Origin of the sequence: Paracoccus sp. DMF-8, from assembly GCF_029309835.1 — a bacterium.
Classification (GTDB): Bacteria; Pseudomonadota; Alphaproteobacteria; order Rhodobacterales; family Rhodobacteraceae; genus Paracoccus.
Genome location: NZ_JARJHL010000007.1, coordinates 1 through 53,202 on the forward strand (window position 1 = coordinate 1; position 53,202 = coordinate 53,202).

Consider the following 53,202-nt stretch of genomic DNA (forward strand, 5'->3'; position numbering starts at 1 on the left):
GCGAAGCTACGTATTGCTAAGGTTAAAGAACGACTTCCATACTGTGTGACAGCACTCGCATCGCCTGCCTGAAATCATTTCGGAATTCGGGCGGCGCTATCCCGGCTTGCAGCTTGAGGTCTCGGTGGTTTCGGCGGCGGAGGTGGTCGAGCGGCTGATCAGCGAACGGGCTGAAATCGGCTTTGGCTTCGTCACAGACGAGAATCCGCAGGTCAATGTGGCCTTGCAGCGCGATGTCAGCATCGGCGCCATGCTGCGCCACGACCACCCCCTTGCGGGCAATCGCGGCCCGATCGAGCCGCGCGAATGTCTGGGTTATCCGATGGCGATGGCCACGCCCGAAATCTCGATCCGCAAGGTGGTCGAGCCCTTTCTGATGCAGGCGACCAACACCCTGCCGCCGCTGGTCGAGGTCGATTCCATCCGCATGCTGGTCGAGCTGGCGCTGACCGGGCGCTGCGTCTCGATCACGACGCCCATCGGCGCGCAGACCGACATTGCCGAGGGGCGCCTGATCTTTCGCCCGCTGTCGGAGGAAGTGAACGAAATCGCTTTGGCCTGATGATCCGCAACGGCACGAACCTGCCCCTGGCGGCGGCGGTCTTTCTGGACCACGCACGCAATCAGTTCGCGCGGATCGAACTGCCCGGATCAGGCAGCTGGCGACGATGATGCGCTGCTTTCGCCCGCCGGTCAGGATGGCGGTTCCCGGTGGCTCAGGACCCATTGATTTCCGACTGGCGGCGTGATTCATCTAGCCCGAAAAGCGAGCGGTGACCATGTCTGGATCTTTTTTGGCTGACGGACGCGCAGATGGCGCGTCTTGAGCCTTTCCTGCCCATGTCCCACGGTAAGCCTCGCGTCGATGATCGACGCGTTAAGCTGGATTATCTTCTATCAATCGCAATGGTTTACGGTGGCAAGCGATGTCTCCGGCAGCCTGGCGGTATTACCCGCACAAGACACTATACAGCCGAGCGGTGCTGTGGAGCGACAAGGGCATCTTTGCCCAAATGATGGCGGTCTGCTGCCGGGCACGGCGAAGCAGGGTAGCGACCGTGATGATCGACGCCAACTTACCTGAGCTGGCCCACCGCACCGCGACCAGCATGGGCGCGGTGCTGGGGGCGTGGAAGCGCCTGATTGGTCGCGGTCCGGGGGCGGTGCATGAACACCAAGTTGCACCGCCATCTGCGACAGCCAGTGCGCCCCTCAACCTGTTCGTCACTGCCGGGACGAGGTCAGCTGATTACATCGGCGCGCGGGCATTGCTGAGCTGCTCGCCGGATGTCGATTGGCTGCCTGGGGATCGCGCTATGACGCCGTGACTGGTCGAGACAGCGTTGAAAGACAAAGGGATACGCGCCTGCATCCCAGAGCCAGAAGCAGCGGAAGAGGCACCGCCGTGTACGACAAGCGTCGGTACAAACGGCGCAACCGGATCGAGATCATGTTCGGCAGGCCTCAAGGATTGGCGGCGTGTGGCGACCTGGCACGACCGCTGCCCTTAAGCGTATTCTTGCCAGCAATCGCACTGGCTGCCCCCGCCATCTACTGGCTTTGAAATCCCAATGGCGTCCAGACCCTAGCGGGCGGGTTCACCTTCGGCGGTGTCGGCGGCGGGTCATCAGGCCCGCCCGGAATGACCGATGACAGGCGCGCACCAGTTCCGGCAGTCTGGCCTGTGCGCTGCGGCCCTTGCCCTCGATCCGCTCCAGCAGAAGCTGCACGGCCTGTCCGCCACCGCAGGCAGGTGGAGATCCACCGCGGTCAGAGGGGGCTGCGACAGTTTGGCCTGCAGGCCGTCATAGCGCGTCACGATGCGTAATTGCTGCGGAACCTTCCGGCCCAGATCCTGCGCCGCGCGTACGGTGCCGCTGGCAAAGGCGTCGATGGCGAAAATCCCGCGTCAATGCCGGGTTCGGCGCGCAAAAGCCGCAAGGTGGCGCGATAGCCCGCTTCCTCGCCCTCGGCCTCGTCCGCATGCGCCGTGGTTTCGGGGCGGTGGGCATGATCGAAACAAGGCGCGATAGGCCGCCTCGCTCATGATCTGGCTGGTGCGGGGGCTTGTCCCGATCAGCGCCGCGACGTGACGGCAGCCCTGATCCGCCAGATGCGCCAGCAGTACTTTGGCGGTTTCGGCCGAGCGGATATCGACGGCGGGGATGTCGGGTCTGCCCGGCACCGTCCCGGATTGACACGACCGGCGTGCTGCGCGTTTCGAAATGCGCGACCATGATCGTCTCTGCATCGGTTCGACCAGAATCACCCCGTCAAAGCCCGCCATGCTGCTGGCGCGGGCGGTCGGATGCGGCGGATCAGGCACAACGCCAGATTCCGGGTCAGCGCCGACATCGCGGCAGAGGCGGCTATTTCCACAGGGAAGCCCGTGCCCGTGACGGACCGGCTGCCACCGTAAAGGGCATGGACGAGGCCAGCGCGATGGTCCCTGTCCGCCCGCTGCGCAGTGCCCGCGCCGCACTGCTGGGATGATAGCCCATCTGCCTGGCAAGCGCCTGGACACGCGCCCCGGTTTCGGGATCCACATGCCGCCTGCCGCTGAAGGTGGGCGAAACGGTGGTGACCGAAACGCCCGCCGCCTTCAGCCGATGAATCCGAAATTGTTGGCCTGCTCGGTGCGCCCTCATTCGTCGTCAACCCGCAGCATAGCATGACAAAACGATTTGCATAAGGCGGAATCCATGTTAGCAAAACCATAAGCAAAACGATTTGCACAACGCAAACGACCATCTACAACAGGGAAAAAACATGACAAGCGACGCAATTCCAACCGACCCCGTGGACGAGATCCTGCCGCTCAAGAGCCTGATTCTCTATGGTTTCCAGCATGTGCTGGTGATGGCCGCATCGCCGATCACGGCGGTGTTTCTGGTCGCCCAGACCACTGGGATTTGATCTGGCGCTGACCGTGTCGATCATCAGCGCGACCTTTCTGGTCTGCGGCATCGGCTCGATCCTGCGAAGTTTCGGCACCGCCGGTTTCGGCGCGCGACTGCCCTTTATCATGGTGCCCGGTGGCGCGCCCATCGCGATCTTTCTGGCCATCGCCACCCAGACCGACGTGCAGACCGCCGTGGGCGCGGTGCTGATGACCGGGGCTTTCTATTTTCTGGCCCTGCCGGTCTTTCGCCGGTTGCTGCGGTTCTTTCCGCCCATCGTGGTCGGCACCATGCTGCTGCTGGTCGCGGTCAATCTGGTCGCGATCTATGGCGGCACCATCACCGGACGCCCCGGCAGCGAAGGCTTTGCCGATCCGGTCAATGTCCGGGCTGGCGCTGGCGACCATCGGGCTGGACGATCCTGTTCGCGCGCATCTTTACCGGCACCTTGCAGCGCATCGCGGTCATGCTGGGGCTGATCGCCGGCACGCTGCTGGCCGCCGCACTGGGGCGGCTGGACCTGACCGGCGTGATGAGCGGGCCGGTCGTCGCGGTGCCGCATCTGTTCCCCTTCGGGATGCCCAAGTTTGACGTCATCGCCGCACTGCCGCTGATCATCTTTTCGATCATCTCGATGGCAGAGGCGACCGGCCAGACCATCGCCACCGCCGAAATCGTCGACCGCAAGGGCGATGCCCATGCCATCGTGCCGCGCACCATCCGGGGCGATGCGGCCATGTCGATCCTGGGCGGCATGTTCGGCACCTCGCTGATCATCACCTCGGGCGAGAATGTCGGCATCGTCCGCGCAACCGGCGTGCGTTCGCGCTATGTCACCGCCATGGCGGGGGTGATTCTGGTGGTGATCGCGCTGATCGCGCCGGTGTCGCGGCTGGCCAGTGTCCTGCCCGGCCCGGTCGTGGGCGGCACGGCGGTCATCGTCTTTTCCATCATCGGCGTGATCGGCATCCATGTGCTGAGCCGCGTCGACCTGCGCGGGCATGGCGCGATGTTCACGCTGGCCGCGGGTCTGGCAATGGGGCTGATGCCGATCCTCGTGCCCGGCGTCTACAGCCAGTTCCCGCAATGGACGCAGATGGTTCTGGGCAACGGTCTGGCGGCGGGCACGATCACGGCGGCCGTCGTCAATGCGCTGTTCCAGATCAGCGCCCCCGCAACCCCCGAAAAGGAACACGACTGATGACCGACCTGCGCCAGACATTCGCCACGACCGAGGACGTGATCCTCGCCCCCGGTCGCCTGCTTCTGGACGACGGCCCGCGCCCCGGAATGGCCGTGCTGCTGCGCGGGGGACGCTTTGACGAAATCGCCCCCCCGCCGCCTTGCAGGCCCGCCATCCGGGCGCGCGGCTGGTCGAGTTGCCGGGGCACCTGATGATGCCGGGCTTTATCGACACCCACACCCACCTGACGCAATCGCTTGGCAAGTCGCTGGTCTTTGGCGAACCGTCCGAGATCTTTCGCCGGATCTGGGTGCCGCTGGAGGGCAGCCTTGACGAGCATATGGTCTATCTCTCGTCAAAGCTGGCGGCGCTGGAATGCCTGCGCGGCGGCTTTACCACGGCGGTGGATGCGGGCACCCGTTCCGCCGGGCATATCGGCGGGCTGGTCGATGCCGCGCGGGAAACCGGGCTGCGGCTAGTGGTGGCGCAGATCTGCAACGATCTGGTCGGGGCGGCACAGATCCCCGACCGGGCCGCGATCCTGCACGCGGCCGAGGCGCATCTGGCGGCATATGAGGGCGATCCGCTGATCCACGGCTCGCTGGCGATCTCGATCCCCGAGGTGGCCAGCGACGCGATGCTGCGCGATATCTCGCAAATGGCCGCGCAGGCGGGCGTGACCTTCCAGACGCATGTGAACGAGCATCTGGTCGCGGTCGAGCGTTCGCTGGTCGCAAACACCCGCCGTCCGCTGGAGCATCTGGCCCATGTCGGCGCCCTTGGCCCGCAGACGCTGATCGCGCATTCCACGCTGATCACACCACATGAGCTGAACCTGCTGCACGACAGCGGCACGGCGGTCGCCTATAACCCCGTGGCCTCGGTCTGGAAGGGGAACGCCGTCGCCCCGGCCTTGCAGATGCAGGCGCTTGGCATCCGCTTCGGTCTTGGCACCGATGGCGCGCGGGCCGACGGCTTCCGGCTGATGGATGCCGCCGAGACGATGCAGCGCGCGGGCTATGGCCTTGCCTCCGGCGACAGTTCCTGTGGCGGGGGCTGGCTGTGGCTGGACGCGGCGACGCGGATGGCCGCCGATGCGGCGCGGCTGTCGGCGGTGACCGGGCGGATCGCGGCGGGGCTGGCCGCCGATTTCCTGCTGGTCGATCTGGACCGGCCCGAGTTCACCCCCTCGCATGATCTGGACATGGGAACTGGTGCGCTATGGCAACCGCGATCAGATCGACGCGGTTTTCACCAACGGCAGGCTGCGGCTGGTGCAAGGCTGGCCGGTCGATTGGGACGCCCGCGCCCTGATGCAGGAGATCCGCGCCACCGCTGCCCCCGCCATCGCCGCCGCGCCGATCCAGCGCATCCACCCCACCGCCGACAGCCTGATCGCAACGAGGCGCGCGTGACCCTGACCGTCTTTCTTGCTCTGTCGCTGCTGGTCGGCGGCGCCGCATTTATCCAGGGCGCGGTCGGCATCGGCTTTGCCCTGATCATGGCGCCGATCTTCGGCTTTGTCGATGCGACCTATCTGCCGGTGACGCTGCTGATCCTGATGCTGCCGCTGAACTTTCTGGTCGCCTGGCGCGAGCGCGAGGCCATCGACCGCCCCGGCGCAAGCTGGATTACCGTCGGGCGGTTCTTTGGCACCTTTCTGGGCATGGCGGTGCTGGTCGCGCTGTCGGTGCGCCAGCTTGAAATCGCGGTCGGGCTGCTGACCATCCTTGCCGCACTGATCGCATTGCTGGCGCCGCCCTTTTCGCCCGGACGGCCGTCCGCCTTGGGCGTCGGGCTGTTTACCGGCGTGACCGAGACGCGCGACCGGGATCGGCGGCCTGCCGCTGGCGCTGCTGTATCCAGCACGCGTCCGGGGCCGGCGCTGCGCGCGATCGTGGCCACCTGCTTTCTGGTCGGAGAGCTGATCTCTCTGGCGGTTCTGCTGGTCGCCGGGCGTGTCGGAACTGGTCAGCTTTGGGCGGCGCTGGCGCTGACGCCGGCGGTGCTTGCGGGCAGCTGGCTTTCGCGCCATGTCCATGCCCGCATCAACGGCCCTGCGCTGCGGCTGGCGGTGCTGATCTTTTCCATCGTCAGCGGGGCGGCGCTGATCCCGAAGGGATGACACCGTTGCGCATCGCACCTCCCGGCCCCGACCGCGTTCGACGTCCTGCACGGCGCGGCCGGGGCCGATCTGAGGCTGGCCTTCCGCGCCCCTTGTGACGGCAGGGTCGCGGGCACTGCATGCGGGTCGCGCATCAGGCTGCCATCAACCCACAGGGCGCGGGCCGGGCGGTGTCGTCTGAACAAGGGGCCACCGCGCCCGTTCCGGGACAGTGCCGAGCGCAACGCACAGCAGCGCGGTTCCCAGTGGTCCCTTGCGCAAGCCGCAGGGCGGTCGATCCATCGACCGCCAACGGTCGACCGCCGTCATCGCCAGCCGCCCGGCCTGCGCCAGCCATGCGGCCTCTCCGGTCACGCGAAACAGCGTCAGCGCCCGCAAAGCCCTGTCCCGTCATGCCGCAGCACAGGTCCGGGTTGATCACCCCGGTATCGACGGCGTGACGGCCTGCCCGGATCGCGAGATCCAGAAAACGCGGCACCCCGAGAACCTCATACGCCTTTGCCCAGAGCCAGACGAAACCCGCGCTGCCGCTGCACCAGCCGGGCGCAAAGGGCAGCGTGTGCCGCGTGACGCCGGGCAGGGCCAGGGTGCCCGGCCAGCACAGCCCCTGTCCGGCAGGATGACCAAGCGCGGCCAGTTCGTCCAGACGGCGGCCCAGCCCGGCGGGAAGCGCCATGCCCGCCGCCGGGCATGCGAAAAGGGTCGCAAAGATCAGCCCCGCCCAGCCATGGGCCAGCCCCAGATGGGGCAACGGGACGCAATCGGCAATCGCGGGCCAGTCGTCGATATCACGCCACAGCGCTCCTGCCTGCCGGCGCGCCCATTGCGCCAGCGCCGCAGTATCCAGCCCGTGCCGGGCCCCGCCACGCAGCAGATGCGCGGCGGCCCAAAGCATCCCGGCGCGCCCGTCGAGAAAGTCGAGAGCATCCGGCGGTTGCCCGCAACCGGCAAGGAAGGCCGCAATCGCCTGTGCCTCGCAGCCGCGATCCCCCCGCGCATGATGTGTCGCTGCGGCAAGCGCGGCGGTCGGCCAGCCGGAACCGGCCTGAGCGCGCGTGATCCACAGATCCGCCGAAGCAAGCAGGTCCGGATCCCCGCGCCTGCGCGGCGGCCAGCGCGAATTGCGCCAGATCCGCCTCGGCGGTGGGATCGTCCGCCTGACGGTCCCAGTCCGCGACCCGATCCAGCCACGCCCCGAGGAATGCCGCGCCCGCGCCGTCCTGCACCACCCGACGCGATCCGGACCGGGCGGGGGATGGCCGCCGCAAAGGCTCCCGGCGAAGGCCGCGACATCAGCGTGGCGCGCGGCGGGATCCCTGGCAAGCGCGCGCGCCAATGCCCGTTCGGCATCCGGCCAGGGGGCGTGACCGCATGCGGAAAAGGGCAGCGGCGCATCACGCAGGACATGTTCCAGCAGCGCGGTCTGTTCGGCGGGAAATTCGGCATAGTGGCGCCCGGTCAGAAAGTGATAGAGCAGCGCGGCCAGCGAATATTGTTCGCCGCGCGGCACCGCCGCAGGCGGCAGCATCCCGTTCAGCAGGGCGCGGGCCATTTCCGGTCTCGTAATAATGGGGGATCCCGGCACGGGGTGGCATCCGGCAGGCGGGGGCGCATCCCCGGCGCCATGCGGATCGAAGAACCGGCCGCGCCCGAAATCGATCAGCGAAAGGCGATCATCTCCGGCCACAACGATAGGCCGCCCGGATGGATGTCGCCATGCACGATCCTCGCCCTGTGCAGAACCGCATAGGTTTCCAGCAGACGCACCCCCAGATGGTGCAGCCGTCCCCTGTCGCCCGCAGCGCGCGCCCGCTGCGCCACGCTCGAAATCGCCTCGCCCACGCGCCATTCGCTGGCGATGAAGGCCCGCCCTTCGTCGGTGCCCTGGTGCCGACAAGGGCCGGGGCGATACCGCCGCCAAGACGGCGCAGGATGGCCGCCTCGGTCGTCAGAATGGCGCCAGTCGCGGATGAGGTGGCGGAGGACATGGCATCGCGCGCGATCTTCAACGCCACATGCCGGCCATCGGCGGTTTCTGGCAAGATGGGACCTCCTGGTATCTTCCAAGACCCGGATGGTCGTCGACGATCCGAAAGCCGGCCACGACATCGCCGGGGATCAGGGGCCCGGCCGCGCGCCTGCGCCTGCGCAACCGTATCCGCCGGCATCAGAAACCCTTCCAGGATCAGCCGGTCCAGCGCGTCGAAAGCATCGTCAAGCACCGCCATCGGATCGCGCCCGCGCGCGTTGGCATAGTGCAGGACGGCATCGGTCAGGCGGCGTGGCGGGTCGAACCCGGCCAGCAGCGCGGCAAGGCCTGCCGAAACCAGACGGGTCGTCGCGCGGGTTCCGTCCCGCGACAGCGCGACCTGATCCTCGGGGTCACGCATCGGGTCCAGTAGCAGCGCACTCATGGCGCGGGCAGATCCGGCACCGGGCGTCATCCGCAGGCCGGGCGCCCGGACGAACAGCGCCCCCGCCAGATCGGGCCCGCCATCGGCGCCCATCGCGCCACCTCTGCATCCCAGATGCCCGGCTCGGGGCACCACAAGACGGGATCGACACCGTCAAGCCCAAGCCTGTCGCGGGCATAGACCGCTGGCGCGACACTGCCGCACGCCCGCGCCGCGACAAGCGCGCGTGCCAGACGCGCCGTGACCCGTAGCCCGCCAGCTTTGTTCCCGGCCATGCCGCCGGGGCGGGTCCATGCCCCCAGGACAGCAACCCCTGACCCGCCAGTTCGGCGGTGAAGGGCACGCCCTGCGCCGCACAGCCATCCAGTCAACGCCAGACAGCGCATCCGCGACCCGGTCCAGATCGGCGCGCGGCGAAACAGGCAACGATCTTGTCGGCGCGCAGCAACCCGTGCAGATCGCGCCCGACCTTGAAGGACCGGACGTCGCGGCGGGCAAAGACCTTGGCGATACGGGGAATCGCCCCGCCCATCTCCTCGGGCCGGGGGCTGACATAGAGCTGGAAGGACGCATCCGCCAATGTCGCGGCATCGGCCGCGCGCATGCGTCCACGAAAACCAACGCCGGATGAGCCGAAAACAGATAATCCCCTGCCAGAACCCTGCGCGCCGCGCCATCCTGCCAAAGCGAAAGCCATCCCCCCACCCTCTCCCCCGGCGGGAGGATGCCGTCCCATTGCGCGCCATCAGGCACGGCCCCGTAGCGATAGAGCCGCCAGCCAAGGGCGACCGCATCGGCCATGTCCAGCGCGGCGCCATATTGCACCCCCCGCATCGACAGGTCCGACAACCGGCCCGGGGCCGCTGTTGCCGCAACCGGCGCGAAAACCGCGCCATGCGCCAAGGGGCCGCAGACGAAACCGCCCCCGGCTTCGATCTCCAGCACCCCGTCCAGAACAAGACGCGCCAGCGCCCGCCCGACCGCAGCATCCGCCGGTGCTTCGTCGCGCAGCCGCCCGCGCAAAGCAGCCGCAATGACCGCCTTGCTGCCATGCGCGGATGGCTGCGCATCCTTGTCGCCTCGGCTTTTGAAACGGCGATCGAGAAGGCAGACGAGCCTCGACCGGGCTGCGGTCGGCGGCCCGCCCATCACTCACCCAGCCAAGTTGCTTGATCGCACTTTCAAGCTCGGCGCGAACGGCACCGATTTCGCGCCCTTGCGGGGCGCTGACCGTCGCCGCCTTGTCGAGATAGGCCACCGTTTCGGCCAGTTGCTTGCGCAGACGCCCCAGTTCGCTGACCCGGTGCAATTCCCTGCCGTGGTGAACGACGGGGGTGAGGGTCGGGGGAATGGTTTCGAAAGACGTGCCGCCGCAATCCGGGTTGACCAGCCCGACCTCGCCGCCAAGCGAGGCATAGGCGGCCGCAGCGACCACGGCCGCGCCGACATCCTTGATCGCGCCCGCGATGACCGGGTTGCCTTCAAGGCCGGCAGTCTGGATGGCGACCCCGATCCCGTCGAAGTTCTTGGACTTGATCGCCTCCAGTATCGTGCCCCGCACGATTTCGACGACATCGAGCCGCGTCAAGACGCTGGCGATGGGCGAAATGGGGGTCGGCGGGGTTTCATCGTCCGGACCCGGCATCCAGGCGCCGCCGCGGCCACCACCGATCCTCACGACAAGATCCTTGATCAGGAACTCGTTTCTCATTCGATCCGATTGCATTTCAACCTCCCGTTCTGAATTACAACAAGAGGTGACGCAGCCTGAAGCAAGCCTTTGATCAACGCGTAAAGGCAAGCCCCGATAGGCGCCCCTGACCCCCGAAAACCGGGCGAGATGTATATGTTCAGGTCGCCTGTCTGTTCCGAAAAGTCTTTGCAGTCTACGAATTTCCGGCCGGATTGTCCAGCGCCAACCCGATGGGTTTTGTTGCATCCCATGTGGTTGTGGCAGGGGGGCAGATCGGTCGTGAACACGCCGGACGGGCTGGATTTACGGGGTTTCATGCACGGATTGCCCCTGGAAATTCCTCTGGCGCAGCACCCCGAAGCGATGGGATAACGGGCATGACCCGGCGGCGGAGGTGATCATGCGGTATTTCGATTTCAGCAGTTGGCAGGGGGTCCTGACCACCCTGCTGGGCCTTGCGCTGTTCGCGCTGATCGGGGTCGGTATCAGGGTGCTCATGCTGCTGACCATCCAGCAGCGCCAGCAGCGCATGAACCGCCAGATCAACGAACGGCTGCGCACGCTGATCGCCGCCTACAAGGTTCTGGGCGGCTCGTTCACCGGCGAATTGCGTGTTGATCCGACCCATCTGCGCGACCTGCGGCAGCGCACGGCCGAAACCGGGCTGGCTGACGCGACGGGTTCCGACCGCGCCCGACGCATCCGCGATGCGGTCGAGGCCGCGCTTTCGGACATCATCCTTCTGGGCACCGAGGAACAGGTGCGTCTGGCCAGTCATGCCGCGTCAGAGATGGTCTCCGGGCGGCCGGTCCAGACCGCCGAACTGGTCGTCTCGCTGCGCGACTTCATCCGCAAGGCGCTGGATCTGGAGCCGATGCCGGCAGATGTCGCCATCCCCTTGCAGGGTCCGGTGCGACAATCGGGCAGTTCCTCCAGAAGCAGTGGACGCGGAGAGGGCGGCGGGGGCGGTGGCGGCGGTATGAGGGGCATGGGTGGTGGCGGTATGGGCATGGGGATCGGCATCGGCCGCCATGCCGACGATGGATCGTGACCCCTGCCGGAATGGCACCACAAAGGCCGGGCACGGCATGACGAACAGCGGCAAATGGCTTGCCGCTTTTATCGGTTCGAGGAGACCGCGATCCTGTTACTGACCAGCCGCCTGCGCGCCGAGAGACATAGCTGTCATAGAAAATTCAGCGACGCGGAACCATTCTGAAACCTTCTTCGCGGAATTCTTCCATTCGGGATAGATCTTGGCCCATGCCGGACTTTTCTGCCCATATTCATCATAGAGCGCGAAAGCCTGCTTATAGGCTTCGTCCATCACATCGCGCGGCAGCGGACGCAACTGCGCCCCCTTGCCGACCAGCGACCGGATCGCCGTCGTGTTTTTCACATCGTAAAGCGACTGCATGTTGATATTCGCGGCATGGAATGCGGTATCCAGCGCGGCCTTGTATTCATCCGGCAGCTTTTCCCATTCGCCGGGATTGATGAAGAAGTGGATGGTCAGCCCGCCTTCCCAGAAGGAAGGATAATAGTAATAGGGCGCGATCTGATAGAAGCCGAGCCGCTCGTCGTCATAAGGCCCGACCCATTCGGCGGCGTCGATGGTGCCCCGTTCCAGCGCCGGATAGATATCGCCGCCGGGCAGCTGCTGCGGCACCACGCCAAGGCGCGACATCACATCGCCCGCGACACCGGCGATCCGCATCTTGATCCCTCTCAGATCCTGCAGAGAGTTGATTTCCTTGCGGAACCAGCCGCCCATCTGACTTCCGGTCGCCCCGCCCGGACGCGCCATCAGCCCGTGGTCCTTCAGGAAATCGTCATAAGCCTCATTCCCGCCGCCATGATAAAGCCAGGCATTCTGCAACCGCGAATTCAGCCCGAAGGGAATGGCCGAGCCAATGGCGAAAGCCGGATCCTTGCCGGTGAAACAATAGCCGCAGGTATGGGCGATTTCCACGGTATTCCCGGCCACGGCATCAAGCGCCTGCCCGCCCGGAACGATCTCGCCCGCCTGAAAGACCTGAATTTCGAATTTCCCGCCGGTGCATTTCCTTGACACGCTCGGCCGCGTAAACAGCGCCGCCGTAAATCGTATCAAGGTTGTTCGGAAAACCCGAAGTCAGCCGCCAGCGGATATTCGGCGTGGACTGGGCAATGGCCGGTGCGGCCAACGTGCCGCTGCAGCAGCGCCCAGCCCAAGGGTCGCTGATCTTTTCAGAAACCTGCGGCGTTCAATACGATCGGTCATCCTCTTTTCCTTTCCTCCCGCTATATAGCGCTTATTGGTTGCGGCGAACTATTGCCCGAAGGTCGGCGCCGGCAGGTGTCATTTCGCGGGCTGCCGATGCTGGGCGCCGGTGGCTCCGGTCCGTCGGCACCTGATCCGTCGGCGCGCCAAAGCCGGCGCGCAACAGGGGCTAGCCGCGGCGCTGGCCTCCAAAGCTCGGCAGGTGCTGTGCCGAGCTGGAGCGCAGCTCCCAGTGGCGCGGCGTCGCCGCGCCGCCCGGCAGGTTCGAGCCTGACGGTCGCGGGGTCGAAATCGACGACAGCGCCCTTGTAATGCATGACCAGTTGCGGGAACGACGCCACGATCAGCACCATGACAAGCTGGATCCCAAGCGAAGGGATCGCCCCAGATAGATCTGGCTCCGACGTGACCGGCTGGATCAGTGCCCCCGTCACCTTGTCGCGATATTGCCGCGACGGCGCGACCGATCTCAGGAAGAACAGCGAAAAGCCAAAGGGCGGGTGCATGAACGAGGTCTGCATGTTGATCGCCAGCATGACGCCGAACCACACCAGATCAATCCCCATGGCCTGAGCCGCTGGCGCCAGCAGCGGAATGATGATGAAGGCAAGTTCGAAGCAATCCAGGAAAAGGCCAGAAAGAAGACCAGCAGGTTCGCCCGCGATCAGAAAACCCAAGGCGCCGCCGGGAATCGAGGTCATCAGATGTTCGACCCAGATGCGGCCGTCCACGCCATAGAAGGTCAGCGAAAAAACCCGCGCGCCCAGAAGGATCGCCAGCACGAAAGCCGACAGTTTCGCGGTTGCATAGATCGAGTCGCGCAGCAGCGGCAGAGTCAGCTTGCGCTTGATCAGCGCAAGGACAAGCGCGCCGACCGCGCCCATCGCGCCGCCTTCGGTCGGGGTGGCGATGCCCATAAAGATCGTGCCCAGAACCAGAAACACCAAAATCAGCGGCGGGATCAGCGAGGTCACGACCCGCAGCAGCAAGCGGGCACCCCGCAGCGTCCGCGCCTCTGGCGGCAGGGCCGGGACCTTGTGCGGCCAGATGATCGAAACGACGACGATATACAGCATGTAGAAGCCGACCAGCATCAGCGCCGGGACCATCGCGCCCATGTACATATCACCGACGGACCGCCCAAGCTGGTCGGCCAGAACGATCAGCACCAGCGACGGCGGCACGATCTGCGCCAGCGTTCCTGACGCCGCGATCGTCCCCGCCGCAACCTTCCGATCATAGCCATAGCGCAGCATGATCGGCAGCGAGATCAGCCCCATCGAAATCACCGATGCTGCAACCACGCCCGTCGTCGCCCCCAACAGTGCCCCGACCGCGATCACCGCGAATGCGATGCCGCCCCGCACCGGCCCGAAAAGCTGGCCGATGGTGTCCAGCAGATCCTCGGCCATGCCGGATCGTTCAAGGATCAGGCCCATGAAGGTGAAAAAGGGGATCGCGAGCATCGTCTCGTTCCCCATCTGGCCGAAAATCCGGTCAGGGATCGCGTGGAACAGATTGACGGGCAGCAGCCCCAGCTCGATCCCGAACAGGCCGAAGGCCAGCCCAGTAAAGGCCAGCGCGAAGGCCACCGGATAGCCGAACAGCAGGACGACGATCAGCCCCAGGAACATCAGCGGGGCCATGTTTTCGACAATGAATTGCATCGGGGCCCTCCAGTTCCGCAGCGTCGGCGTCTGCCACCTGCACGGGATCGGGCAGATCCCCCCGCAGCCACGCAATGCGCTTGATGAGTTCGGAAATGCCCTGGATCCCAAGCGAGGTATAGCCAAGCGGGATCAGCATCCACGCGGGCCACAACACCAGCCCGCCCGTATTGTTCGAGCTTTCGCCCGAGGCCAGTTTCGCCAGAAAGACCGGCCACGACAGCCAGACGACGATCAGGCAGAGCGGCAGCAGGAACAGGACCGTCCCGACGATATCGATATAGATCCTGCCCGCGCCGCCCGGATGCGGCTGTATAACAGATCGACGCGGACATGTTCATTGCTCATCAGCGTCCATGCCGGATACCAGCAGGAAGGCGGCGGAGAAAAGATACCACTGCGCCTCCAGCCAGGCATTCGAGCTAAGGCTGAATGCCTTTCGCGACACGGCATTGGTCGCCGAAATGATGATCGACGCGAGGATCAGCCAGGCGACGGCTTTTCCGATCAGTTCATTCGTTATGTCGATGGCGCGGGACAATGAGATGAGGGCGGTCAAACCTTGCTCCGTTCAGGTCATGCGCAAGGCGCACTTTCGGTAGAGTAATTTCCCGCCGCAGATCCGACAAGTTTTTTCGACAACCGGGTCCAGAAAACTCCGTCACGTCCGTATTGCCGGGACAGCCCCTGCCCCCGGCGGCCAAAATGCAAAACGCCGCGCCAGTGCTGCGCGGCGTTCTGTTGCAGCCCGCAGGGCCGCGATTACCAGCGGTGGCGCAGGGTCGCCTTGATTTCGCGGGCATCGCCATAGAAGGTCGCGGTATTGTCGAAATTCATCGTCGCGACATAGTCGCGGTCGAACAGGTTCGTCACATTCACCGCGATTTCCGTCGTCTCGCCAATCGGATAGCTGGCCATCGCGTCAAAGATCACGGCCGAACCGATGGGCGTCGTATTCGCGTCATCGGCGAAACGCTTGCCTTCCAGCCGGGCGCCCGCGCCGATCTTCAGCCCGTCCAGCGCATTGTCGGCGGCAAAGCTGTAATCCGCCCAGATCGAGGCGACATGGCGCGGCGTCAGCAGCGGGCGGTTGCCGTCCAGCGCGCCGCCTTCGATCCGCGCATCCCAATAGGCATAGGCGAAATTCAGGTTCAGCCGGTCGTCCAGCAGGGGCAGACGGCCTTCCAGCTCGACCCCGCGCACCGATGCGCCGGGCAGCGAAAAGACAGTGCCGTCGTCATTGCGGCGCAGGATGTTGCTTTGGTCCAGATCGAACAGGGCAAAGCTGATCAGCGCATCCGTACCCGCCGGGCGGTATTTCACGCCCGCCTCGTATTGTTTGGCGCGCACCGGTTTCGGATCATCCACGGACGCAGTGTAATAGGTCGCCAGCGGATCAAAGGATTCGAATAATTGCCATAGAACGACAGGTCATCCGTCGCCTTGTAGGTCAGGCCCGCGCGCTTGGTAAAGGCGGTCTGCTTGCTGCCGGTATCGGCCCCGGCCACATCGGTCCTGACCCGGTCATAGCGCCCGCCAAGCGTCACGATCCAGCGGTCGTTGATGGTCAGTTCCTCTTGCAGATACAGGCCGGCCGCCTTTTGCGTCATGTCGGTCGTGGTCGAGGGCGACAGGTTGATGCAGGACATCCCGCAGGGGATCGGGTTGTTGATGTCGATGGCGCCTGCCGTGCCGAACCATGTTCGTTCGTAAACGTCGTCATCGGTATAATCGACGCCGATCAGGCTGCGGCTTTGCATGCCCTTCAGCGTGGTTTCATATTGCAGCTGCGTGTCGACGGCCATGCGCTTGGCCTCGCCGCGCATCAGATAGGCGTAACGGCCGGTGGGCGATCCGGCCTGCACATAGGCCTGCTGATACAGCATGTCGAAATTCGAATAGCGCGCATTCTGGCGAAAGGTCAGCCCGCCCCCGAAATCATGGGTGAATTCGTAGCCGATGGCGCGCTCTGTGCGGTCCATGGCGGCAAAATCAGGCTCGCCGAAATAGGTGTCATGCGGCAGCGTCGACCCCACGGGGATCGAATTCCCGGTATTGCCGAATTGCTGGTAGAAGCTGGCCAGCAGCGTCAGCGTGGTCTGGGCCGAGGGGCTCCATGTCAGGGCGGGCGCGATATAACGGCGGTCGTCGCGCAGCGCCGGGTTGCCATCGGTCGAGATCCTGCCATTTCGCGGTCAGGCGATAGGTCCAGACCCCCTCCGCATCCAGCGGCGCGCCGGTATCAATGCCGATTTCGGCGTGGTCTTCGCCGACCGAGGTATAGACCTCGCCAAAGGGATCCTGCAGCGGGCGTTTGGTGATGACATTGATCAGCCCGCCCGGCGCGTTCAGCCCGAACAGGGTCGAGGTTGCGCCTTTCAGCACCTCGATATGTTCGACGGAATAGGGCTCGATCCGGCCGCCGGTGAAATTGAAGGTGCGCAGCGGCAGCCCGTCGCGATAGACGCCGCCCGCCGAAAAGCCGCGGATGCGGAAAAAGTCGTAGCGGTTGTCCGAACCGTATTCGTCGGTCGTCACGCTGGAGGTATAGGACAGCGCCTGCATCAGATCGTTCGGGGCGCGGGTCTTCAGTTCCTCGGCGGTGACGACGGACACCTGCGCGCGGGCGTCGATGATTTCGGTGGGCGTCTTCGCCACCCGTCGCCGTACTAGCCGCGACCGGTTCGCTGTTCTGCCACACGCCCTGCCGTGGATATAGACCGTGTCCAGCACGATGGTGTCCGGCGCAGGATCGGCGTCCTGTGCCAAGCCCCCCGATGCGGCCAGGGTCGAGGCCATCAGCCCGGCCATCACCCGGCACGCAGGCCAGCCCCGGATATCCTGCGGAATGCGGATCATCTTCGCCATGTCGTTCTCCTGTCCTGAGAGCCTGGCTTGCGGCACCGAAAGGTTGGCTGGCATGGCAATGTCTGCCCGCTTGAACCGGCGGGCATAGTGCCAGACCCTCATGGGCTGGCATTTGGGGGCTGGTTAGCGCAGTTCGCGCAGGGTCGTGATCGCATGATTCCCGCTGCGATTTGCGAGAAAATCGCTGGAAAATCACCGGGGTTTCGCGGCCGTCGGGATTGCGGCGGGCGGGCGGGCGCGCCGCGCCACAACATCGGAATGCGACACAGCGCCCTTCGCGACCCGTGCTTGTCGGGTCACATTTGTGTCATATCCGCCACGCCATTCCGTGATCTGGTCCAAGGCGATTGATTCGTTAACCAAACCTGCCAAACAGCAGCGCAAAAGCCAGCCCGACAGGCAAGCCACCCCCCAAACGCTTGGAAAGGCTGGCTCATGTCACACCGAACCCGAAACCACTACCTGTCCCGCGCGCATATGACCACGGCGCCCCGGCGCGGGCGTCCTGTCGCTGCTTTGCGGCGCGGCAGTTGCGCAGGACAGCACCACCGAAGGCATCGTCATTCTGGATGAGGTGGTCATCAGCGCCGCCCCCGCCACGGAAACCGAAAACTCGGAGAGCTGGACGACCGAATGGATGCGTTCCGCCACCGGTCTGGTGCTGAGCCAAAAAGGAAACGCCGCAATCGACCAGCGCGATCACCCATCAGCAGATGCAGGATCGCAATATCACGACCATCGAGGAAACGATGAATGCCGCGACCGGCATCACGGTTCAGGCCTTCGAAAGCGACCGCATCAACTATTATTCGCGCGGTTTTTGTCGATTCATATCAATGATGGCGTCCCAGCCCCGCGCAACGGCGCCTGGACCTTTGGCGACAACAATGGCGACATGGCGCTGTTCGACCATGTCGAAATCGTGCGCGGCGCCAACAGGTTGATGCAGGGCGCGGGCGAAGACGGCGCCTCAGTCAACTTTATCCGCAAACGCCCGACCGCAGAATTCCAAAATCAGGCTGCGGTGTCGCTGGCCTATCCGCGCGGCGCACGGATCAGATCCGATGTGTCCGGTGCGCTGGGCAAGCGGCAGCCTGCGCGGCCGTCTGGTCAGCGTCGTCGACAGCCGCGACGGTTTTCTGGATAGTTATCACAAGGACAAATATGTCCTGTTCGGCGCCATCGAGGCCGATCTGAGCGACGGCACCGTGCTCAGCGCCGGTCTCAGCTATCAGAAAGCCAAGGCCGACAATGTGACATGGGGCGGCCTGCCGCCGTTCTACGCGGATGGCGGGCTGATCGACTGGAAACGCGGATCGACGCTTGGCGCGGACTGGACCTATAACGACACCGAACGGACCGAGGCTTTCGCGGCGATCGAACATGTCTTTGACAACGGCTGGACCGCGCGCGTGACCGCGATCCGTATCCGCAGCGAGGCGGATATGGAACTGACCTGGATCACCGGCACCCCGGACCGCGAAACCGGGCTTGGCATGTCATCCTGGGCCGCGAAATACAACGGCACGACAAAGGTTTCGTCGCTGAATGCTGCACTGAACGGCGATTTTCTGGGCCTTGGCCGCGATCACCAATTCGTCCTCGGTGCCATGGCCTCGGATTTCAAAAGCAACTATTACGGCCACGCGGTCGATACGACGACCATGCCGCCGGTCGGCAATGTCTTTGACTGGGACGGCAGCTATCCGCGCCCCGGCTTTTCCGACGATGTGACCAGTTCATGGGACAGCAGACAGCGCCAATACGGCCTGTATGCGACGGGCAAGTTTCAGGCGACCGATGCCCTGTCCGTCATCGCCGGCGCTCGCGCGAACTGGTGGAAAGGCACCGAGGCGTCGCTTGGCAGCCCGACGCATGAATACAACTATAGCGGCGAAATCACACCCTATCTGGGCTTCACCTATGACCTGAACCCGACCTATACGGCCTATGGCAGCGTCACCAGCATCTACAAGCCGCAGATCGCGCAAGACATCAGCGGCGATTATCTGGATCCGACCTATGGCTGGAACTACGAACTGGGGCTCAAGGCCGATCTGATGGGCGGGGCGCTTTATGCCTCGGCCGCGATTTTCCAGACCGACCAGAAGGACGTGGCGAACTGGGTCGGCTATGATGAAACCCGCCTGCGCGACATCTATGAAAGCATCGACGGCACGAAAACCCGCGGCTTTGAAATCGAGGCGGCAGGCGCGATCACCGACCGCTGGAAACTGTCGGCCGGCTATACCTTCCGCACCTCGAAAGACGGCGATGGCAACCGCTTTGCGGCCGACCAGCCCAAGCATACGCTGAAACTGGCCACAGATTACCGGCTGGCTGCATTCGACGACCGTCTGGTCGTCGGTGGCGCGATGCGCTGGCAAAGCGGCACGGACGGCATGGATTTCACCTCGGAAATCGAACAGCCGAACGTCCATCAGGGCAGCTATGCGGTCTTTGACCTGAACGCGAAATACGACCTGAACGACAGGACCGAGCTGGCTTTCTCTCATCAACAACGTCCTGAACAAGAAATATTACGCGACCACCGGGTTTTACGACACCGTCGTTTATGGCGACGAGCGTTCGGCGGATCTGACCCTGCGCGCGAAATTCTGACAGGCCCATGCCACGGACCGCCGTCCGCCGGATCACCTGCGAGCGGCGGTTATCCCGGCCCGCACAGCGGGCAGCCACGCTGCAACTGATCGCTGTCGTGGGCAGGCCTGATCGCCTAAAGCTCTCGCGGCGCGGGTGAATCCGGAAATGGTTAAGCTTTCGGTCGCGCCATCCATCCAGACAGGCGTAGAGTTGTCCGTTAGCATCTGCCAACATGTATCGAGTTTTTCCATTAAATCCGCATTCCTGGACGCGTCGATGGCTGATGCCAGTCGCCGGCTGCCGGATCATATCATGAGGCCTCTGTGAACGCTCGCAGTCATTTCGTCCCACCTCCACCCAAGTGCCGCCGCCGCCGACCTATTCGCAAACGCGTCGACGCGCATGAGCCCGTCGATTTCAGCCTGTCGGTCGAGGCGCCGCGCCGGATCGTCTTTCGCATGGTGGATCAGGACGGCAAGATCGCCGATTCGGCCCTGACCCGCGACATGGCCATCCGGATGAGCGAAACGATCCTCAAGGTCGGCAGGTTGATCGAATGGTTCGACGACGGCAACAAGCCGACGGGCAAGATCAACCTGAGAGACGACTGACGGGACGATCCCCGCCACCAAGGGCAACGTGATGGAACCCCTGCCCGCTTCAGCCGTTTTCCGTCCATGACATCGAAGGAGATGATGATGGCCGACAATGCCGACGATATCCGCGCGAATCTGGAAAAGCAGATTGGCGATCTGAAACGGGAAATCGCGAAAATCAGCCGTTCGCTGGCGTCGCGCGCCTCGGATGCGGTGGATGAGGCCGAAGAGGCTTATGATGACCATCGCGGACGCGCCCGTCACATGGTGCGCCATGCCCGCGAACAGGCTCATGCCGTGGCAGAGGTGGCGCGGGAAAATCCCGGCACGACGGCAACGGTCCTGACCTCGGTCGGTCTGCTGGGGCTGACGGTCGGCATGGTCCTGGGTGGGATTTTCACCAGCAACAGCCGGCGCTGAAGGCAAGGCTCTGGACCATGGCAGGGGCGCGTTTCACGCGCCCCGCTTTCTCTTCCCTGCCCGGCTGATCCGCATGTGTTCCGGCAACCCAGAGCGCCCGGGCGTGGCAGGATCGGGAAATTGCCAATTGGCAATTTCCGGTCGGATCGGCAGTCAGATCGGGTTGTTTTCCGCATAGCTGCGGAAAAAGGCCAGAAAGGCGCGGTCCGGATCGGCGGCGGGTTCCTTGTTGGCGGCCCAGCTTCGCCACTCGCCCTCGACAAAGTAAATATCATAGCCCGGATGGCGCAGCCGCGCGGTTTCATAGGTCGAGGTCTGCAGCGCCGCACCGCGAGAATCGAGCCAGGCCGGACGCGGCCGCACACCCTGCCCGCCTGAAACCGGTATCGAAACCTGTTCCGTGCGTCCTTCGGACTTGACGCGCCGCCCGACCTTGCTAAACTGCAGGGCACGATCCGCCGCGCCGCGCGCATCGCCATCCTTGCTCCACCACCGCATTTCGACATGGGTCACCGCCCTGCCCGTCTTGATCGGCGAAATCTCGACCATGAAATCGGACAGCGCGTTGACCTCGGCCACGGCGGGGTCGATCGCGCGCAGTTTGAGGTTCGACCAGCACGAAAGCTTACCTTTCGGGACGCCCATGATGCCGCGCAGCGCATCCAGCGTGAAACGCTCCGACGCCTTCCAGCGCAGATTGCCGCGCTTCTGGACCATTTCATACAAGGTCAGCGCATATTTCGACGAAAGCGCAAACATCACCTCGCGCTGCAGCCGGGCGAAAACCTGACTGTTGCGGATGATCTTCCGCAGCCGCGCCGGGATTTCATATTCCAGCAACCCGTCCGCCCGCCCGCTTTCCAGGTTGCCGCCAAGCAGCTGAACACGTTCGATTGCGGGCTCGCCGTCCCAGATGACCGCGACCTTGACGATCGCCGACATCAGCCGCTCCAGGCTTTCGCCGACGCGGTCGTTGGAATTGTGGCTGCCACGCAGCGCGGACTTGGACACGACATGAGTGACCGGCTTGTCGATCGCCTCCCAGGCGTTCTCCAGCAGCTGGTTATAGATGCGGCGGTCGTTCAGCGTCAGCGGCGTGACCTCGATCAGATCGACCAGCTCGCCCGGCTTCGACCAGGCTGTCGGCGTTCGGGCTTTGCCTCGACCGTGCGGATCCGTCGTGTCAGCCATGTTTGCCCTCACACCAGAGACCGTTACTTTTGTACCGCAACAGCTGTGAGAGTTCAAGCCAGCCGACCCGACGCGACCCCCAATGCACCCAATATGTAAGCAACAGCGAATCACCGCCCCGTCAGGTGATTCGCAGCCCCTTGCTTTTGCAGGAAAAAAAGATGCCGATCCAGACGCGGCGGTGACGCCTTCAATAAGTAAGGTTTCAGCACCATCCGAAAGGTAAGAACAGCCGCCCCGATTCGTAAGGCCAAACATCCCGGAACGTAATGCAAACCATCCCATAACGTAAGGTCTGCGGGTTTTTATGGCAGAGAAACAATCGCCTATGAGGCATGAATCCAGAATCCCTGAATCAGAACTCAAGGGGTGGTTTTGTTTTTGGATCTGGTGATCGCGCAAATGGCAGGTCTTGGGACCAAAACTTACGGATTGGGTGGTTGGATCGCCTTGCAAGGGCCAGAACCCCGAACGTGCCGTATCTGCCGCCCCGCGCGCCAACTTTCGCTTTTTGGCGTGATGCTGCCAGAAATCCGAACTTTACGACAGAGCCGGTCCGAACATACTTGCGAAAACAGAGCAGCAAAGAAACCCCGATGAGATCCGCCATTGCCTCCAGTCACCCTTGACGAGCTGTCGGTTCTCAGCCGGCGCGCGTCCACCGTCATCGAACGCCTGCGCGAACGCGTCTTTGCCCCCGGCACGCAAAGCAGCGGCGCATTTCAACGTGCCGGACTGCCGCCGACTATGGTCGGCCGCTCAGGAAAAGGCCATCCGCGACGCGCCGAAGCCGATGGGCGCTTGCCGCTGGTACCCGTCCGCGACAGCACCACTGGGGCGCCGGAACACGGCCATGGCACTGGCGGATGTGAACCGCATGCGCGAGGTTTTCGGCACGGTCCCGCATCGCGCGCCCGATGATCCGGCGCTGGTTCTGGCAATATCCCGAGCTGGGAGGCGAGGTCGAGGAAATCAGCACGCTGGTGGTGCCTCTGGCGCAGTTTCTGGCCCTGCGCGGCTATCGCGTCTGCGTCATCGACTGCGATTCACGGGCGTACCTCGACCGCCTGCGTGTTCCGGGCTGAATCCCGATGTCGATGCCGATGAGGATGAAGACACGCTCTATCCCTTCTTTCAGCTGGCGGGCCGCGGTCGCTGCATTATGCCCTGCGCGCGACCTATTGGCCGGGCATCGCGATCATCCCGGCGGGCCTTGGCCCAGCACGATGCTGAATATCGAATTCGCGGCGCGGACGGCGCGGGATCCGGCCTTTATTCTGGACTCGGCTGCGCGAAGGCGTCGCCTCGATCGCGGATCGGATTCGACGTGATCTTGCTGGATCCGCCGCCCGCGCTTGGCAATGTTGTCGCTGTGGTGCTGGAGCGGCGAAGAAATGCCTTGCCTGATCCGGCGCCGCCGAACAATATCGACTTTACTCTCGACTTCTGCGCGCTCTGAAGATGCTGGAAACCACGCTGGCGGAACTGGCCCGGCATGGCGGCGAACGGGAATACAGTTTCGTCAAGATCATCACGTCGAAAATGAACGACCAGAAATCCGCATCAGGCGATCAAGCGGATGATGGATGCGGTTTCCGCATGACATGCGCCAACGAATGCGGTGCTGAAAGATACCGCCGAAATCGACAATGCCACGGCCAATCTGATGACCGTTTCCGAACTGACCGGCGCCACGGCCCGCGCCGAAACCCGGCGCGCGTTGCCGCAGGCCTATCTGGATGCCATCTCGGGCGCGAGGTCGAGCTGGTGATCCGCAAGACCTGGCCCAGCCGCCACCGCAACCTGCGCCAAGGAGGGCCTGTTGTGAGCAAGCGTCGCAGTGCGATTTTCGACGATGTCCTGAAGGATCTGGACGACCCGGCGCCGGCCGAGGACAAGGGCGGCGCGCGCGTTCTCGAACGCCAGGAGATGCGCTGTCGGACAGCGGCCAGCGCGAGGAAAAGGTCCAGCGTTGGGTCGATCCCGCGACCTGCGTCGTAATGGAGAACGCCACAGCCGCTTGCTCTCTGATCTGCTGAACGCCGAAAACTGCCGCGATCTGATCGGCAGCATCAAGGCGCAGGGGCAGCAGGAATTTCCCGCCATTGTGCGCAGGCTGCCTGCCGGGCAAGGTGCCGAATACGAGGTGATCTGCGGCGCCACGGCGTCGGTTGCCGCGTGACGCTGGCTGCGCAACAACAACTTTATCACGCAGTTCCGCTATCTGGTCGAAATCCGCGACCTGACCGATGAAGAGCCTTTCGGCTGGCCGATCTGGAAAACCGCGACCGCGCCGATCCTGGCGGACTCATGAACGCGCCCGCGATTATCTGGCCGCGCTGGATCTGTGTCACGAGGGCAAGCAAAAGGCGATGGCATCCCGGCTTGAAGTGTCCGAGGCCTGGTTGTCGCGTTATCTGTGGCTGGCGCGTCTGCCCGACGTGATTGTCGAGGCATGTAGCCGCAGAGTGACCGAACTGAAGGATTGCGCCCGCAGCCTGCGCCCGATGCTGTCGGATGCCAAAGCCAATGTTCTGGCAGAGGCGGCGAAAATCGCGGCGCGGCAACAGGCCGCGCAGGCCGGGCAGGGGACGTTGATTGCGGTCCCGACCGTGCTGGCGCGGCTGAAAGAGGCTGCCTATGGCCCCCGGCAACCGCGCGAAACCGCCCGGATCGACAGCAACCTGACCATGCAGCAACGCGGCCGCAAGATCCGGCTGGAATTCTCCTCGGACCTGTCCGAAGACGCGTTGCGCGCTGCAATGGACAGTTTCATGCGCCAGCATTTCGGCGCGTAACAGGAAATTGCCAGTTGGCAATTTTCCACTTTGCCGGCCGCGATCTTGACAACCGTATGGGCGGTATTACATTTCAGTAACACTTTCGAGGGGGCTGAAATGCGCATCACGATCGAGGGCAGGTCACCATCCCGCAAGAGGTCCGCAACCACGCCGGGCTGCATCCGGGGACCGAGGTCGAATTCTACATCGGCGACGACGGCGTCGTGCGCGTCGTTCAGGCGGGGCGGCGTCCGGTGGATGGCGTCAGCCGTCTGGATCAGGCGATCCCGAACCTGCGCCGGCAGCGCCGATACCGCGCTCAGCACCGATGAGATCATGGCGCTGACGCGCGAATGACCGGTGTTCTTGTCGATTCCAACATCCTGCTGGATATCGCGACGAATGATCCCGTCTGGTCATCCTGGTCGGCGGATCAGTTGCGCCGGGCAGGGCAGGGGGCGCGCATGGTCATCAACCCGATCATCTACGCGGAACTGTCGGTGTCGCACAGCCGGATCGAGCAGCTTGACGCGCTGTTGCCCGATGATGTCTTTCACCGCGAAGACCTGCCCGGCAGAGCGGCATTTCTGGCTGGCAAGGCCTATCTCGGCTATCGCCGCAGGGGCGGCGAACGCCGCTCGCCCCTGCCGGATTTCTATATCGGCGCCCATGCCGCGATCCGGGGCTATCGCCTGCTGACACGGGACCGGGGCCGCTATGCCACCTATTTTCCGACGGTCGATCTGATTTCGCCGCAATAGGCCGCGCTGCTGCCAAGCCAGCAGCATGTGGGCCATGGGACTTCCGTGACCCTGGTATCGTTCGGTCGCTATCCTCGCTTGCGCCGCCACCACAGGACTTTGCCTGCGCCACCCGCCGCCGTCAGCGCCAGTCGCGCGGCGCGCGTCGTCGAGAAGGGCCAGGTGACCCAGCGCCCCGATTCCGGCCAGCACAACCTGCGCTGCCCCTGCCAGCATCCAGAAGCCGACCCGCGCCAACGCCCTGACGCCGCCCGCGCCGCTTTCGACGATGCATCTCAACTGGCCATCGCTGAAACGGCGGCGGCGCAGAAGCCGAAGGTGGCGCGGTGGGCGGGGACGATTTCATGAACCAGCGCCTCCGGGCACCAGATCAGCACCACGCCGTGATCCTCGACCAACTGCCGAAGAAACCAGACGTCCTCACCCCCGCTGGTGAAAGCGGTGTCGAAGGGCGGATCGATTCGTGAAAGAATGCCGCGTTCGAACATCTGAGTTTCCCGACCCGAGATAGGCACGCATTCCGCTGACATCCGCACCCGCAGCCACGGGAAGCCGACGGCTGAACAGGCGTTCAAGCGGCTGGCGAAGGGCCGCAGGCGGAGGGCGTTCGGGTTACGGCTCGATGGCGCCGAAACAGACGGCGGCCCCGCGCATGGCCGCGGCTTCGAATGCGGCCAGCCAGCCGGGAAACGGGGTTTCGTCGTCATCCAGGAAAACGACATGGCTACCTGCAGATTCGTTGACGCCACGGTTGCGCGCCTGCGCCACGCCGGGACGCGGTTCGTGAACATAACGTATAAATGGCGGCCGTCCAATTTGGGCCGCCGATCCTTCGGGCGAATTATCGACCAATATGACCTCTACCGGAGATTGCAGAGATGATATTTGCGCATCGAGAGCGTGAAGCAGGGGCGCAAGCAGAGCCTCTCGCCGGAACGTGGGGATGACGATTGACAGAAAGACAGGGGCGGGTTTCGGCGGGTTTGACATATGCTTAACGGTCTCTAGCGCCATGAATTTTCAGACGCTTTATCATTCATAATATCTGTTGACCACCGGGACGACGATGTTCGGATCGTCAAAAAACTCCACATGGCAGACAAAAAGAGCTTTGCTTTTTCATGATTTTTTCTAGATCGGCCAGATCCGATCCAACGCACACCCGAACGTTTTTTACCATTATGTATAAGCCCACCGGGCGACTCACAGCAGTGGACCTGCACCGGATGGAAGGCTTGCCATTTGCCAAAGCAGGACCCGTTTCGGCAAAAGCCTGCGCGATCCCTTATCCGGCTTGAGCGCCATTTTGCCGAAATCACGCCGGATGCTCTGTCTTTGCGGGCCGATTCAAGAGATCGCAATTTTTTCGCTTTAAAAAACCCTCACCCGCGATATCTCGGCGTTGACGTTGAAACAAACAGTTTGGTCAGTGCCGGGAATGGCTGCCTTCATGATGGGGTCATAACCACAGAGCACTTTCCTAGCCGCTGAACACCGGATCCTCACGATCCCCTGACCGAAACACAACGCGACATGCCGTGGCGGGACCGCGATTGCCGCGCATCTGAAAGAGATGGTTCATGAGCACCCAGACCCTCACCGCAGGAACAACCCGGCAGCGGCCTGAGCGCGCGTTACTTCACGATCACTTCGGCTGTCGAACGCATGACGGATATCGACTTCGACGCGATGCCTGCGGCAACGGGCACTGTCGAATCGCTGGACTACCTGAGAACGTCCGATCCGTTTTGGGATGGCGGCGCCAGGGACATGTTCGCTGCAATGTATGAAGGCAGCCTGAACATCCAGACCGGCGGCCGATACACGTTCTACCTGACATCGGACGACGGCTCGGCGCTTTACATCGACGGCCGCCCGGTGATCAATCACGACGGTCTGCACTCGACGACCGAGCGGACGGTTCAACTGGACCTGACCGCGGGCAAGCACACGATCGAGATCCGCTATTTCGAACAGTTCGAGTTGCAAAGCCTGCGTCTGGAATGGCGCGGGCCGGACAGCAACAATGTCCGCGAACTTATCAGTGGCGACAGCTTCCGGCCATGAGGCTGCGGGCGAGCATGCCGGCGGCGATGCCGATGGCGATCATGCGGGCGGTGAAGGCGCCGGTGGCGACCACGGTCACGGCGATGATGACGGCAACATCCGGGACGCCCATGACCCGGATGCAGGGGCTGCGGGCAGAATATCTGACCCTTGAGGCCGCGGCCGCCAGCCTGAGCCAGATCGACTTTAACGGCAACAAGACCGCCACAGGGCATGTCAACTCTCTGGCCTGGTCCCGCGAAAGCGCGAGTTTCTGGGATGGCGGCAGAACCGACCTGTTCGCGGCGCGTTTTGTCGGCGATCTGAATGTTCAGACGGGGGGCAGATATACGTTCTACCTGACCTCGGACGATGGTTCGGCGCTTTACATCGACGGCCGCCGGGTGATCGACAATGACGTTGCCCATGCCACCACATTGCGCACGGTGCAGCCGGACCTGGCCCGCTTCGGCGAGCATTCGATCGAGATCCGCTATTTCGAAAACTTCGGCGCGCAGAGCCTGCAGCTTGAATGGCGCGGACCGGACAGCAACAACACCCGCGGCACTCATCGGTGGCGACAGTCTCAGCCACGACGCGGGCGACGTCGATGGCGGACATACCGGCGGTGGTGACGCCGGCGGTGGTGACACTGGCGGTGGTGACACTGGCGGTGGACATACGGGCGGCGACCATGACCACGGCGGCGATGGCGACACCGGCGGGAATACCGGTGGAAATACTGGCGGAAGCTGGAGGTGGTGGAAGCGCCTGGGTGGCGGCCATGATCACGGCGGCGGTGGCACCGGCGGTCTTCCGCAGCCGACCACCCCGACCGAGATCGAGGCATTTGTCCGGGCGGTGATGAGCGAGCCCGAAGACCATGCGCACGCCCACCGACGCCAATGCCCGCCATGGCGCGCAGAACATCCAGGCTGCGTTAGAATCTGGTCCCGCGTGTCGAAGCTACCCGTCGCGATCAGCGACGGTGACTGGTTCGATCCGGGCACCACGGTATCGCGGCCGCGGTCCCGGAGCGGACGCCCGGGTCCCTGATCCCCCAAGGGGTTTCGGTCACCTATGACGGTGAAAGCAATGCCTCGCTGTTCACTGTCCGGGTCGATGGCGAGCTGAGCTTTGCCACGGACGCCGATACCCGCATGCTTGTCGATACGCTGGTCGTGGCCCCCTCTGGACGGCTTGAAATCGGAACCGAAGAGCGCCCCGTGGAAGCCGGCGTCAGGACCGAAATCCTGATTGCCAACAATGGCAATATCGACACCGCCAGAGATCCGATGCTGATCTCGCGGGGGGTCGTCTCGCACGGGTCGGTCGAAATTCACGGCGCGGAAAAGGATGCCTTCCACAAGGTTGCAGCCGCACCGATGGCAGGGCAGCGGGTCATCACCCTGGATGAAAACCCTGATGGCTGGCGTGTGGGCGACAAGATCGTCGTGTCCGGCACGCACAAGCAGGGTTGGGCATGGGACAACGACCAGCGCCGCACCGTCCATCACGAAAGCCAGGACGAGGAGGTGACGATCACCGCCATCAACGGCAATCGCATCACCATCGACCAGCCGCTGCGTTTCAACCACGACGCGCCCCGCGACGATCTGTCGGCCTATGTGGCCAACATGACGCGCAACATCACCTTTGCCAGCGAAGATGGCGATGATACCGCCGTGCATCACCGCGGTCATGTGATGTTCACGCATAACGACGATGTCGATGTCCGCTATGCAGCCTTCGACGACCTGGGTCGCACGGACAAGTCGCGCGATGCCTGGGATGTCGACGCGCTGTCGTCCGTTTCTGCCGAAAGCAATATCAAGGGACGCTATTCGTTCCACTTCCACAAGACGGGCACGGCCGATCTTGACGATCCGGCGATTGCCATTGGCAACACGGTTTCCGGCTCGCCGGGTTGGGGCTTTGTGCACCATTCCTCGAATGCGGACTTTACCGGCAACGTCGCCTTTGACGTCTTTGGCGCGGCCTTTGCTGCCGAAGATGGCGATGAAACCGGCATCTGGCGCGGCAACATGGCCATCCGCTCAGAGGGCATCAGCTGGGGGGATGTGCCCGCAAAATCCGGGCTGGACCGTCACGACAACGGACGCACGGGCGACGGGTTCTTCTTTGCCGGACGTCTGGTCGAAACGGCCGAGAACGTGGCGATCAATACGACGCATGGCTATGTCTGGATGCACCGCTCTGCCCCGACCGGCCCCCTGGGATCGACGCTCGACCATCCCGAGGTCGCCTATGGTCAGAACCGTCTGACCCCGGATGATGCGCCGATTCAGGGCTTCCGCGACAACGAAGCCTTCGGCACCGAAGTCGGCCTGATGGTGATCAAGGGCAATGCCGCGCAGGGTCACGACGTTCGCAGCATCCTGGACGGCTTCCTGAACTGGGAAACCCGCAAAGGTGTCGATATCAGCTATACGTCGCATTACACGCTGAAGGATTTCGACCTGTTGGCAACGAATCGCACGGGGTTCTTTGCACCGGATACCGGCTTTTATTTCGGCACGAACGCCTTTGATATCGCGGTGAACGGGCTGAAGATCGACGGCTTCAATCACGGCGTGAACATGGCGCAGGGTTACACATACGCCATCCCGGACCGCGATGTCGGCTTTGCGCTGATCGATGTCGATATGGCCAACGTCCGGCAGGCGTATGTCGGCTTCAACCCGTCGCGTCACCAGATCCTCGACCCGGATGACCTGACCACGGGGCGGCTGCAGTTTACCCAGCCTGTAGTCACGATCTCGCTCGAACCAGGACCTGACCTTGCTGGGCACCAAGACCGATCTGATTGGTTCCACCAGCCGCCAGAAGATGGATGACCCGCAGACGATTTATCGTTGGGAGGTTCCGGATCTGCTGGAATCCACCGGCTACTATACGACGGCGGATGGCCGCAAGATCGCGCTTATTCCGGATTTCGTTGCGGACAGGGCGACAGGCGATCTGCTGAAATTCAGCTACAAGGTCTATCTGGACATCTCGGATTCCGAACTCCGCAGTTGGGGCGCCACCAACCACGGCCGCTATGATCCCAACAACCGGGCGCCCGTCACCGGAAATGATCAGGCGCGGGTTCAGATGGATCAGCGTATCGAACTTGACGTGCTGGCCAATGATCGTGATCCGGAAGGTCGGACGCTGTCGGTCGAGGGCTTTACCGATCCTGCGCATGGCGACGTTTTCCAGCAGGACGATGGCAGCCTGATCTACCAGCCAAACCGTGGTTTCACGGGCACGGACACGTTCATTTACTGGGCCGCCGATGAGATGGGCAATTACACCCCGTCCCAGGTGACCGTCACTGTTTTGGATATGTGACCTGCGATCCTGTAACTTGTCTAAGGAAAGGCCGATTCCGGCCTTTCCTTTGCGGGCCAGCCAAAGCAAAGTGACCGCCGCAAGCTGAGCGGAGGCTCCTGTGATAGAAATATACCACAAGTTCCTTTCGTTGTTCGATCCGCACGAACGGCGGCAATTCTGGTTGCTGACCGTCCTGATGATTTTGGTCGCGCTGGTCGAGGTTGTGGGGATCTCCTCGGTCCTGATGCTGCTCAACGTCCTAGCGGAGCCGGCAAGCATTCGCGACAGTGCGATCCTGTCGACCCTTCAGGATCGGCTTGATCTGGGCAGCACGTTCAATTTTCAGATTTTTCTGGCGATTTCCGTCATCGTCGTGGTGGTTATCGGCTTGCTGGTCAAGGCTTTGGGCAGCTATGCCCTGACCCGGTTTTCGGCAATGCGCGGCTATACGCTTTCCAGCCGGCTGCTCGAAGCTTATCTGAGCCAGCCGTATTCCTGGTTTCTGGGACGGAACAGCGCCGAAATCGGCAAGAATGTCCTGAACGAGGCCGATGGTCTGGTTTCACGGGTGATCACCCCGGCATTGCGGTTGGTTGCCAGCATTTTCATGGTCATTGCGATCCTGGGTTTCCGCTGCTGGTCGATCCGGCCGTGACCATTCTGGCGATAGGGCTTTTGGGGGGCAGCTATGCGCTGATCTACCTTCGCCTTCGTGAACGGTTGCGCCGCACCGGCGAGGATCTGATGCATGCCTTTGGCGAACGCTTCCGCGTCTCACAAGAGGCCATGGGCGGGATCAAGGACATCAAACTGTTAGGGCTTGAGAGCGATTATGGCAAATCTTACAGGGCCGCAGCCCGCCGCAGCGCGCGGGCCAGCGCCTCGATCGGCGTGATGGCCGAGATGCCGCGCTTCGCGCTTGAGGCGATCACCTTCGGCACATTGCTGGCGATGATCCTGATGCTGCTGATGCGCAGCGGCGGCAATATTGTCGGTATTGTTCCGACCCCGGGCATTTTCGCCTTTTCGGTCATGCGGCTTCTGCCTGCCTTGCAGCAGATTTATCAGGGTCTGGCCACCATGCGCGGGGGCAAGGTCGTTCTGGACACGATCCTGCACGACCTGCAAGAGGCGGAACGGATGCCCCGCCTGCCGTCATCGGACCAGCCCCCGGTCAGGCTGGAAAAGCAGCTTGAACTGTCGGGGGTAGAGTTCAGCTATGACACGGCCAAACGGGCGGCACTGTCGGAGCTGGACCTGAAAATCGACGCCTGCACCACCGTGGGCATCGTCGGCGGGACGGGTGCCGGCAAGACGACGCTGGTCGACCTTGTTCTTGGTCTCTTCGTGCCCGACAGCGGTGAAATGCGCGTGGATGGCGTTCCGATCACCGATGAAAACCGGCGCGGCTGGCAAAGTCCCTTGGCTATGTCCCGCAGGCGATCTTTCTGACCGATGACACCATTGCGGCCAATATCGCCCTCGGCGTTCCACGGGATCAGATTGACATGGCCGCCGTCGAACGCGCCTCACGCGCCGCCGCATTGCATGATTTTGTCATCGCGGACCCGCCGAGGCTATTCTACTGTTGTGGGGGAACGCGGGATCCGGCTTGTCCGGCGGCCAGCGCCAGCGGATCGGCATTGCCCGCGCGCTGTATCGCGACCATCGCTGCTGATCGCGGACGAGGCCACCTTCAGGCTGGACAACATCACCGAACGTGTGGTGATGGAGGCGGTTCAGAATATCCGCAACGACAAGACAATCATCCTGATCGCCCACCGGCTGACCACGGCGACGTCATGCGATATGATTTTCATGATGGAACACGGCCGGCTGGCCGCCCAGGGCACTTACGACGATCTGGTCGCCGGAAACGAAACCTTCCGCCGGATGGCCGCAGGGCATTGACGGTGGCGGGCCGTCCCACGCGGTCCAGACAGATCTTGAAATCCTGACGGCCCCGCAGTCTGATCGGATCGGAATGCGTGATCATCCGTATCACCTTGTCACGAGGAAACCCGTGTCTGCCCCTGTTCTGCCGATAGATCCCGAAACCTTGTTGCTGCCGATCGACGCGGCCCGCGCAGCCGGGAAGCGGCTGCCGAGAAATACCGCGCCAACCAGCCCTATCCGCATGGCTGCTTTGACAATTTCCTGCCCCCCGAAATCCTTGAGCGGGTGCGCGAGGAACTGCGCGACCTGCCCGAGGCGGAAATCCATGTTCAACCGGCCCCGGAAAAGCTGAAGGCCAGCTATATGCCTGGAACGGCTGAAACCCTATACCCGCAGCCTGTTCCACACCCTGAATTCGCGCGCTTTTCTGGCTTATCTTGAGGCGATGACCGGCATCGAAGGCCTGATCCCGGATCCTTATTATGCCGGCGGCGGCATCCATGTCGTTGCCAATGGCGGGCATCTCGATATCCACGCCGATTTCAACCACAACGGCAAGCTGAACCTTGAACGGCAGATCAACATCCTGATCTATCTCAACAAGGACTGGCGCGAGGAATGGGGCGGCTCGTTCGAGGTCTGGAACCACGACATGAGCGCGAAGGCGGCAAGTTTCGTGCCGATCTTCAACCGCATGTGCTGTTTCAACACCGGATCTGACACCGGCATGGCAACCCCGAACCGGTTGCCAATCCCGACGGCACCCCGCGGATGTCCATCGCGCTCTATTACTATACGGCGACGTGGGATGCGTCGCGCAAGGCGCATTCCACCCTGTTCAAGCCCCGGCCCGGCACGATCGACCAGAAAGACAAACAAGAGGCGCGGCGGGCCGCATTGCAAAACGTCCTGCCCCCCTTCATCTTCCGGCGCATCGCAAACCACCTGTATCGCATCGGCTTGTGAACAGGGCTATCTGCGGCAAATCAGGCCGAGGAAATCCGCCACCTTCTGCCCGATCACCTCGGGCGACAGATGGTTTTCCACATATTTCCGGGCGGCTTTGCCCATGTCTCGGGCGCGGCCCGGATCGTCAAGCAGGGACAGGCAGGCATCGGCCAGTGCCTGCGCGTTTTCGGGGGGAACGAGAAGGGCGGTTTCCCCATGCGAAATGACCTCTGGCCCGCCGCCGACATCCGTGCAGACCAGTGCCGACCCCGCCGCCATTGCTTCGAGTATCGTGCCGCCGAAGTTTTCGTAACGTGATGCGACAATGGTCAGCCCGTGGCTCTGACGCAACGCCGCGACCTGTTCGCGGTCGCATTGCCCCAGAACGTCGATGCGGGTTCTGATTTCGTCGGGCAGGCGCGCCAGCGCCTCAGGCAGGGTCAGCGTGGGCTGGCCGGTGCGTTCGACGCCGGGGTCAGGGCCGACAAAGGTCAGCCGGCAGGATGGATGCCGGGTGGCGATCCGGGCAAAGGCGTCGATGACGATATCGCCGCCCTTGCGAAAATCGAAGCGCCCGACGAACAGCAATCGTTCAGGATCGCCCGATGACGAGGCAGGCGGCACCGGCATGGGGTTGTGGATGACCCTGCGGGGGATGTCGGGCAGATCCCAAAGTGCCTCTGTCCGCACCAATGTATCGCGGGCGGGAGAGATGATCCCCCGCGCCCGCCGCAGGGCGCGCAATTCCCGCGCCTCGCGCCGGTTATCGGCCCCGGCGTCGCCATGGCCCTGGATATCCTTGTGCAGGCACCACGGGCCGTGCAATGTGATCACAACCGGAATCGGAACCAGACGGCAAAGGGTTCCGCCCAGCCCTGCGTTTCTTCGATGACTGCGATTTCGATGCCATGGCGGGCGATGGCCTCTTGCACCGCGGCGGCGATGCGATGCCCGAACCGGTTATGCACCACGCTTTCGACAGCGCGCCCTAGCTTGAGCTTGACGCGGTCGGCAAGGCTCCACCGGTGTTCCGGCAGGGGCACGATCCGCGTCCGGTCATGCGGCGCATCGATCTCGAAGGGGATGATCGTGACCTCATGGTCGCAGCGTTCCAGACCGGCGGCAAGATGCGCGACGGCGGTGGCGATGCCGTTCGCCGTATTGCGTCCCGGCCAGGCCGGTGTGATCAGGCCGATCCTCAGCGGATCCGTGCGGGTGTCGCTCATCTGTTCATGCCGTTCGTTTGTCGTTCAGGACGATGCGCCAGCCCGGAGCTGCGGGGGCTGAGGATCGCCCGTCATTTATGGGGGCGGGGATCGCCTCCGGTCCGGCCGCCTCGACCTGCCTGACCGCCAGCCCGGCCAGCGCCCCGGCGATCATCCAGACATATGGGACCAGCCCCGCATTGGGCAGGAAATCGATCAGCAGCGCCCCCAGCACAAGCATCAGCCCCGGGGTGATCAGGGACGGGTTCGCCCCTTTGCGAAATTGCACCGACAGCATGATCGGCAGGGTGAACAGCCCGAAATAGGCAAGATATCCGGTCCAGCCATAGACGCCGATCAGAATCACCCAAATTCCATCTGTCACGCTGACCATCTCGCCCGTGACGGGGTCAAATATCTGGTTGCGTCCCCATCCCCCCCAGCCAAAGGCCGGTTTTTCATTGGCGCGGGCAAGCAACACATCTTCGTTGTCGAAACGGAATTTCAACGATTGCGCGCGCTCGACGCTGCGCGACAGGGTCATTTCATGGATTTCCTCGACCGGAAAGACGCCTGTGCCGCGCAAGATCGGATAGGACAGCGCGACGCCCGCGATCAGCAGTGCCGTCAGGATCTGCAATCGCCGCCCCAAAAGGCCGATCACCAGTCCAAGGCCCAATGTGATCAGCAGCGCGCCGACGCTTTTCACCAGGACCAGCACCGCCGTCAGCCAAAGCGCTGCCATCAGCCAGCCGCGCGCCGGCTTTCCTTCGCGGCGGGCCTCGCGCCACAGCACCAGCGCGGACAGGATCGACATGCAAAAGAAAATCCCGACCATTAGCCCGTGACTGAGAAACAGGATGGGCCGGAACCCGCCCGCCCGGATATGCTGGATAAAGTCATGCGCGAAAAAGCCATAAAGCCAGACATGCAACTGCGGGCTGAGTCGCACCTCGATCAGGGCAGGCAAGGAACAGGCCAGCCCGCCCACCGCAAAGGCCCGCAGCAATTCGCGATGGGCCTCGGGGGTGTTCAGATGGCGATAGGCCAGGAGGAATGGCAGAAACGTCACCAGTGTCCCGGAAATAACCGACAGCGCATCATAAAGTCGCAATCCGGGGATAAAGCGGGGACCAAAGAAAAGTGGTTCGGAATTGGTCACGACCGTCAGGAACGGCGCGACGATCATCAGGATCAGCAGTGCCGTGACCAGCTTTGCGCCGGGCATCAAGCGCTGATCGGCCGGCTGCCGGGGCGCATGCATGTGGCACAGGACAAAGGCGCTGATGGCCGGGATGGAATGTTTGTCCAGCAAGGGAATCATCGGCAATTTGATACCGGTTGCCGAGGGCAGGACAAGATAGCCGCCCAGAATGGTCCAGATCAGCGCCTTGTGCAGCGGCAGGCGCTGAAACAGCGCCTGCGCAACCAGCGGCCAGGAAAACAGCATGAGATAGGCAAAGGCGTTCGGCATCTGGCCCCTTGCGCAACAAACCCTGCCCTTCTACCCCGTTCATGTGCAAAGGCAAATGTGGAAAAGCAGACGGCTCTGCGGCAGGCGATGGTGTCGGGCGGGATTTCAACCGGTTGGCTGTCGCCGTGACCATTGATCTGGAGAATCGCGCCGCGTCGTGAAAAGCTGATCCGATACAGTCCGATACAGATAGGTATCCTGAATGACAACGAACCGGATGGACCCAGAAATCGCTGAAGACTTCCTGTCCGTCACCGGATCGGCCATTGTCATCAACCTGCCATATCGCAAGGACCGCCGCGCGGAATCTTCCGCGGAACTGCGCAAGATCGGCCTGTCGCTGGATCATCCGCAGGTCGACCTGTTCGCCGCGGTGCGCCCCGATGAACCGGCGGGCTTTCCGACCATCGGCACGCGGGGATGCTTTCTAAGCCATCTTGGCGTGCTGCGCCACGCATTGGCGACAGGTCGCGACAGGGTGCTGATCTGCGAGGATGATCTGGACTTTACCCCCGACATGCTCAGCCGTCTTCCCGCCTTGACGGCAGAGCTGGACCGGCAACCGCTGGATCTGTTCTATGGCGGATACGAGGCCTTGCCGGCGGGCCGGATCGTGGCGCCGGATCTGGTCAGGGCGGATCCCGCGCAGGGAATCGGTTGCACCCATTTCTATGCCGTTCGCGGGGCGGCAATCGCTGATCTTGTCCGCTATCTCGAAGCGATCCTGACCCGGCCGCCGGGCGATCCCGCAGGCGGCCCGATGCATGTGGATGGCGCGATCAGCCGTTTCAGGGCCGATCATCCCGATTACATCACATTGGTCGCATCGCCACCGATCGGGGTGCAACGTCGTTCGCGCACCGATATCCATGCCGTGAAATGGTTCGATCGCCTGCCCGTCCTGCGCGGGATTGCAGGTGGATTGCGCCGCCTGCTTGCCCGTAGATCCTGAGACCTCTCCAAGGACCATTGCCATGAACATCCGCCGGGATCCGCTTTGCCTTGAATTCAGCGCCGGGGAACGGATGTCCATCGGCACAGAGCCGCCTGCCTATATCCGCAAACTGACCGGCCGTCGGTTTCGTGCGCAAACCCATGTCACGGGCGGCAAGGGCTGGCCCGCCATCGGCTGGCATATTTTCCGCACGATTTTGCTGCACCGCCCCGATGTCGTGGTGTCAACCGAATACAGGCGGTGCTTTCTGGTCAATCTGGCGCTGCTTCTGGCCTGCAGCCGGGCACCGCATCTGGTGTTGGGGATGAATCTTTCGGCCCGACCGATCACCTCGCGCAGGCCATGGTTGAAACGGCTGATTGATCGCATTTTCGCCCGCTCATCGACCATCGTCGTCCATTCCACGCGCGAGGCCGAACTTTTCGCGGCGCTGCATGACCTGCCGGGCAGCCGTTTTGTCTTCAGCCATTGGGGATATGATCTGCCGCCTGCGGACAGCAGCCGCTTTTCCGCCAGCGAAAAGCCCTATTTTTGCATGATCGGGCGCAACAATCGCGATCTGGATACCTTTGCCGCAGCCATTCGTCTGGCCGGGGTGCGGGGCATTGCCGTGATACCGGGCTATCTGAAACTGGATCCGGAAGTGGAAAGCGCGCTTGAAATCCATCGCGATCTGTCCATGGCCGATTGCATCGACTGCATCCGCAACGCCGCCGCCAATGTGACGCTGCTGCGGGATGGTGCGCGGGGGGCCGGACATATCACCGTGGTCACCGCATTGCATCTCGGGGCCCGCCAGATCCACACGGATACCGAGGTTTTGCGGGAATATCTGCCGTCACGACGTTTCAGCACCCCGGTTCCGATCAGGGACGCGGCAGCGGCGGCAGCGGCGATGCGCGAGGCGCTGCAACCCGAACCCGAAAGCCGGGCCGAACTCCGCCGCGCCTTTGCCCGGACCTGGTTGTCGCACGATCATGCGGCGGGGCGGGTCGCGGCGATTTTGTCCGCAACGCTGGATGGACGAAACCTGCCGCTGACGGAACAGGAATGGGATGACTGGCTGCGCGACGAGCGGATGGCATCCTGACAGGACGGGGGGCGCATGATGCCACTGTTCCCGGCCAGTTTCACCGTGCCAGCAGGCGATCCGCGATCCGCAGCACCTCATCGGGATCTATGTGAAATCTGGTGCCGTCCTTGCGTCCGATGACAAGCCCATAGCCCATTCCCAGCAGGGCCGCCCAGTTGTGCAGCGGGTTGTAGAACCGCTCTGGCGGTTGAAGGATCAGAAAGGATCCGCCCTCTGCCAGGGTATAAAGCCCGTGACATGCCTGGCTGCCCTCTATCGCGATGACCAGCGGCGCATCGAGCATCTGCTGCACCATCTCGGCATTGCCGATTCCGGGATCCAGCACGGCAATACCGGCCTTGCGCATCGCTTCTTTAAAGGCGGTGACATTGGACATGTTGCGCGGTTCATCCGGTTTGCCGCGGCTGATATAGACGGGCTGCCCGCCACTGCGGGCCGTGACGGCGCGGCGCAACCTGCCGCGCAGCTCCGTGATCCGGGCGGCCTTGTCGCGGTTGTAGCCCAGTTCGCGCCAGATCGTCAGGTCGCCGACATGCGCGAAATCCGTCTGTTTCCAGTCTTGCCCAAAGGCGTTTTCGTAAACCCGGCAATCAGGCCAGTGCGGGCGCGGCATGGACAGCAGGACGGTTTCGGACCGCAGGCTTTCATAAAGCGGGCAATCATCCTGCAACCAGTGGCCAAAATAATGCAGCCCCTGCATGGTGTTCAGCAATGTCGCCTGATCGTAGGATTCCATCCGGGACAGCAGGCTGCGCCATTCGGGCAGGCTGCGCAGAAGATGCCGGCCCTGTGCCGTGACGATGGTGCCGCCAACCAGCGTGCATTCGCCCAAGCGGCAACACTCTGCCGGGGTTCCGGAAAAGGTCGTGCTTGCCAGGCTGGCAATTTCCGCTTTGACATCCAGATCAAAGCCGCAGGCCAACACACGATCAAACTGATCCGCGTCGCAGACCGCCGGCGCGCGCGGCAGGATTTCTGTCGGCCCCACCGGCTCGAACGTTGAAATGCCCCAGAGGGTCGAGCGCCGGATCCTGTCGCGCAAAGCCGAGGCAAGAACGCGAAGACGTCTTTGTGTCGAGCGGATCGGCACCTGACCGATTGGTTTCATTCTCTGGACCATCTGCCGAAGAAAAAGAAGCTGCGACGGGTTTCGATCATGTTGCCATGTCCGGCGTGGCTGGTGTCAACGCCCATCGGGGCGTTTCATGCGATTGGACGGCGCGGGAACTGCCTGTCATCGTTTCCATCTATATTTGATTAAAGCTGAAAATAGACAATACGACGCCCGCGTAACGTGCATTATTCTCAGGGTGCGACGCCGGTCAAGGGGGTTGTGCGGGCTGTGTCCCAGGCAATCTGCTGCATCAAAAGCGCTGCTTCGGGGTCGGGGGCATCGGCGGGGGTGCCATCGGCGCGCAAAAGCGCATGGGGCAGGCCGACCGGGCTTTTCTGATACAGGACCGCATAATGGATCAGGGCGATGAAATAGGCGCCGATGTCGTTGAAATGGATATTGTCTCGCGTGCCTTCTGGGGTCAGCGCGAAAAGATCGGTGTGATCGCGGATATTGCCGACCTCACCCCGTTCCTTGACGGCGCGGGCCAGGGCGGCCATTCCCTGACCCGCCGGGATCAGATGGATGCGTGCATCCTCTGGCAGGCGTCCAAGGGCGGGGCGCAGAACCCCCCGTTGCCAATAGCGGTCGAGATCTGCGTCCAGTCGTTCCAGCCAGCCCTCGGGATCGTCAAGCTGATGCCAGGTTTCATACAGATACAGCCGCACATCCGGACGCGATGCCCGCGCCTCTTCGGCCCAGAGCGCAAGATAGCGCGGGCTGTCGTGATAGCGCAGGGCGCTGCGGATTTCGACCATTTCGGTCAGCACGACGGCATCGTAATCGCCGCTTTTCACCGCCTCATGCGCCGGCCGGAACCGGGGATGCGCGTTTTCCGTGTCGAAACCGTTGATGGCATCATCGCCCCAGTGGCTTTTCAGCGTCGTTCCCCAGCCCAGCTGGCTGTCATAGCGGTGCCCTTCGCCCGCAAGCTGGGCCAGCATGGCGGGCATGTCGCGCCCGACCAGGCTGTGGCCGATGTGATAGACGCCAAGCGGGCGGTCCTGCACCGGCAGGGGCGCGGCATAGCGTGCGGCCATCGCGGCGTCGTTCGGCCCGGCCCCCGCGCTGCGCCACCAGAACAGCCCTGCGGACGAGGCCGTCAGGGCAAGAGCTGCGGCAAGGATTTTTCCGTATCTCATCTCTGGTCTCCTCTGTCGGATGGGTCGGACATGCCCCGCCGTGATCACAAAACCCTGCGCAGCCGGAAGCAAGGGTCACGACAGCGGCCGTTCCTGTCAAGCGGCGCGCTTGCGATATCATGGACAGGCCCGCGGCTAAAGCGCGGGCGGTTCCGGTTCAAGCAGCCGTGCGGGAACACCGGCCGCGACCCGCCCCTCTGGCACATCGCGGGTCACGACGGCATTCGCCCCGATGAGCCGCATGGGCGCCGATCGTGAGCGGCCCGAGGATACGGGCGCCGGCGCCGATATCGACATGGGCGCCGATCACGGGCAGGCCCTCTCGATTCCCTGTGGTGCCGATGGTGACCTGCTTGGAAGATCAGGCAGTTGGGTCCGATTTCCGCAGCGGGATGGATGACGATGCCATTGGGATGGGGCAGCAGCAGGCCCCCGGCGATCCGCGAACCAAGCGGGATGTCGGCTTGGGTGATGACCGTCCAGAAGCGATGCGACAACACCCATCTGATCCGCGACAGCCGGGCCAGAACACCCGGCCGCGCGCGGGCGGCTTCATAGCGGCGCAGGCTGCGCAACAACCGTCTGGACGGGTCCCACCAGCTGCGCGGGACCTCGCGCGTCCAGTCGGGTTCGATAGAGGGGTCGAAGGGCATCGGTCACATTCTTGCAGTAAAATCATGAACATATGGGCCACGGACCACCTGACCGCGTGGCGGGACCCGGTGACCGGGTCCGGCAGGCACGACCTTAGCCCGGAATGCTCTCTGTGACGACGGCGCGGATATTCGCGCGTTCCTGAGCGGTGGGGATACGGTCATAGATCACGATTTCCGACATGTCCAAGGCGATGGGGTCGCCCGGTCCATAGGTCGGGCTGAGGAAAACGGCATTGGTGCCGGGCAGGGGGCCGGTGAATTCCGCCGACCGATCCCCCAGATCCAGACGGAGTGTCCTGGGCGGATGATCCGCACGGTGACGCGGTCTTGTTCGAACAGCGCCTCTGCGACATGCCAGACGCCGGTCTGATAGGATGCCTCTGGTCCCTCTGCCGCGACGGTTGCCTCTCCGTCCCGGTCAAGCTGTGCGCGGATATGGCTGCCCGAATGGGGAAACAGCTTGAGGATCTTGTTCGGCATGTCATACGACCACGGGCCTGCCGATGCCGAGACCGGCTCCAGAATGCCCGGGCCATCCGCCCGCACCGCGACACAGATGTAAAGCTCGGTCGCAGCCAGCGGCGTGCGGCAGACCTGCGTATGATCGGCCACGCGGCTGAAACGCAGGAACCCGCCATCCATGACGGTCGGCAGGGTGCCGTCGCGCTGCGGGCCCTGATACGCCGTCGCATTCCAATGCACGGCCGGGCGGGGCGGCAGGATGGCTTCGGCATCGTCAAGAACGGGCCCGACCGGATCGGAGGATACGGTCGAGGTGCCGGCCGTATTGGTTGCCGATATCGAATAGCGCAGCAGATGGCCGACATGCGCGAATTCAAGCCGCAGCGTTTCGGCCGGATCCCCGATCGCCTCCCAGGTTGTGCCATCGGTCGACCGTTCCCATGTGCCGGTGATCCTGTCCGGTGCGGGATATCCGACCCATTCGGGCCCTGACGCGACCAGCGCCCCCCCGATGACGGGGTCGCCCGATATGGTCGGGATGTCGCTGGCATCCGGCGCGCCCGTAAAGACATCGGTGCCATCAAAGGTCCAATCCGCCAGCAGATCGGGATCCGTGGCCGGATCAAAGGCGATTTCACCGCCAAGCGTCCCGCCCCGGCCTGCAGGTTCATATTCGGCGGCGATCCGGTTGGCCAGTTTCCAGAAATATCCGGCCTGTTCGCGCGTGGCATTGGGGTCGATGAACACTCTGCTGCGTCCCGCAGCCATCGCCTCGAAGTCAAAACCATAAAGCAAGGCGGACATGAGAACGGTCAGGCCGTAATTCGTTTTCATGTCGGGGTGGATGGTGTCGTCGAAAGCATCGTCGATCGTCGCATAGCCCGGTGCGACGCCCGCGTCGATGTCGTCATGCAGATGCAGCATGAACAGGTGACCGGGGAATATCCAGACCCGCCAATCCGCCGGCAGAGAGGGATAGGTCTGATGCATCTTCCAGGTGGTGTAATCCGCCATGTATTTGAAGATGCGGCCATATTCGACCAGCGCGTCGCGAAATGACATGTCTTTCCACGGATCGGGCGTGCCCCGCGGTTCGGTTGTCCACATGTCGGTTGCGGGCCAGATCGACCACAGGATGATATCCTGCGCGCCTTGCCCCTTGTTGCCATGCACAAGCGTGTTGGCCGCGAAACGGCACAGGTAATCCAGCGTGCTGCGTTGCCAGTCTTCCGATTCGCCGGGATGCTTGAACCGGGGCGGCGGGCCGGATTGCGTGATGATCAGGGACTGAAAATCCGCGATGTTGCGCCGGGCATCCGCGCCGATCCCCCCCGCCGCGCGGCTGTCATCGAACACATGATCCCAACGCGCCGCCATGGACGACCCCGGCATCGTCGAATTGATCATCCTGCTGTAGGCCTGCCGGACTCCGGCGCTGATCAGCAGTTCGCGCATGTTCATATGCCAGGCTGCATAGGCATCCGTCAGGCTGTGGCCGCTATGAATATGGAAATCGGCGCTGGTCAGCGGGGTGCGCAACTGGCCGGACGCGGCCTGCGCATGGGCCGGGCTGCCCGTGACGGCGTTCCAGCCATACCATGTCCCGGCGGTCAGACCGGCGACCGCCCAGGGCAGCCCGCGCCGCGTCACATGAAAGGCGTTGCCGGTGGCCGGGATCTGGCCCTTGGTGATCTGCTTTGCCATGTCAATCCTTGATGATGGGGCCTTGATAATGGGGGTGTCACATCCGGGCCCGTCGTCATGTTTCCGCAGTCCTGTCCCCATGTCAACGCGGCCCGGCCTCTGGCTGCAGCCCGGGTTCAGGCCAGGGACGACATATCCCCCCAGGTCTTCCTCGGCGATGGCGGCGGCCAGATCGTCCCGGCGCGCTTCCGGCAGGACCACGACCCCGACGCAGAGCGCATTCAGGGCGCGGGCGATTTCGGCCGAGGGTGGCGTTGCGCGCCCGTCGATCCAGTCGGCCAGCAGGATTCGCGGCGCGATCAAGTCGGGGGGCACCACCTGCGCGCTGTGATCCAGATAAAGCCTGCGCGAAAACACCAGCGGCGGCTGATCCTGTGCGAGCGCGGGCAGCCGGGCGGCGACCGCCTCGGGCGCCAGAACCTTCCGGCCATCGGCAAGACCCGCGATCCGTTGCGCCAGCGCGGCTTCGGGCGGCAGCTTGCGCAGCGAGGGCACAAGCTCTGTCCCCGCCATGCCGACAACGCCGGAGGGCAGCAGGGCCATGCCTGCCAGACCCAGTGACGCGACCCCGGTGGCAAAGGATGGCCGCGGGACGGCAAGGCACAGCCATGTCAGACCCAGGGCAAGCAGCATCGGCACGGGCAGTGCCCACCAGATGCGAAAGCTCAGCCCGCCGGTCACATGCCGGTCGAACAGGGGCCACAGCACCGGATTCACGATCAGCACCGCGCCCGCCAGCACAAAGGCCGTCACGATCCGCGCGCGGTGGATGAAGCGGGTGGCCAGCGCGGCCCCCAGAATCGTCAGCAGCAACAGCGCAAGGGTCTGCTTGGCCCCGGCCATGTTCCACAGCGACAGATCCCGCACATCGTTGCCATGGCCTGCCACCACCGGCGGATCCAGAAACATGATCCACAGCCCGGCGACCAGCGGAAAGACAGCAGGGGTCAGCAGGATCAGGCTGCACCGCAGATCCGGCCGGATCAGGAAGGCGGCGGCCAGCGCAAGGCCAAGCGTCAGGGGGGCGATATAGATGGCATTCGAGGTCAGCCCCAGCCCCGCGACCTGCAGGATCGCCAGCAGGATCCAGGCGGCGCGCAGGGGCATGGCACCGGCGCGCGCCAGCAGGACGGCATGCACGATCAGCGGAACCACGACCAGCAGCAGCGGACCCTTGCCGTGAAACAGCCGCGTCACGCCATGCGTGCCCCAGGTCTGCAATGTCCCGCCAAGGGCAAGCATCGCCAGAACCGAAAGAACCGCAAAGATCCACCAGCGACGACCGGCAAGCCGCTGGCCGATCACGATCAATGTCAGCGACCAGGCCAGACACCAGATGAGCGGCATCACACCATGCGCCACGAACAGGACGGACAGCCCGCTGACATGGGCCAGCGCGGCGATCAGGGTCGGAAGCGCCTCGACCCGGTAGTTCGATCCAAGGATCGGCCAGCCGGGTTCGCCATACATCGTATCTTCGACCATCATGCCCATGCCGGGCCATTGCAGGCCCAAGGGCAGGTTCAGGTAAAAGGCATCATCGGCATCGGAACGGTGCAGCACGACATAAAGCGCGACGATCCCCAGTGTCAGCAAAACCGCCGCCCAGACCGGGACGGCAGCGACAGGTTCATCCGCACGGGCGGCGGGCGGTTCCGCAGATCGGCGCGCCGACAAAAGCGCCGCCGCCGACAGGGCCACCGTCACGATCCAGAGCGGCAGGGCGTTCGATGTCCTGATGAAAAAAAGCGTCGCCAGCACGAAAAACCCTGCCCCGATCAGCCAGGGCAGAGCCTGCGACAGGCTGAGGCGCCGCAATCTTGCATCCAGCAGGACGCCGGTGGGCGCAGCGCGTAACGCGGGGCCGCATCGGGCGCCGATGACCGCGCCCAGAACGCCCGCCCCAAAGGCAAGCCACAACAGGGAAAAAGGCGCTCCGGCCAGTGTCAGGGGAACGGAACCGGCGGTCCAGCCCGCAAAGAACCCCAGCAGGCCCGCCAACAGGCCCGGCAACAGACCTGACGCGGGCCGATGGCTCATTGCCATAGCTGCGTCACCACGACCCCGGCCACGATCAGCGCCCCACCCACGGCATAGCCGGGGGTAAAGCGTTCGGAAAAGACCACTGCCGAAATCGCCGGAACGATCAGAAATGACAGGGACATCAGAAAATAGGCCCGCGTCAGCGCAGTTCACGCAGGGCAAAGATCCACAACAGCGTGGCGAAACCGTAAATCGCAAGCGCGATGGCAAAGGGAAACAGCACCGCCGTATCGCTCAGGGCGTCCTGAATCGGGCGCCCGACAAGCCGCTGTGCCGTCATCTTGAACAGGATCTGGCCAAGCGCGATCAAGGCGACGGTTGCGAATGTCAGGATATAGGGAAGCGCCATCTTTCAGCCTCGTTCCGTTTCGGCGACCTTGCGGTCCATGTCAGAAAGGGCGGCGGTTTCATCCACCCATTGCGGCAAAAGCGAGGCGAGGACGCTTTGGCGCTGAACCGGCCGCTTCGGTTCGGCATTCGTGTCGTAGCCCAGGAAAAACAGCAGCATCTGCGAACCCATGATGATCGGCAGGGCGGCCAGAAACACCGTCCCCGTCGTGGCGGGCTGGCCGGTCCGCACCGACTGGATCCATTCGGAAATGCCGAACATGACGCCGAACAGCAGAAAACCGAGACCGATCAAAAGGTTGATCGAGGCAATATTGAAATCGCGCAGGAAATAGGAATAGACGATCCGTCGCAATGTCGCGCGGATATGTTTGCCCAGGAATTCGCCCAGAACCTTGCCGATCCGCAACCCGCTGACCTCGTCTTCGTAGACCGGACGCATGGGGATGTCGACGACGACCGCCTGCGCCTCTCCCAACCGGATCAGCATGTCGGTTTCGAAAAAATAGCGACGCGACAGCGTGCGGTGGTCGATGAGCTCCAGGGCGCGGCGATGAATGGCGGTATAGCCGTTCGTCGGGTCGAATATGCTCCAATAGCCCGAGGAAAGCTTGGTCATGAAGCTGAGGCAGGCATTGCCGAACAGTCGGATCGCCGGCATCCGCCGGACCTCGCTGACCGAAAAGAAGCGGTTGCCCTTGGCATAATCGGCATCTCCGGCCAGCAGCGGTGCCACGAACCGGGGCAGAAGCGCGGGGTCCATCTGGCCGTCTCCGTCGATCTTGACCATGATGTCCATGCCGGCGGCCAGCGCGGCCTTGTAGCCTGTGATCACGGCGCCGCCGACGCCCTGATTGACCTGATGGCGCAGCACCGTGACGCGCGGATCCCGGACCTGATCCATGATCAGGTCGCCAGAGCCTTCGGGACAGCAATCATCCACCGCGAATATCGTCTCGACCTCGGGGCCGATTGCCGCGATCACGCCCATGACATGCCGCGTGACCTTGTAACACGGTATAACGACAGCAATTCGCAAAAGAGCGTCCCCTTTAACTGCCTGTTGCCGGAGCTGCCGATCTGATGACAACCGCTGCGGATTCCGCTTTTGATCCAACGAAAGAGCCGGGCAAACAACGTCACCGATCAATCCCGTTCGACGGGGGCATTGTCTTTCATTTTAAGTGCTTGCACAACGGCAAACCATGTTCTGACAGGGCATTCACCACGTCATTTGCCGCCACATCCCGCGGATGAAGCGGATCTTTCCCTGATGGGTTGAGCCACCGCCCCGCCGGTCAACCGGCCTGCCGAATGGCGGGGCCTTTTGCATGAAACCATGCCGGAATCAGGGCTGCATCATGGGTGAATATCGGCGGCAGCGGAATGCACCGCCGCCGCCGATGGCCGCGCTTGGTGCCGTCTAGATCACCGCAAGGCGCAACCTGAACCGGGGCAGGCTGTCGTAACGCCCGATCGCCACGCGGGGCAGCGCAAAGCGGTCATCCCCGGCGCGTGCCAGATCCATGCCAAGGATTGTGGCGGACCGGAAACCCAGATCCGCGACCGCTTGCCCAAGCGCGGGGGTGTGGTTGCCGTTCGGATAGGCGAAATGCGCGACTTCCTGACCGGTCCAGCCCCTCAGCAATTCGCGCGAGCGTTGGATGCTGTCCCGCGCGCTGGCCAGGGGGATCTGGTCCAGAAGGTTGTGGCAGTCGCTATGCGCCCCGATGGTGACCAGCGGGCAGGCCCCGAGTTCGGCCAGTTGCTGCGGGGTCATGGGCGCCAGGCAGCGGTCGGCGAGGGGGGCGGGCAATGTCGTCGCGATACGGTCCGCGATGCGTTCGCGATCAGGGGGCAGGATCTGTTTCAACCGTTCAAGCAAGGGCCCCAGAACCTGCCAGCGGTCGCGCGCATCCCGACCGGGAAGCTGCCAGCGTCCCAGCCCTTCATCCTCCAGATCAAGCTGCGTGGGATGTTCGGTCTGGCAGGCATTCATCACGCGGTCGAACCAGAACGGGCGGCCGGTCGCGATCTGATCCGTCGCGACATAGACCGTGACGGGCAGATTCTCGTGCTGCACGAAGGGCAACAGATGGCGGTGCATCCCGATTTCGCCATCGTCGAAAGTCAGGACCGCGCGTGGACGGCCGCCGGGGCGTGGCGGCGCTGTCAGCGCCTCGTCCAGGGGCAGGATGTCGTAATGCGCCCGCAGCACGGCGACCTGTTGCCGGAAATCCGCCATCCGCAGGACCGTCCAGGCATCCGGCCCCCCCATCAGGTCCAAGCGTGTGATAGCACAGGATCGTCACGGCATCGCCGCGCAGCGCGCGCCGGCGCAGGACCGGCCAGAGTGGCGGCGTGGACAGGGCCTGTGCGGCAAGGCGTTTCAGCGACACGGCAGATGTCTCATGTGGCAAAGAGCCGCGCCAGATCTGTCGCGATCCTGTCGATATCGTGGCGCTCGGCCACCCGGACCGCACCGTGCCGGCCCATTTGCCGCAGGTCTTCGGGTGACAGGCGGACAGCATGCGCCATCGCGCGGGCAAGGCTGTCGACCTCTCCGGCGGGGACCAGCCAACCCGTCTGTCCCGGCAGGACCAGTTCGGGAATGCCCGCGATGAAGGTCGAAATCACCGGGCGGTGCCGGGCCATCGCCTCCATGATCACGACCGGCAGGCCCTCCATCAGGCTTGGCTGGACGACGACCGTGCTGGCGCCGATCAGCTCCAGCACACTGGCTGCTGCTGACCCAGCCCGTGATCGTCACCTTGCCCCCAAGCCCCAGTTCGGCGATGCGCGTTTCGATCAGCCCGCGCAGATCGCCGTCGCCCGCCAGGACCAGCCGTGCCTCGGGGCAGTCGGCGACCAGCCGGGCAAAGGCCTCAAGCAGGATCAGATGGCCTTTTTCGGTCGACAGCCTGCCGATGCAGAGCAAGACCGGGGCCGGGGGAAACGTGGGTGGCCGGGCGGCAAAAAAATCCCCCTCCAGCCCGCAATGCAGCACCTTGATCTTGTTCCATTCCGCAGGGTCAATATGGCGCAGCAACTGGCTGCGGGTGAAGGCGCTGATCGCCGCGACGAATTTCGCGCCCCGGACCTTGCGGTCAAAGTTCAGGTTTCTGGCGTTGTCCGCCTCGTCGGCACCGTGGATGGTGAAACTGTATCCGGGCCCGCCAAGCTGGCGCAGAAGATAGACGATATCCGTGGAATTCGTGCCGAAATGCGCGTGAAAATGCGTGATCCCACGGTCTTGCGTCCATTCGCGGATCCGGCAGGCATGGGCCAGCCAGACCAGATGATAGGGCCATGGCCGGATGGAATGACGCGACATCGCAAGGGCCTCGCGGAATGCGTGCCAACTGGTCCGGGGTCTGCGGATGAAACTGCGCAGCAGCGCGCCCATCAAGGGCAGGACGCCGCGTTGCAGCAGATAGCGGGTCTTGGCCCTTTCCACGGCGTCGGCCGGATCCACCGTTTCGGCATCCCAGCCTCGCAGCGCGAAACGCTCGACCTCGATACCCTGCCGCTCCAGCGCCATGATCTCGCGCCGGATGAAGGTATGGCTGACCTTGGGATATTGATTGATGACATAGCCCACGCGGATCCCCCGCCCCGGGCCCCCGGCAGGCTCCATATCGCCAAGGTGTGGTGCTACATTCATGCCCGGCCCTTACACCCGTCAACCTGTCCCGGATTGATTGCTACGACAGACCAAGTCGTTGATCAACAGGGCTTGACCTGCCCCGCTGAACTGCTTTCGCCTGAGGCTGCGGGGTGCAACCCGGTCCTGTCGGATGCGGATGTCATGAATCAGCCTGTTCCTGTCACCGGCGGTGCCGGTTTTATCGGCGGCCACCTTGTCGCGGCCGGAGAGCGGATGATCGTGCTGGACAGCCTGTCCGGCGGAAAGCCCGGCAATCCGCCGCCGCAAGCCGATCTGATCGTGGGCGACGTCACGAATGCCGCCAGCGGTCTGCCCGGACCCTCCTGCGCGATGGTCTGGGGTGGCTGTGGGCGTCATTTGGCACGGACCCATGAAACCCCTTGCCCGCTGATCCCCACGGGATCATGCGCGCTGAACACCGCTTCCCCCATGCGCGTGATCGGTGAACGGATGTGATTCCGGCGGCGAACTGGAACGGATCTGTTCATGCCATGGCTGACCATAAGGACAGCGGGCAAGATTTCGCCGAATGGGGCTCATGCCATGCCCCGCATCTGCGACGCATGGCGTGCGACGTCTGATTTACGGATGTAAAAACAAAAGCATACACCACCTTCGCGGATCCGGTCGCCGTCCCGCCCGGCAGGTAAAACCGGCCGCCCATCCGGGCCGCGCCCGGCCACGCAGGGGGTCATGCGGGGGTGATCGGCATTTGACAGGTCGCGCCCAAGGGGGTGAACTTTGGGTCAGGTGATATCAGCGCGCAAGGTGACGGCATGGCGAGGATCAACGGAAACGACGCGGCTAACAATCTGACGGGCACCTATTTCTCGGATGATATTTACGGATATGGCGGCAATGACACGCTGCGGGGCGGGTTCGGCGACGATTATCTGTATGGTGGCAACGGCAATGACCGGTTGCTGGGCGGCCATCAGAACGACTGGCTGGAAGGCGGCGCCGGCAACGACACGCTGGACGGCGAAAGCGGGGACGACCGTTTCATCGGCGGCGCGGGTGCCGACCTGATGCGCGGCGGCGCGGGCAATGACGTCTTTGACCAGACGAACCTGGCCGAGGCGCCGGGGGATACTGATCATCGGCGGGGCGGGGATCGACCTGCTGCGGCTTGATTTCGGCATCGTGGACGGGCCGGTGACATTCCGGCTGTCGGACCCTCTGGTCACGGTGAATATCCGCTTTGGCAGTTTGCCGGTGTTTTCCTTTCGCGAGGTCGAGGCTTTCGACATCGACGGTTCGTCCTATGGCGACAATCTGACGGGCTGGATATATGACGATCTGCTCAGCGGCGGGGTGGGCAACGACACGCTGTCGGGCGGGCTTGGCATGGACCAGATCTATGGCGACGAAGGCAACGACGTCATCCGGGGCGGCGGCGACGACGACCGGCTGTATGGCGGGGCAGGCAATGACAATGTCTTTGGCGACGCTGGGGCCGATGACGATGAGTCGAAGGCGGCAGCGGCAACGACACCCTGCGCGGCGGGGCAGGCCATGACGATATCGAAGGCGGCACCGGGTGCGACCGGTTGCTGGGCGGTCTGGGCAATGACCGGCTGTTCAGTGAACCTTCCTATTCCGACGACGACGAGCGCGAACGCGACATCCTGAACGGAGAGGCGGGGAACGACACCGTCTGGATGGGGCTGAATGACCATGCCGACGGCGGTCTTGGTCTGGATAAGGTCCGATGTCACTTTCAGCATGGCGACAACCACCATCAACTGGCAAGTTTCTCTGCGGCGCTCGCTGTCTTTGCCAACGGTGCCCGCGTCGTGAATTCTCGAGGTGCTGGAATACAGCGGCAGTTCGGGGCGCGATGTCATCACCGGCGGCATCTACGGCGACCGGCTGGAAGGCAATCAGGGCATCGACCAGTTGAGCGGTGGTGCCGGGAACGACACGCTGGTCGGCGGCACCGGCAATGACCTGCTGATCGGCGGCTTTGGCCATGACCTGTTTTACCACGATCCCGAGCAATGACACGCTGGTGGGGCAACTACGGGGACGATACCTTCAACATCGGTTTCGACGAAAACGCCGCGCTGCCCTATCGGGTGGTGATCGACGGCGGCGTGGGGCGCGATACGGTCGAATTCACCAGCACTCAGAAATGGGCAGCGGTGAAGCCGATCTGGCGAACCAGCGGCTGAACGACGGTCTGGCCCATGGCAAGACCTTGATCGGGATCGAGGTTCTGGAAGGCACCGGCTATGACGATCTCTTTTACGGGACCGTGGCGGCCGATACCTTCATCGGTGGAAGCGGGTCCGATGTCCTGAACGGGCGGGGCGGCACCGACACGCCGATGGTGGCGGCTTCGGGCGCCGATGTCCTCGACCGGGGGCGCGGGGCGCGACATCTTTGACTTCGCGGACGGCGGCGCAGCGGTTGGGAAGGCGATCAGATCACCGATTTTCAGCGCGGTCGGGACAAGCTGCGGTTCGACCTGCTCTGACTTCGGGACAAGAATCTGCAACTGATCAACGTGCTGGATCCGTCGCCTGGCGCGCGGCGCGCCGACGCTGATCTATGAAACCGATGCCCGGCGGTTGTGGCATGATGCCGACGGCACCGGCCAGGACGAAAGCCCGATGCTGATCGTGACCCTGACCGGGGTGAACCAGCTCGCGCTCGGCGATTTCGGCTTCGTCTCAGCAACTGTATTGGCGAGCTGAGCTGAAGCCGCTGGCGTGAGACGCCCGTTTTGAGGATGGCGTTTGCGATGGTGACGAGCCTGCGGGCGATGGCGACGATGATGAGCTTGTGCGGTTTTCCGCGCTCTTTGAGATGCTGTGCGACCGGTTTCGCGTACCGGTCCTGATGCTGGGAACGCGGCGATTTCATTCCGCGCCAGGATGCGAACTGGGGACATCGTAAGACCGTATTCTTCGATAAGAAATACAAGGCTCGCGACAGCGGGCTGGACCGTATCGGCAATCCCTTCGATCCGGGCATGCGGCTTACAACGTCGGCGGCTCGACCAAATTCTATGGCGGCGGCCGATGTTCCGCCTCGCGCGAGCGGGATTTCGGCGCGCTGGAGCACAAGGGCAGCATCTCGCTCGCCTGGCCGGTCGCCTATACCAAGATGGCACTCTATTACGACCAGGCCGAGAAGATCTTCCGCATCCATGGCGACGACAGTGCTTATCCAGCCGCGCCGCGAAACGCCCTTCCGCTTCGGCCCGATCCGGTTCGAGCCCATCGCTGCCCGTCTGGCCGAACGTTTCGGCACGCAGGGCCGAGGGCCATCAATGCAGCCGCCTGCGGCACCTGCGACGGTTTTGCCTGCAAGCTGGGCCAGAAGAACGATGCCGAGACCTGCGGTCTGGAACCCGCGCTGGCGACCGGCAATGTCGGTCTGGTGACCCATGCCACTGCGCGTCGGCTGATCCTGTCAGCAGATGGCGGGCAGATCGAGGCGGTCGAGCGCGAGGTGAAAACTTATTCCGCCCCTGTCCTATCCAGCAACGCGGTGAACAGCGCCGCGCTGCTGCTGCACTCGGCCTGCGATGCGGCCACCGGGCGGGGTGGCCAACCGCTCAGACGTGGTCGGGCGCCACTACAAGGTGCTGTCACACGAGCATGGAAGTCGTTTCTTAACCTTAGCAATACGTAACTG

Annotated in this window: 64 protein-coding genes and 3 pseudogenes; 38 read left to right on the forward strand and 29 right to left on the reverse strand. The window is 63.5% G+C overall.

Annotated features, from left to right (window positions below):
- The first annotated feature begins 64 nt into the window (after positions 1–64).
- Positions 65–562, forward strand: coding sequence for a LysR substrate-binding domain-containing protein (locus PE067_RS06375; protein ID WP_276188431.1), 498 nt, complete (start codon positions 65–67; stop codon positions 560–562).
- A 251-nt stretch (positions 563–813) separates the two neighbouring features.
- Positions 814–1,564, forward strand: a pseudogene (locus PE067_RS06380) (IS5 family transposase).
- Between the two features lie 34 nt (positions 1,565–1,598).
- On the opposite strand, the gene PE067_RS06385 reads toward PE067_RS06380, so the two are convergent.
- From PE067_RS06385 to PE067_RS06400, 4 genes and pseudogenes are all read right to left on the reverse strand, one after another.
- Positions 1,599–1,730 (reverse strand): hypothetical protein, encoded by a 132-nt coding sequence (locus PE067_RS06385; RefSeq protein WP_276188364.1) that lies wholly within the window; start codon positions 1,728–1,730, stop codon positions 1,599–1,601.
- A 65-nt stretch (positions 1,731–1,795) separates the two neighbouring features.
- Positions 1,796–1,903 (reverse strand): annotated as a pseudogene (locus PE067_RS21805) (LacI family transcriptional regulator); the annotation flags it as partial.
- A gap of 6 nt (positions 1,904–1,909) precedes the next feature.
- The gene (locus tag PE067_RS06395; protein ID WP_276188365.1) at positions 1,910–2,326 is read right to left on the reverse strand and encodes a hypothetical protein; all 417 of its coding nucleotides are present in this window, start codon (positions 2,324–2,326) and stop codon (positions 1,910–1,912) included.
- Positions 2,327–2,369: 43 nt separating this feature from the next.
- The gene (locus tag PE067_RS06400; protein ID WP_276188366.1) at positions 2,370–2,648 is read right to left on the reverse strand and encodes a LacI family DNA-binding transcriptional regulator; all 279 of its coding nucleotides are present in this window, start codon (positions 2,646–2,648) and stop codon (positions 2,370–2,372) included.
- Between the two features lie 121 nt (positions 2,649–2,769).
- On the opposite strand from PE067_RS06400, the gene PE067_RS06405 reads away from it, so the two are divergent.
- From PE067_RS06405 to PE067_RS06425, 5 genes are read left to right on the forward strand one after another with little or no spacing between them, the layout of a single operon-like run.
- Complete coding sequence (locus PE067_RS06405) at positions 2,770–2,916, forward strand: hypothetical protein (protein WP_276188367.1); 147 nt, start codon at positions 2,770–2,772, stop codon at positions 2,914–2,916.
- A gap of 13 nt (positions 2,917–2,929) precedes the next feature.
- On the forward strand, positions 2,930–3,379 hold the full coding sequence (locus PE067_RS06410) for a solute carrier family 23 protein (protein WP_276188368.1): 450 nt from the start codon (positions 2,930–2,932) through the stop codon (positions 3,377–3,379).
- Positions 3,367–4,101 carry a solute carrier family 23 protein gene (locus PE067_RS06415; RefSeq protein ID WP_276188369.1) on the forward strand — a complete coding sequence of 245 codons (735 nt, stop codon included), beginning with the start codon at positions 3,367–3,369 and terminating at the stop codon, positions 4,099–4,101. The genes PE067_RS06410 and PE067_RS06415 overlap by 13 nt, the downstream gene beginning before the upstream one ends.
- Entirely contained in the window at positions 4,101–4,295 is a 195-nt protein-coding gene (locus PE067_RS06420) for a hypothetical protein (protein WP_276188370.1), read from the forward strand. The genes PE067_RS06415 and PE067_RS06420 overlap by 1 nt, the downstream gene beginning before the upstream one ends.
- On the forward strand, positions 4,295–6,208 hold the full coding sequence (locus tag PE067_RS06425) for a TSUP family transporter (protein ID WP_276188371.1): 1,914 nt from the start codon (positions 4,295–4,297) through the stop codon (positions 6,206–6,208). Before PE067_RS06420 ends, PE067_RS06425 begins: the two co-directional genes overlap by 1 nt.
- A 133-nt stretch (positions 6,209–6,341) precedes the next feature.
- Here PE067_RS06425 and PE067_RS06430 read toward each other — a convergent pair whose 3' ends face one another.
- From PE067_RS06430 to PE067_RS06440, 3 genes are all read right to left on the reverse strand, one after another.
- Positions 6,342–7,760 (reverse strand): lanthionine synthetase LanC family protein, encoded by a 1,419-nt coding sequence (locus PE067_RS06430; RefSeq protein ID WP_276188372.1) that lies wholly within the window; start codon positions 7,758–7,760, stop codon positions 6,342–6,344.
- Between the two features lie 121 nt (positions 7,761–7,881).
- Positions 7,882–8,715, reverse strand: a complete 834-nt coding sequence (locus PE067_RS06435) for a hypothetical protein (RefSeq protein WP_276188373.1) — start codon at positions 8,713–8,715, stop codon at positions 7,882–7,884.
- Positions 8,716–8,989: 274 nt separating this feature from the next.
- Complete coding sequence (locus PE067_RS06440; RefSeq protein WP_276188374.1) at positions 8,990–9,226, reverse strand: hypothetical protein; 237 nt, start codon at positions 9,224–9,226, stop codon at positions 8,990–8,992.
- A 429-nt stretch (positions 9,227–9,655) separates the two neighbouring features.
- Between PE067_RS06440 and PE067_RS06445 the strand changes: the two genes are divergently transcribed.
- Positions 9,656–10,366, forward strand: a complete 711-nt coding sequence (locus tag PE067_RS06445) for a hypothetical protein (protein WP_276188375.1) — start codon at positions 9,656–9,658, stop codon at positions 10,364–10,366.
- A 349-nt stretch (positions 10,367–10,715) separates the two neighbouring features.
- Entirely contained in the window at positions 10,716–11,366 is a 651-nt protein-coding gene (locus PE067_RS06450; RefSeq protein WP_276188376.1) for a hypothetical protein, read from the forward strand.
- 96 nt (positions 11,367–11,462) lie between these two features.
- On the opposite strand, the gene PE067_RS06455 is transcribed toward PE067_RS06450, so the two are convergent.
- The 7 genes from PE067_RS06455 to PE067_RS06490 all read right to left on the reverse strand — a co-directional run bounded on the left by PE067_RS06455 (position 11,463) and on the right by PE067_RS06490 (position 17,764).
- Positions 11,463–12,389, reverse strand: a complete 927-nt coding sequence (locus PE067_RS06455; protein ID WP_276188377.1) for a TRAP transporter substrate-binding protein — start codon at positions 12,387–12,389, stop codon at positions 11,463–11,465.
- Positions 12,390–12,598: 209 nt separating this feature from the next.
- Entirely contained in the window at positions 12,599–14,245 is a 1,647-nt protein-coding gene (locus tag PE067_RS06460) for a TRAP transporter large permease subunit (protein WP_276188378.1), read from the reverse strand.
- A gap of 337 nt (positions 14,246–14,582) precedes the next feature.
- Positions 14,583–14,804 carry a hypothetical protein gene (locus PE067_RS06470; protein WP_276188379.1) on the reverse strand — a complete coding sequence of 74 codons (222 nt, stop codon included), beginning with the start codon at positions 14,802–14,804 and terminating at the stop codon, positions 14,583–14,585.
- 203 nt (positions 14,805–15,007) lie between these two features.
- On the reverse strand, positions 15,008–15,595 hold the full coding sequence (locus PE067_RS06475; protein WP_276188380.1) for a TonB-dependent receptor: 588 nt from the start codon (positions 15,593–15,595) through the stop codon (positions 15,008–15,010).
- Positions 15,565–16,368, reverse strand: a complete 804-nt coding sequence (locus tag PE067_RS06480) for a TonB-dependent receptor (protein ID WP_346429665.1) — start codon at positions 16,366–16,368, stop codon at positions 15,565–15,567. Before PE067_RS06480 ends, PE067_RS06475 begins: the two co-directional genes overlap by 31 nt.
- On the reverse strand, positions 16,259–17,113 hold the full coding sequence (locus tag PE067_RS06485; protein ID WP_276188382.1) for a TonB-dependent receptor plug domain-containing protein: 855 nt from the start codon (positions 17,111–17,113) through the stop codon (positions 16,259–16,261). Before PE067_RS06485 ends, PE067_RS06480 begins: the two co-directional genes overlap by 110 nt.
- A 438-nt stretch (positions 17,114–17,551) precedes the next feature.
- The gene (locus PE067_RS06490) at positions 17,552–17,764 is read right to left on the reverse strand and encodes a hypothetical protein (protein ID WP_276188383.1); all 213 of its coding nucleotides are present in this window, start codon (positions 17,762–17,764) and stop codon (positions 17,552–17,554) included.
- 62 nt (positions 17,765–17,826) lie between these two features.
- Between PE067_RS06490 and PE067_RS06495 the strand changes: the two genes are divergently transcribed.
- From PE067_RS06495 to PE067_RS06510, 4 genes are all read left to right on the forward strand, one after another.
- A complete protein-coding gene (locus PE067_RS06495; RefSeq protein WP_276188385.1) occupies positions 17,827–18,057 on the forward strand; it encodes a hypothetical protein in 231 nt (76 codons plus the stop codon).
- 129 nt (positions 18,058–18,186) lie between these two features.
- The gene (locus PE067_RS06500; RefSeq protein ID WP_276188386.1) at positions 18,187–19,824 is read left to right on the forward strand and encodes a TonB-dependent receptor; all 1,638 of its coding nucleotides are present in this window, start codon (positions 18,187–18,189) and stop codon (positions 19,822–19,824) included.
- Positions 19,825–20,040: 216 nt separating this feature from the next.
- Complete coding sequence (locus PE067_RS06505; protein ID WP_276188387.1) at positions 20,041–20,328, forward strand: hypothetical protein; 288 nt, start codon at positions 20,041–20,043, stop codon at positions 20,326–20,328.
- 87 nt (positions 20,329–20,415) lie between these two features.
- Entirely contained in the window at positions 20,416–20,733 is a 318-nt protein-coding gene (locus tag PE067_RS06510) for a hypothetical protein (protein ID WP_276188388.1), read from the forward strand.
- 153 nt (positions 20,734–20,886) lie between these two features.
- Here PE067_RS06510 and PE067_RS06515 read toward each other — a convergent pair whose 3' ends face one another.
- Entirely contained in the window at positions 20,887–21,924 is a 1,038-nt protein-coding gene (locus PE067_RS06515; protein WP_276188390.1) for a replication initiation protein, read from the reverse strand.
- Between the two features lie 917 nt (positions 21,925–22,841).
- Here PE067_RS06515 and PE067_RS06520 point away from each other — a divergent pair.
- The 6 genes from PE067_RS06520 to PE067_RS06545 all read left to right on the forward strand — a co-directional run bounded on the left by PE067_RS06520 (position 22,842) and on the right by PE067_RS06545 (position 25,465).
- A complete protein-coding gene (locus tag PE067_RS06520) occupies positions 22,842–23,009 on the forward strand; it encodes a hypothetical protein (protein ID WP_276188392.1) in 168 nt (55 codons plus the stop codon).
- Positions 23,010–23,137: 128 nt separating this feature from the next.
- Positions 23,138–23,383 carry a hypothetical protein gene (locus tag PE067_RS06525; RefSeq protein ID WP_276188394.1) on the forward strand — a complete coding sequence of 82 codons (246 nt, stop codon included), beginning with the start codon at positions 23,138–23,140 and terminating at the stop codon, positions 23,381–23,383.
- A gap of 162 nt (positions 23,384–23,545) precedes the next feature.
- Entirely contained in the window at positions 23,546–23,695 is a 150-nt protein-coding gene (locus tag PE067_RS06530) for a hypothetical protein (protein WP_276188396.1), read from the forward strand.
- Positions 23,696–23,896: 201 nt separating this feature from the next.
- Positions 23,897–24,106 carry a ParB N-terminal domain-containing protein gene (locus PE067_RS06535; protein ID WP_276188398.1) on the forward strand — a complete coding sequence of 70 codons (210 nt, stop codon included), beginning with the start codon at positions 23,897–23,899 and terminating at the stop codon, positions 24,104–24,106.
- Positions 24,107–24,173: 67 nt separating this feature from the next.
- Complete coding sequence (locus PE067_RS06540; RefSeq protein ID WP_276188399.1) at positions 24,174–24,722, forward strand: hypothetical protein; 549 nt, start codon at positions 24,174–24,176, stop codon at positions 24,720–24,722.
- 335 nt (positions 24,723–25,057) lie between these two features.
- Positions 25,058–25,465, forward strand: a complete 408-nt coding sequence (locus tag PE067_RS06545; RefSeq protein ID WP_276188400.1) for a PIN domain-containing protein — start codon at positions 25,058–25,060, stop codon at positions 25,463–25,465.
- A 275-nt stretch (positions 25,466–25,740) separates the two neighbouring features.
- Here the strand turns inward: PE067_RS06545 and PE067_RS06550 are convergent, their stop codons facing one another.
- Positions 25,741–25,953 (reverse strand): hypothetical protein, encoded by a 213-nt coding sequence (locus PE067_RS06550; protein WP_276188401.1) that lies wholly within the window; start codon positions 25,951–25,953, stop codon positions 25,741–25,743.
- A 124-nt stretch (positions 25,954–26,077) separates the two neighbouring features.
- The gene (locus PE067_RS06555; protein ID WP_346429663.1) at positions 26,078–26,479 is read right to left on the reverse strand and encodes a glycosyltransferase family A protein; all 402 of its coding nucleotides are present in this window, start codon (positions 26,477–26,479) and stop codon (positions 26,078–26,080) included.
- A gap of 651 nt (positions 26,480–27,130) precedes the next feature.
- On the opposite strand from PE067_RS06555, the gene PE067_RS06560 reads away from it, so the two are divergent.
- The 7 genes from PE067_RS06560 to PE067_RS06590 all read left to right on the forward strand — a co-directional run bounded on the left by PE067_RS06560 (position 27,131) and on the right by PE067_RS06590 (position 32,761).
- Positions 27,131–27,532 (forward strand): PA14 domain-containing protein, encoded by a 402-nt coding sequence (locus tag PE067_RS06560; protein WP_276188402.1) that lies wholly within the window; start codon positions 27,131–27,133, stop codon positions 27,530–27,532.
- Positions 27,469–28,146 (forward strand): PA14 domain-containing protein, encoded by a 678-nt coding sequence (locus PE067_RS06565; protein ID WP_276188403.1) that lies wholly within the window; start codon positions 27,469–27,471, stop codon positions 28,144–28,146. The genes PE067_RS06560 and PE067_RS06565 overlap by 64 nt, the downstream gene beginning before the upstream one ends.
- Before the next feature lie 381 nt (positions 28,147–28,527).
- Entirely contained in the window at positions 28,528–30,369 is a 1,842-nt protein-coding gene (locus PE067_RS06570) for a G8 domain-containing protein (protein ID WP_276188433.1), read from the forward strand.
- The gene (locus PE067_RS06575; protein ID WP_276188404.1) at positions 30,314–30,868 is read left to right on the forward strand and encodes an Ig-like domain-containing protein; all 555 of its coding nucleotides are present in this window, start codon (positions 30,314–30,316) and stop codon (positions 30,866–30,868) included. The genes PE067_RS06570 and PE067_RS06575 overlap by 56 nt, the downstream gene beginning before the upstream one ends.
- A gap of 130 nt (positions 30,869–30,998) precedes the next feature.
- Positions 30,999–31,505: a hypothetical protein gene (locus PE067_RS06580; RefSeq protein ID WP_276188405.1), complete on the forward strand. Its 507-nt coding sequence runs from the start codon at positions 30,999–31,001 to the stop codon at positions 31,503–31,505.
- Entirely contained in the window at positions 31,502–32,302 is an 801-nt protein-coding gene (locus PE067_RS06585; RefSeq protein ID WP_276188406.1) for an ATP-binding cassette domain-containing protein, read from the forward strand. Before PE067_RS06580 ends, PE067_RS06585 begins: the two co-directional genes overlap by 4 nt.
- 138 nt (positions 32,303–32,440) lie before the next feature.
- Positions 32,441–32,761 carry a hypothetical protein gene (locus PE067_RS06590; protein ID WP_276188407.1) on the forward strand — a complete coding sequence of 107 codons (321 nt, stop codon included), beginning with the start codon at positions 32,441–32,443 and terminating at the stop codon, positions 32,759–32,761.
- A 90-nt stretch (positions 32,762–32,851) separates the two neighbouring features.
- On the opposite strand, the gene PE067_RS06595 is transcribed toward PE067_RS06590, so the two are convergent.
- Positions 32,852–33,073 (reverse strand): hypothetical protein, encoded by a 222-nt coding sequence (locus PE067_RS06595; protein WP_276188408.1) that lies wholly within the window; start codon positions 33,071–33,073, stop codon positions 32,852–32,854.
- A gap of 118 nt (positions 33,074–33,191) precedes the next feature.
- On the opposite strand from PE067_RS06595, the pseudogene PE067_RS06600 reads away from it, so the two are divergent.
- Positions 33,192–33,401 (forward strand): annotated as a pseudogene (locus tag PE067_RS06600) (2OG-Fe(II) oxygenase); the annotation flags it as partial.
- 116 nt (positions 33,402–33,517) lie between these two features.
- Complete coding sequence (locus tag PE067_RS06605; RefSeq protein ID WP_276188409.1) at positions 33,518–33,712, forward strand: hypothetical protein; 195 nt, start codon at positions 33,518–33,520, stop codon at positions 33,710–33,712.
- Positions 33,713–33,718: 6 nt separating this feature from the next.
- Here PE067_RS06605 and PE067_RS06610 read toward each other — a convergent pair whose 3' ends face one another.
- From PE067_RS06610 to PE067_RS06620, 3 genes are read right to left on the reverse strand one after another with little or no spacing between them, the layout of a single operon-like run.
- Positions 33,719–34,528: a glycosyltransferase family 4 protein gene (locus PE067_RS06610; protein WP_276188410.1), complete on the reverse strand. Its 810-nt coding sequence runs from the start codon at positions 34,526–34,528 to the stop codon at positions 33,719–33,721.
- Positions 34,525–34,920, reverse strand: coding sequence for a hypothetical protein (locus PE067_RS06615; protein WP_276188411.1), 396 nt, complete (start codon positions 34,918–34,920; stop codon positions 34,525–34,527). Before PE067_RS06615 ends, PE067_RS06610 begins: the two co-directional genes overlap by 4 nt.
- Positions 34,921–34,924: 4 nt before the next feature.
- Positions 34,925–36,373 carry a hypothetical protein gene (locus PE067_RS06620; protein WP_276188412.1) on the reverse strand — a complete coding sequence of 483 codons (1,449 nt, stop codon included), beginning with the start codon at positions 36,371–36,373 and terminating at the stop codon, positions 34,925–34,927.
- Positions 36,374–36,590: 217 nt separating this feature from the next.
- Between PE067_RS06620 and PE067_RS06625 the strand changes: the two genes are divergently transcribed.
- Complete coding sequence (locus PE067_RS06625) at positions 36,591–37,325, forward strand: hypothetical protein (RefSeq protein WP_276188413.1); 735 nt, start codon at positions 36,591–36,593, stop codon at positions 37,323–37,325.
- A 22-nt stretch (positions 37,326–37,347) separates the two neighbouring features.
- Complete coding sequence (locus tag PE067_RS06630) at positions 37,348–38,418, forward strand: hypothetical protein (protein ID WP_276188414.1); 1,071 nt, start codon at positions 37,348–37,350, stop codon at positions 38,416–38,418.
- 40 nt (positions 38,419–38,458) lie between these two features.
- Here PE067_RS06630 and PE067_RS06635 read toward each other — a convergent pair whose 3' ends face one another.
- From PE067_RS06635 to PE067_RS06670, 8 genes are all read right to left on the reverse strand, one after another.
- Entirely contained in the window at positions 38,459–39,529 is a 1,071-nt protein-coding gene (locus PE067_RS06635) for a glycosyltransferase 61 family protein (RefSeq protein ID WP_276188415.1), read from the reverse strand.
- Positions 39,530–39,726: 197 nt separating this feature from the next.
- Positions 39,727–40,677, reverse strand: coding sequence for a hypothetical protein (locus PE067_RS06640; protein ID WP_276188416.1), 951 nt, complete (start codon positions 40,675–40,677; stop codon positions 39,727–39,729).
- 821 nt (positions 40,678–41,498) lie between these two features.
- Positions 41,499–45,500: a DUF6077 domain-containing protein gene (locus PE067_RS06645; RefSeq protein ID WP_276188417.1), complete on the reverse strand. Its 4,002-nt coding sequence runs from the start codon at positions 45,498–45,500 to the stop codon at positions 41,499–41,501.
- Positions 45,501–45,535: 35 nt separating this feature from the next.
- Positions 45,536–45,664 carry a hypothetical protein gene (locus PE067_RS06650; RefSeq protein WP_276188418.1) on the reverse strand — a complete coding sequence of 43 codons (129 nt, stop codon included), beginning with the start codon at positions 45,662–45,664 and terminating at the stop codon, positions 45,536–45,538.
- Positions 45,665–45,681: 17 nt separating this feature from the next.
- The gene (locus tag PE067_RS06655) at positions 45,682–45,891 is read right to left on the reverse strand and encodes a hypothetical protein (RefSeq protein WP_276188419.1); all 210 of its coding nucleotides are present in this window, start codon (positions 45,889–45,891) and stop codon (positions 45,682–45,684) included.
- Between the two features lie 3 nt (positions 45,892–45,894).
- Positions 45,895–46,881, reverse strand: a complete 987-nt coding sequence (locus PE067_RS06660) for a glycosyltransferase family 2 protein (RefSeq protein WP_346429664.1) — start codon at positions 46,879–46,881, stop codon at positions 45,895–45,897.
- 432 nt (positions 46,882–47,313) lie between these two features.
- Entirely contained in the window at positions 47,314–48,168 is an 855-nt protein-coding gene (locus tag PE067_RS06665) for a polysaccharide deacetylase family protein (protein WP_276188421.1), read from the reverse strand.
- Positions 48,169–48,299: 131 nt separating this feature from the next.
- Positions 48,300–48,626: a glycosyltransferase gene (locus tag PE067_RS06670; RefSeq protein WP_276188422.1), complete on the reverse strand. Its 327-nt coding sequence runs from the start codon at positions 48,624–48,626 to the stop codon at positions 48,300–48,302.
- On the opposite strand from PE067_RS06670, the gene PE067_RS06675 reads away from it, so the two are divergent.
- The 8 genes from PE067_RS06675 (at position 48,601) to PE067_RS06710 (ending at position 53,199) form a co-directional block, all read left to right on the forward strand.
- Complete coding sequence (locus PE067_RS06675) at positions 48,601–50,013, forward strand: hypothetical protein (protein ID WP_276188423.1); 1,413 nt, start codon at positions 48,601–48,603, stop codon at positions 50,011–50,013. The two genes, PE067_RS06670 and PE067_RS06675, sit on opposite strands and share 26 nt — an antisense overlap.
- Positions 50,014–50,333: 320 nt before the next feature.
- Complete coding sequence (locus tag PE067_RS06680; protein WP_276188424.1) at positions 50,334–50,690, forward strand: calcium-binding protein; 357 nt, start codon at positions 50,334–50,336, stop codon at positions 50,688–50,690.
- Entirely contained in the window at positions 50,614–51,189 is a 576-nt protein-coding gene (locus PE067_RS06685) for a calcium-binding protein (RefSeq protein WP_276188425.1), read from the forward strand. Before PE067_RS06680 ends, PE067_RS06685 begins: the two co-directional genes overlap by 77 nt.
- 177 nt (positions 51,190–51,366) lie before the next feature.
- Entirely contained in the window at positions 51,367–51,561 is a 195-nt protein-coding gene (locus PE067_RS06690; protein WP_276188426.1) for a hypothetical protein, read from the forward strand.
- A complete protein-coding gene (locus PE067_RS06695) occupies positions 51,558–51,731 on the forward strand; it encodes a hypothetical protein (RefSeq protein ID WP_276188427.1) in 174 nt (57 codons plus the stop codon). Before PE067_RS06690 ends, PE067_RS06695 begins: the two co-directional genes overlap by 4 nt.
- Complete coding sequence (locus PE067_RS06700) at positions 51,692–51,946, forward strand: hypothetical protein (RefSeq protein WP_276188428.1); 255 nt, start codon at positions 51,692–51,694, stop codon at positions 51,944–51,946. The genes PE067_RS06695 and PE067_RS06700 overlap by 40 nt, the downstream gene beginning before the upstream one ends.
- A 184-nt stretch (positions 51,947–52,130) precedes the next feature.
- Positions 52,131–52,256 carry a hypothetical protein gene (locus PE067_RS06705; RefSeq protein WP_276188429.1) on the forward strand — a complete coding sequence of 42 codons (126 nt, stop codon included), beginning with the start codon at positions 52,131–52,133 and terminating at the stop codon, positions 52,254–52,256.
- Positions 52,257–52,668: 412 nt separating this feature from the next.
- Positions 52,669–53,199, forward strand: a complete 531-nt coding sequence (locus tag PE067_RS06710; protein ID WP_276188430.1) for a GMC family oxidoreductase N-terminal domain-containing protein — start codon at positions 52,669–52,671, stop codon at positions 53,197–53,199.
- The last annotated feature ends 3 nt before the right edge of the window (positions 53,200–53,202 follow it).

Excerpts from the sequence above, each read along its gene's own strand:
- PE067_RS06400 (WP_276188366.1), bottom strand. The coding sequence starts at position 2,648 with ATGAGGGCGCACCGAGCAGGCCAACAATTTCGGATTCATCGGCTGAAG.
- PE067_RS06405 (WP_276188367.1), top strand. The coding sequence starts at position 2,770 with ATGACAAGCGACGCAATTCCAACCGACCCCGTGGACGAGATCCTGCCG.
- PE067_RS06415 (WP_276188369.1), top strand. The coding sequence starts at position 3,367 with ATGCTGGGGCTGATCGCCGGCACGCTGCTGGCCGCCGCACTGGGGCGG.
- PE067_RS06420 (WP_276188370.1), top strand. The coding sequence starts at position 4,101 with ATGACCGACCTGCGCCAGACATTCGCCACGACCGAGGACGTGATCCTC.
- PE067_RS06425 (WP_276188371.1), top strand. The coding sequence starts at position 4,295 with ATGATGCCGGGCTTTATCGACACCCACACCCACCTGACGCAATCGCTT.
- PE067_RS06430 (WP_276188372.1), bottom strand. The coding sequence starts at position 7,760 with ATGGCCCGCGCCCTGCTGAACGGGATGCTGCCGCCTGCGGCGGTGCCG.
- PE067_RS06435 (WP_276188373.1), bottom strand. The coding sequence starts at position 8,715 with ATGGGCGCCGATGGCGGGCCCGATCTGGCGGGGGCGCTGTTCGTCCGG.
- PE067_RS06440 (WP_276188374.1), bottom strand. The coding sequence starts at position 9,226 with ATGCGCGCGGCCGATGCCGCGACATTGGCGGATGCGTCCTTCCAGCTC.
- PE067_RS06445 (WP_276188375.1), top strand. The coding sequence starts at position 9,656 with ATGACCGCCTTGCTGCCATGCGCGGATGGCTGCGCATCCTTGTCGCCT.
- PE067_RS06450 (WP_276188376.1), top strand. The coding sequence starts at position 10,716 with ATGCGGTATTTCGATTTCAGCAGTTGGCAGGGGGTCCTGACCACCCTG.
- PE067_RS06460 (WP_276188378.1), bottom strand. The coding sequence starts at position 14,245 with ATGCAATTCATTGTCGAAAACATGGCCCCGCTGATGTTCCTGGGGCTG.
- PE067_RS06485 (WP_276188382.1), bottom strand. The coding sequence starts at position 17,113 with ATGGCGAAGATGATCCGCATTCCGCAGGATATCCGGGGCTGGCCTGCG.
- PE067_RS06495 (WP_276188385.1), top strand. The coding sequence starts at position 17,827 with ATGCAGGATCGCAATATCACGACCATCGAGGAAACGATGAATGCCGCG.
- PE067_RS06510 (WP_276188388.1), top strand. The coding sequence starts at position 20,416 with ATGGCCGACAATGCCGACGATATCCGCGCGAATCTGGAAAAGCAGATT.
- PE067_RS06515 (WP_276188390.1), bottom strand. The coding sequence starts at position 21,924 with ATGGCTGACACGACGGATCCGCACGGTCGAGGCAAAGCCCGAACGCCG.
- PE067_RS06520 (WP_276188392.1), top strand. The coding sequence starts at position 22,842 with ATGATCCGGCGCTGGTTCTGGCAATATCCCGAGCTGGGAGGCGAGGTC.
- PE067_RS06540 (WP_276188399.1), top strand. The coding sequence starts at position 24,174 with ATGAAGAGCCTTTCGGCTGGCCGATCTGGAAAACCGCGACCGCGCCGA.
- PE067_RS06545 (WP_276188400.1), top strand. The coding sequence starts at position 25,058 with ATGACCGGTGTTCTTGTCGATTCCAACATCCTGCTGGATATCGCGACG.
- PE067_RS06550 (WP_276188401.1), bottom strand. The coding sequence starts at position 25,953 with ATGTTCGAACGCGGCATTCTTTCACGAATCGATCCGCCCTTCGACACC.
- PE067_RS06555 (WP_346429663.1), bottom strand. The coding sequence starts at position 26,479 with ATGGCGCTAGAGACCGTTAAGCATATGTCAAACCCGCCGAAACCCGCC.
- PE067_RS06560 (WP_276188402.1), top strand. The coding sequence starts at position 27,131 with ATGACGGATATCGACTTCGACGCGATGCCTGCGGCAACGGGCACTGTC.
- PE067_RS06565 (WP_276188403.1), top strand. The coding sequence starts at position 27,469 with ATGGCGCGGGCCGGACAGCAACAATGTCCGCGAACTTATCAGTGGCGA.
- PE067_RS06595 (WP_276188408.1), bottom strand. The coding sequence starts at position 33,073 with ATGGATTTCCGCCTCGGGCAGGTCGCGCAGTTCCTCGCGCACCCGCTC.
- PE067_RS06605 (WP_276188409.1), top strand. The coding sequence starts at position 33,518 with ATGTCCATCGCGCTCTATTACTATACGGCGACGTGGGATGCGTCGCGC.
- PE067_RS06615 (WP_276188411.1), bottom strand. The coding sequence starts at position 34,920 with ATGAGCGACACCCGCACGGATCCGCTGAGGATCGGCCTGATCACACCG.
- PE067_RS06620 (WP_276188412.1), bottom strand. The coding sequence starts at position 36,373 with ATGCCGAACGCCTTTGCCTATCTCATGCTGTTTTCCTGGCCGCTGGTT.
- PE067_RS06625 (WP_276188413.1), top strand. The coding sequence starts at position 36,591 with ATGGACCCAGAAATCGCTGAAGACTTCCTGTCCGTCACCGGATCGGCC.
- PE067_RS06630 (WP_276188414.1), top strand. The coding sequence starts at position 37,348 with ATGAACATCCGCCGGGATCCGCTTTGCCTTGAATTCAGCGCCGGGGAA.
- PE067_RS06635 (WP_276188415.1), bottom strand. The coding sequence starts at position 39,529 with ATGAAACCAATCGGTCAGGTGCCGATCCGCTCGACACAAAGACGTCTT.
- PE067_RS06640 (WP_276188416.1), bottom strand. The coding sequence starts at position 40,677 with ATGAGATACGGAAAAATCCTTGCCGCAGCTCTTGCCCTGACGGCCTCG.
- PE067_RS06650 (WP_276188418.1), bottom strand. The coding sequence starts at position 45,664 with ATGTCCCTGTCATTTCTGATCGTTCCGGCGATTTCGGCAGTGGTCTTT.
- PE067_RS06655 (WP_276188419.1), bottom strand. The coding sequence starts at position 45,891 with ATGGCGCTTCCCTATATCCTGACATTCGCAACCGTCGCCTTGATCGCG.
- PE067_RS06660 (WP_346429664.1), bottom strand. The coding sequence starts at position 46,881 with ATGGGCGTGATCGCGGCAATCGGCCCCGAGGTCGAGACGATATTCGCG.
- PE067_RS06665 (WP_276188421.1), bottom strand. The coding sequence starts at position 48,168 with ATGGGGGGGCCGGATGCCTGGACGGTCCTGCGGATGGCGGATTTCCGG.
- PE067_RS06680 (WP_276188424.1), top strand. The coding sequence starts at position 50,334 with ATGGCGAGGATCAACGGAAACGACGCGGCTAACAATCTGACGGGCACC.
- PE067_RS06695 (WP_276188427.1), top strand. The coding sequence starts at position 51,558 with ATGACACGCTGGTGGGGCAACTACGGGGACGATACCTTCAACATCGGT.
- PE067_RS06700 (WP_276188428.1), top strand. The coding sequence starts at position 51,692 with ATGGGCAGCGGTGAAGCCGATCTGGCGAACCAGCGGCTGAACGACGGT.
- PE067_RS06710 (WP_276188430.1), top strand. The coding sequence starts at position 52,669 with ATGGCACTCTATTACGACCAGGCCGAGAAGATCTTCCGCATCCATGGC.